At 39.4% G+C, this 57,671-nt stretch carries 50 protein-coding genes (1 of these 50 running past the window's edge); 38 read left to right on the forward strand and 12 right to left on the reverse strand.

All coding sequences use genetic code 11. From position 1 onward, the window contains the following. The 6 genes from L2764_RS03685 to L2764_RS03710 all read left to right on the forward strand — a co-directional run. Positions 1-1,720, forward strand: a 1,720-nt coding sequence (locus tag L2764_RS03685; protein ID WP_248938893.1) for a hypothetical protein, incomplete at its 5' end; no start/stop codon positions are given. Between the two features lie 9 nt (positions 1,721-1,729). Further along, positions 1,730-2,227: a DUF1833 family protein gene (locus tag L2764_RS03690; RefSeq protein ID WP_248938894.1), complete on the forward strand. Its 498-nt coding sequence runs from the start codon at positions 1,730-1,732 to the stop codon at positions 2,225-2,227. A 25-nt stretch (positions 2,228-2,252) separates the two neighbouring features. After that, positions 2,253-2,666: an NlpC/P60 family protein gene (locus L2764_RS03695; protein WP_248938895.1), complete on the forward strand. Its 414-nt coding sequence runs from the start codon at positions 2,253-2,255 to the stop codon at positions 2,664-2,666. Next, positions 2,635-5,121, forward strand: a complete 2,487-nt coding sequence (locus tag L2764_RS03700; protein ID WP_248938896.1) for a host specificity factor TipJ family phage tail protein — start codon at positions 2,635-2,637, stop codon at positions 5,119-5,121. The genes L2764_RS03695 and L2764_RS03700 overlap by 32 nt, the downstream gene beginning before the upstream one ends. Positions 5,122-5,912: 791 nt before the next feature. After that, a complete protein-coding gene (gene rlmA / locus L2764_RS03705) occupies positions 5,913-6,737 on the forward strand; it encodes a 23S rRNA (guanine(745)-N(1))-methyltransferase (protein ID WP_248938897.1) in 825 nt (274 codons plus the stop codon). 399 nt (positions 6,738-7,136) lie between these two features. Next, entirely contained in the window at positions 7,137-7,343 is a 207-nt protein-coding gene (locus L2764_RS03710; RefSeq protein WP_248938898.1) for a cold-shock protein, read from the forward strand. 523 nt (positions 7,344-7,866) lie between these two features. On the opposite strand, the gene L2764_RS03715 is transcribed toward L2764_RS03710, so the two are convergent. Beyond that, a complete protein-coding gene (locus L2764_RS03715; RefSeq protein ID WP_248938899.1) occupies positions 7,867-8,523 on the reverse strand; it encodes a YccT family protein in 657 nt (218 codons plus the stop codon). Between the two features lie 443 nt (positions 8,524-8,966). On the opposite strand from L2764_RS03715, the gene corA reads away from it, so the two are divergent. Beyond that, positions 8,967-9,914 carry a magnesium/cobalt transporter CorA gene (gene corA / locus L2764_RS03720; protein WP_248938900.1) on the forward strand — a complete coding sequence of 316 codons (948 nt, stop codon included), beginning with the start codon at positions 8,967-8,969 and terminating at the stop codon, positions 9,912-9,914. A gap of 2 nt (positions 9,915-9,916) precedes the next feature. Here corA and L2764_RS03725 read toward each other — a convergent pair whose 3' ends face one another. Then, entirely contained in the window at positions 9,917-10,243 is a 327-nt protein-coding gene (locus tag L2764_RS03725) for a DUF3135 domain-containing protein (RefSeq protein WP_248938901.1), read from the reverse strand. 194 nt (positions 10,244-10,437) lie between these two features. On the opposite strand from L2764_RS03725, the gene L2764_RS03730 reads away from it, so the two are divergent. Beyond that, positions 10,438-11,133: a 2OG-Fe(II) oxygenase gene (locus L2764_RS03730; RefSeq protein ID WP_248938902.1), complete on the forward strand. Its 696-nt coding sequence runs from the start codon at positions 10,438-10,440 to the stop codon at positions 11,131-11,133. Positions 11,134-11,289: 156 nt separating this feature from the next. On the opposite strand, the gene L2764_RS03735 is transcribed toward L2764_RS03730, so the two are convergent. Both L2764_RS03735 and L2764_RS03740 read right to left on the reverse strand, forming a co-directional pair. Then, positions 11,290-12,639 carry an ATP-binding protein gene (locus tag L2764_RS03735; RefSeq protein WP_248938903.1) on the reverse strand — a complete coding sequence of 450 codons (1,350 nt, stop codon included), beginning with the start codon at positions 12,637-12,639 and terminating at the stop codon, positions 11,290-11,292. Next, positions 12,630-13,304 (reverse strand): response regulator, encoded by a 675-nt coding sequence (locus L2764_RS03740; RefSeq protein ID WP_248938904.1) that lies wholly within the window; start codon positions 13,302-13,304, stop codon positions 12,630-12,632. The genes L2764_RS03735 and L2764_RS03740 overlap by 10 nt, the downstream gene beginning before the upstream one ends. Before the next feature lie 520 nt (positions 13,305-13,824). Here L2764_RS03740 and L2764_RS03745 point away from each other — a divergent pair. Together L2764_RS03745 and L2764_RS03750 are read left to right on the forward strand one after the other, a co-directional pair. Then, positions 13,825-14,670, forward strand: a complete 846-nt coding sequence (locus tag L2764_RS03745) for a putative selenate ABC transporter substrate-binding protein (protein ID WP_248938905.1) — start codon at positions 13,825-13,827, stop codon at positions 14,668-14,670. A gap of 153 nt (positions 14,671-14,823) precedes the next feature. Continuing rightward, positions 14,824-15,582 carry a hypothetical protein gene (locus tag L2764_RS03750; RefSeq protein WP_248938906.1) on the forward strand — a complete coding sequence of 253 codons (759 nt, stop codon included), beginning with the start codon at positions 14,824-14,826 and terminating at the stop codon, positions 15,580-15,582. A 73-nt stretch (positions 15,583-15,655) separates the two neighbouring features. Here L2764_RS03750 and L2764_RS03755 read toward each other — a convergent pair whose 3' ends face one another. Then, positions 15,656-16,312 carry a glutathione S-transferase gene (locus tag L2764_RS03755; protein WP_248938907.1) on the reverse strand — a complete coding sequence of 219 codons (657 nt, stop codon included), beginning with the start codon at positions 16,310-16,312 and terminating at the stop codon, positions 15,656-15,658. Between the two features lie 210 nt (positions 16,313-16,522). On the opposite strand from L2764_RS03755, the gene trhO reads away from it, so the two are divergent. Then, positions 16,523-17,515, forward strand: coding sequence for an oxygen-dependent tRNA uridine(34) hydroxylase TrhO (gene trhO / locus L2764_RS03760; RefSeq protein WP_376708374.1), 993 nt, complete (start codon positions 16,523-16,525; stop codon positions 17,513-17,515). A gap of 118 nt (positions 17,516-17,633) precedes the next feature. On the opposite strand, the gene L2764_RS03765 is transcribed toward trhO, so the two are convergent. Continuing rightward, positions 17,634-19,235: an SGNH/GDSL hydrolase family protein gene (locus L2764_RS03765; protein WP_248938908.1), complete on the reverse strand. Its 1,602-nt coding sequence runs from the start codon at positions 19,233-19,235 to the stop codon at positions 17,634-17,636. Between the two features lie 217 nt (positions 19,236-19,452). On the opposite strand from L2764_RS03765, the gene L2764_RS03770 reads away from it, so the two are divergent. From L2764_RS03770 to L2764_RS28500, 3 genes are all read left to right on the forward strand, one after another. After that, positions 19,453-19,791: a PBPRA1643 family SWIM/SEC-C metal-binding motif protein gene (locus L2764_RS03770; protein ID WP_248938909.1), complete on the forward strand. Its 339-nt coding sequence runs from the start codon at positions 19,453-19,455 to the stop codon at positions 19,789-19,791. A gap of 417 nt (positions 19,792-20,208) precedes the next feature. Continuing rightward, entirely contained in the window at positions 20,209-22,278 is a 2,070-nt protein-coding gene (locus tag L2764_RS03775) for a neutral/alkaline ceramidase (RefSeq protein WP_248938910.1), read from the forward strand. Positions 22,279-22,389: 111 nt separating this feature from the next. Continuing rightward, positions 22,390-22,491 (forward strand): DUF7220 family protein, encoded by a 102-nt coding sequence (locus L2764_RS28500; RefSeq protein ID WP_446539676.1) that lies wholly within the window; start codon positions 22,390-22,392, stop codon positions 22,489-22,491. Positions 22,492-22,613: 122 nt separating this feature from the next. On the opposite strand, the gene L2764_RS03780 is transcribed toward L2764_RS28500, so the two are convergent. Beyond that, positions 22,614-23,390 carry an AraC family transcriptional regulator gene (locus L2764_RS03780; RefSeq protein ID WP_248938911.1) on the reverse strand — a complete coding sequence of 259 codons (777 nt, stop codon included), beginning with the start codon at positions 23,388-23,390 and terminating at the stop codon, positions 22,614-22,616. A 134-nt stretch (positions 23,391-23,524) separates the two neighbouring features. Here L2764_RS03780 and L2764_RS03785 point away from each other — a divergent pair, with 134 nt between their 5' ends. Further along, a complete protein-coding gene (locus L2764_RS03785; protein WP_248938912.1) occupies positions 23,525-24,430 on the forward strand; it encodes a DMT family transporter in 906 nt (301 codons plus the stop codon). Between the two features lie 53 nt (positions 24,431-24,483). Here L2764_RS03785 and bioA read toward each other — a convergent pair whose 3' ends face one another. Further along, the gene (gene bioA / locus L2764_RS03790) at positions 24,484-25,824 is read right to left on the reverse strand and encodes an adenosylmethionine--8-amino-7-oxononanoate transaminase (RefSeq protein WP_248938913.1); all 1,341 of its coding nucleotides are present in this window, start codon (positions 25,822-25,824) and stop codon (positions 24,484-24,486) included. 120 nt (positions 25,825-25,944) lie between these two features. Between bioA and bioB the strand changes: the two genes are divergently transcribed. From bioB to L2764_RS27680, 9 genes are all read left to right on the forward strand, one after another. Further along, positions 25,945-26,997 (forward strand): biotin synthase BioB, encoded by a 1,053-nt coding sequence (bioB, locus tag L2764_RS03795; RefSeq protein ID WP_248938914.1) that lies wholly within the window; start codon positions 25,945-25,947, stop codon positions 26,995-26,997. A gap of 42 nt (positions 26,998-27,039) precedes the next feature. Next, the gene (locus L2764_RS03800) at positions 27,040-28,287 is read left to right on the forward strand and encodes an aminotransferase class I/II-fold pyridoxal phosphate-dependent enzyme (RefSeq protein WP_248938915.1); all 1,248 of its coding nucleotides are present in this window, start codon (positions 27,040-27,042) and stop codon (positions 28,285-28,287) included. Positions 28,288-28,446: 159 nt separating this feature from the next. Next, positions 28,447-29,298: a methyltransferase domain-containing protein gene (locus L2764_RS03805; protein WP_248938916.1), complete on the forward strand. Its 852-nt coding sequence runs from the start codon at positions 28,447-28,449 to the stop codon at positions 29,296-29,298. A gap of 37 nt (positions 29,299-29,335) precedes the next feature. Continuing rightward, entirely contained in the window at positions 29,336-30,037 is a 702-nt protein-coding gene (gene bioD / locus L2764_RS03810) for a dethiobiotin synthase (RefSeq protein WP_248938917.1), read from the forward strand. Between the two features lie 436 nt (positions 30,038-30,473). After that, on the forward strand, positions 30,474-31,337 hold the full coding sequence (gene htpX, locus L2764_RS03815) for a protease HtpX (protein ID WP_248938918.1): 864 nt from the start codon (positions 30,474-30,476) through the stop codon (positions 31,335-31,337). 776 nt (positions 31,338-32,113) lie between these two features. Next, positions 32,114-32,749: a response regulator transcription factor gene (locus L2764_RS03820; protein ID WP_248938919.1), complete on the forward strand. Its 636-nt coding sequence runs from the start codon at positions 32,114-32,116 to the stop codon at positions 32,747-32,749. Positions 32,750-32,900: 151 nt separating this feature from the next. Next, entirely contained in the window at positions 32,901-33,158 is a 258-nt protein-coding gene (locus L2764_RS03825) for a CsgE family curli-type amyloid fiber assembly protein (RefSeq protein ID WP_248938920.1), read from the forward strand. A gap of 63 nt (positions 33,159-33,221) precedes the next feature. Then, complete coding sequence (locus L2764_RS27675) at positions 33,222-33,293, forward strand: hypothetical protein (protein WP_283106899.1); 72 nt, start codon at positions 33,222-33,224, stop codon at positions 33,291-33,293. Between the two features lie 91 nt (positions 33,294-33,384). Then, complete coding sequence (locus L2764_RS27680) at positions 33,385-33,606, forward strand: CsgG/HfaB family protein (RefSeq protein ID WP_283106897.1); 222 nt, start codon at positions 33,385-33,387, stop codon at positions 33,604-33,606. Between the two features lie 14 nt (positions 33,607-33,620). Here L2764_RS27680 and bcsG read toward each other — a convergent pair whose 3' ends face one another. Both bcsG and bcsE read right to left on the reverse strand, forming a co-directional pair. Further along, positions 33,621-35,267 carry a cellulose biosynthesis protein BcsG gene (bcsG, locus tag L2764_RS03835; protein ID WP_248938921.1) on the reverse strand — a complete coding sequence of 549 codons (1,647 nt, stop codon included), beginning with the start codon at positions 35,265-35,267 and terminating at the stop codon, positions 33,621-33,623. 183 nt (positions 35,268-35,450) lie between these two features. Then, complete coding sequence (gene bcsE, locus L2764_RS03840; RefSeq protein WP_248938922.1) at positions 35,451-37,010, reverse strand: cellulose biosynthesis protein BcsE; 1,560 nt, start codon at positions 37,008-37,010, stop codon at positions 35,451-35,453. Between the two features lie 171 nt (positions 37,011-37,181). Between bcsE and L2764_RS03845 the strand changes: the two genes are divergently transcribed. The 14 genes from L2764_RS03845 (at position 37,182) to L2764_RS03910 (ending at position 53,671) form a co-directional block, all read left to right on the forward strand. Then, positions 37,182-37,355: a hypothetical protein gene (locus L2764_RS03845; RefSeq protein ID WP_248938923.1), complete on the forward strand. Its 174-nt coding sequence runs from the start codon at positions 37,182-37,184 to the stop codon at positions 37,353-37,355. Between the two features lie 13 nt (positions 37,356-37,368). Further along, entirely contained in the window at positions 37,369-38,160 is a 792-nt protein-coding gene (bcsQ, locus tag L2764_RS03850; RefSeq protein ID WP_248938924.1) for a cellulose biosynthesis protein BcsQ, read from the forward strand. A 14-nt stretch (positions 38,161-38,174) separates the two neighbouring features. Beyond that, positions 38,175-40,808: a UDP-forming cellulose synthase catalytic subunit gene (gene bcsA, locus L2764_RS03855; protein ID WP_248938925.1), complete on the forward strand. Its 2,634-nt coding sequence runs from the start codon at positions 38,175-38,177 to the stop codon at positions 40,806-40,808. A gap of 11 nt (positions 40,809-40,819) precedes the next feature. Then, positions 40,820-43,075, forward strand: coding sequence for a cellulose biosynthesis cyclic di-GMP-binding regulatory protein BcsB (gene bcsB, locus L2764_RS03860; protein WP_248938926.1), 2,256 nt, complete (start codon positions 40,820-40,822; stop codon positions 43,073-43,075). Further along, a complete protein-coding gene (gene bcsZ, locus L2764_RS03865) occupies positions 43,072-44,178 on the forward strand; it encodes a cellulose synthase complex periplasmic endoglucanase BcsZ (RefSeq protein WP_248938927.1) in 1,107 nt (368 codons plus the stop codon). The genes bcsB and bcsZ overlap by 4 nt, the downstream gene beginning before the upstream one ends. Next, entirely contained in the window at positions 44,166-48,245 is a 4,080-nt protein-coding gene (locus L2764_RS03870; RefSeq protein ID WP_248938928.1) for a cellulose synthase subunit BcsC-related outer membrane protein, read from the forward strand. The genes bcsZ and L2764_RS03870 overlap by 13 nt, the downstream gene beginning before the upstream one ends. Positions 48,246-48,363: 118 nt before the next feature. Further along, positions 48,364-48,720 carry a purine nucleoside phosphoramidase gene (gene hinT, locus L2764_RS03875; RefSeq protein ID WP_248938929.1) on the forward strand — a complete coding sequence of 119 codons (357 nt, stop codon included), beginning with the start codon at positions 48,364-48,366 and terminating at the stop codon, positions 48,718-48,720. 194 nt (positions 48,721-48,914) lie between these two features. Beyond that, positions 48,915-49,304, forward strand: coding sequence for a YcfL family putative periplasmic lipoprotein (locus tag L2764_RS03880; RefSeq protein WP_248938930.1), 390 nt, complete (start codon positions 48,915-48,917; stop codon positions 49,302-49,304). 1,051 nt (positions 49,305-50,355) lie between these two features. Beyond that, a complete protein-coding gene (locus tag L2764_RS03885) occupies positions 50,356-50,658 on the forward strand; it encodes a GNAT family N-acetyltransferase (protein WP_248938931.1) in 303 nt (100 codons plus the stop codon). 147 nt (positions 50,659-50,805) lie between these two features. Next, entirely contained in the window at positions 50,806-51,282 is a 477-nt protein-coding gene (locus L2764_RS03890) for a RidA family protein (RefSeq protein ID WP_248938932.1), read from the forward strand. A 95-nt stretch (positions 51,283-51,377) separates the two neighbouring features. Then, positions 51,378-52,445: an agmatine deiminase family protein gene (locus L2764_RS03895; RefSeq protein WP_248938933.1), complete on the forward strand. Its 1,068-nt coding sequence runs from the start codon at positions 51,378-51,380 to the stop codon at positions 52,443-52,445. Positions 52,446-52,499: 54 nt separating this feature from the next. Further along, a complete protein-coding gene (locus L2764_RS03900) occupies positions 52,500-52,790 on the forward strand; it encodes a hypothetical protein (protein WP_248938934.1) in 291 nt (96 codons plus the stop codon). Beyond that, positions 52,771-53,058, forward strand: coding sequence for a GNAT family N-acetyltransferase (locus L2764_RS03905; protein ID WP_248938935.1), 288 nt, complete (start codon positions 52,771-52,773; stop codon positions 53,056-53,058). Before L2764_RS03900 ends, L2764_RS03905 begins: the two co-directional genes overlap by 20 nt. A gap of 133 nt (positions 53,059-53,191) precedes the next feature. Further along, positions 53,192-53,671 (forward strand): Sbal_3080 family lipoprotein, encoded by a 480-nt coding sequence (locus L2764_RS03910; RefSeq protein ID WP_248938936.1) that lies wholly within the window; start codon positions 53,192-53,194, stop codon positions 53,669-53,671. Between the two features lie 1,362 nt (positions 53,672-55,033). Here L2764_RS03910 and L2764_RS03915 read toward each other — a convergent pair. Both L2764_RS03915 and L2764_RS03920 read right to left on the reverse strand, forming a co-directional pair. Then, on the reverse strand, positions 55,034-56,512 hold the full coding sequence (locus L2764_RS03915; RefSeq protein WP_248938937.1) for an FG-GAP repeat domain-containing protein: 1,479 nt from the start codon (positions 56,510-56,512) through the stop codon (positions 55,034-55,036). 1,030 nt (positions 56,513-57,542) lie between these two features. Beyond that, on the reverse strand, positions 57,543-57,671 hold the 3' end of the coding sequence (locus tag L2764_RS03920) for a linear amide C-N hydrolase (protein WP_248938938.1). It continues 1,050 nt past the right edge of the window; only the last 129 of its 1,179 coding nucleotides appear in the window; the start codon falls outside the window, past its right edge — the gene reads right to left on this strand; the stop codon is at positions 57,543-57,545.

Raw genomic sequence — 57,671 nt, forward strand, 5'->3', positions numbered from 1 at the left:
TGAAAGTTTTGAGACTGAATCTGATAGTTTTTATGCATTGAACTACAGTGATCCAGCCCCAGATATTCCTAGAGATGGGCTAGTACATGTTATTAGGCTTGAGTCTTCTCGCATTATTGGGCTCGTATTTGATATCACATTAGATACTTCAAAATTTCCAGAGTTTGGTACCTATGTTGATATGAACTCACCGATTGATCAGGGGTGGTCATGGGTGATTGACCCCTACAATTATGAGCGCAGCAGTGCTGAAATAACAGTAACAGATTTAACTCTCAATTCGGGTAAAGAATATCCTTGTATTGCTACTATAAGAAATAATGAGGTGTCAGAACGTCACAGTTTTCTACTCGATGCGGTTTTAAAAATTCAAGTAGAAGGGGCAACACCTGGCTTAGTGTATGGCATTCAATATTTTAAAAATGGTACTGATTTATTAGATGGCCCGCAAGATGGTTGGATGATTGAGGCAAGCGAAGAAACGGATTATGCAACGACGTCAAATTATATAAACGTCATAAATTACTCTGATCCCGCTCCCGATATTCCACGCGATAACGGTATTCATCAAGTCGTATTAGATTCGGTGTTATTTCCTGAATTACGTTTTTACATCACCCTTGATACATCAAAGTTACCGGCGTTCGGTTCGTTTATCAAAATGTCGGAGCAGGGGGATGCAGGCTGGTCATGGATTATTGATAAATCTTGTTATCAGTACATAAAACCCAACTCGAAAGGTAATCAATCTTCAATTTATTATACGGTTTCGAGTGAAAAACAGCTTCATTGCTACTGGACTGAAGCTGAACACGGTTATCGTCTGCGTTTTGGCTATAACGGTTTTAATGAGTTGCCCAATATAATCGGTATCGATAAAGAAAATCTAGATGGTACTTGGGAGCGCATTAACTCTGCAGGGACCGATTGGTTACCCCCATTAGTTTTTGAAGCCGAAACAGGTACACCTCATGCATCAATGGTGTACACAGGCGGTAATCATGGCAGTAATGGTGATGCCTCCGGCGCTCAAACGGCAACGAATGATATTTACCAAATTTTAGTTAACGGCAAATCGATAACATCTGAAGCTTCAATGGGCTATACCGATAAAATTGAAATTTTAATCGTTAATCGCTTGATGGCATATAACACGATTGAAGATGCTCGCTATGCATTATCTCAAACAATGCGGGTGAGCATATCACCTGGTGCAATGGAAGTCGTGACAGATGTTAAAGCATTGGAACCATTAACAATGAAAACCGATAACGGCCTGCAAATGGTTACGATCGGCGCACAATCTACAATGTTGATGCTCGATTCTGATATCGCCGGAAGAGTGCCGTTTGACTCAAGCAAGAATAGCGGCGCATCATCTGAATATCCTGCATGGGCCGTGTTGCTAAAAGGGGATCTCGTTCAACAATCGAGTTGGATGGATAGAGAATACGAGGCGGGGGACGGTCGTTATGTTAGCCCTAGTGAGCCGTTTATTCGCGGTGGTGGCGCTACTAATACCAAATTTTATCATGCGGTTGTCTATTATTATCCTCACGTAATGCAAGCAGGAGAGCATTATAAGTGGCGTGGCGGTTATTCGTGGCAACATCCTGATTGTGCGTTAGAGGGTTATGACTCTATGTGGCGCTATTTACATGATCAAAAATCAGTATTAACCATGGTTGAAAATGGCCAAAATTACACTCTATTAAAATAAAGGACTAATATGAGTCAAGTACTTCAAACCCTCTACGCCAGCGCCCCTACTAACGATTTTCCCATACATACTCTTGAATTAAGTCACAATGCCTTTAACGACGGTGTGATTAGATTATGCCAAGGGTTTGATGATATTGAAGCAAAGTTGGAAACGGGGGAACAGGTTGGATTTATGGCTTCGGGGTTTGCTGTATCGCTACCTAAGCGCAGTTTACGCGGTCAGCAAGACTTACAATTTCAGCTCGATAACGTCAGTGGCGAAGCCGCGCAGCAAGTGGATGCAGCACTTGACGCAGGCGGTAAAATTACCGTGACTTATCGCGTGTACTTAGCATCGAATCTCAGCGAGCCTGCGCAGGCCCCCGTTGTTATGACGGCTAAAACAGTGAAAATTACTATCAGTTCTGTCGTTGTTGTTGCGAGTTTTCATGATCTCGTCAATAAGGCATGGCCGCGTCGGCGTTATACAACCGCTTTCGCACCAGGTCTTAAATACATTTCTTAATTTACATCTTCTTATTTGAGTGAATATGCATTGGATTAATAGTTATATGACTTGTCCCTATGTCGACGGTGGCCGCGATCTTAATGGGCTAGATTGTTGGGGCTTGGTGCGTGATGTATTGCATAAACAGTTTGCTGTGCCGCCTATAGCAAGTTTTGGGACTGTCAGTCCTGATGATAAAACAGCTATGACGCAGGGCTTTGCGCATGTTGTAAAGACGTTCAATCCAAGCCCTCCACTAGCTGGGTGTGTTGCAGCAGGCTTTTTTGGCGGTAATCTTATTCATGTTGGGATATGTGTTGATTGCAGTGGTTTTAAGGTACTGCACACATCTCGTAAACATGGTCCTTCATTAGACACATTAGCGTACTTCCAGCGCTTATTTCCAAAGGTTATTTATTATCGTTATGACAGCAAAAGTATTAATATATCCCAGTAAATTTGATAATAGTCCTGCTGAAGTTTTTGATATTGAAGTGGGGCAAACGTTAAATGAATGGCTATTTAAAAACGTACCAGCCTATTTTATTAGTGATACCCCCCTATTTTCAGTGATATTAAATGATTCATTTTTAAATATGGAGCAGTGGGACACATGGGTTATACAAAATAATGACGTGTTAAAACTGACTGTTGAAGCAAAAGGTCCTGCAGAGTGGGCCCTCGCTATAGTTGCCGTTATTGCGATAGCTATTTCTATTTATGCGATGAATCAAATCCCTGACTCATACAACAAAACCAACACACCAACTGCATCATCAATCTACAACGTTAATGCGCAAGGTAACCAGCCAAGACTCATGGGGATCATTCCCGAAATAGCCGGTCGTCATAAAATATTTCCCGATTATCTCAATATGCCTCGGCGTGAGTATATTGATAATGAGCAGTTTTTATATCTGATGTTGGCAGTCGGTGTCGGCGAGTATGAGATTAATTATGATGAAATTTATATCAGTGATACGCCAGTGAGTGGTTATGAAGGAGACATTGATTTACAAATATTTGGACCAGGTGAAAACGTCAGTATTCATGAGGCACATCGTAATGTTTATACATCAGATGAAGTGGGTAGTACAGCGGGGACCAGTGGTATTGAATTGAGGGGGCGCCTATGGTCTGCCGGTGATACGGACGGAGGCTATCGTTGGAATTTATCTGGTAATCAAGTTTTTACTTATCGATTAGATTACAGAGGCCAAGACGGTGATCCACCACGATATATGCAAATGAACTTTCCTTTTGAAGAAAATGACTTGGTTAATTTTTTTGGGACTGAATTAAACGATGGGAACTATCGAGTTGTATCAATCAATGGTTACTCTGCTGTTTTCCATCGATTGAATAGTTCGGCTGGTGATGATAGTACCTGGAGCAACTTTGAAAGTGAGTCGCAAGTTTCTGCGCGATTATCAAAAATAGGTGTTGGAGATTCAGGTATGTACAACGGGCCTTTCTATGCATGTCCTGAGAATGAAAAAACAGATAAAGTGTGGTTAGATTTCTTTTTACCTAACGGCATTGGTGAGCTTACCGATGAAGGTAATTTTATTAATCGAACTGTACAAATTAGGGTTGCGCATAGAGATTTAGACGGCGGCGAATGGAAATACATCAATCATTATTTTAGTGGTGAAACGAATGATCAACTTGCTGAAACGTTGGAGATTGAATTTGATACAAAGATTAGGCCAGAGGTTAAAATTCAACGTGTGACTTCAGAAGTCGATTCGACTCGTATCAATGATAAAATAACCTGGACAGGGTTAAAATCTGAATTAGAAACAGCAACGTCTTATCCTGATGTAACGACTATTGCGGTAAAAATACGCGGAACTAACGCACTGGCACGTAGCGCTGAGAACAAATTTAACCTTATTGGCACTCGTATACTTCCTGTTTATGAAAATGGCGCGTGGCAATCACCAAAGCCGACTACTGATATAGCGCCTTTTTTCTCATACATAATAAAAGACGTGGGGCATAGCGATGATCAAATTGGATTAACAGAGCTCGAGCGTTTACATAATACCTGGCAATCACGAGATGATACTTTTTCGGCGGTATTTGATGGCGAGAGTACCTTATTCGCGTCGCTTAAAAGAGTGTTGGCCGTGGGTTTTAGTGAACCAACATTAGATTATGGGCAAATTATCCCCGTTCGTGATGAACCCCGCGTTGCGTGGGAATATATGTACCAGCCAGATAACATGCTGGACAAAGGGTTAGAGCGTAGTACTAATTTAATCTCCGATGATGAAAACGACGGTGTAGAGGTTGAATATTTTAGCGATCAAACTTGGACCTCTGAAACTGTTTTATGTTTGCTACCAGAAGATGAAGGGATTAACCCTAAGAAAGTAAGAGCCTATGGCATTACAGATGCGACAAAAGCTTGGCAATTTGGTATGCGTCAGCGCCGTGTAATGCGTTATCGTCGTACTCAATACAGTTTTAAAACTGAAATGGACGCACTAAATAGCCGTTATTTAAGTTATTGTGCATTGGCCGATGATATCCCCGGATACTCGCAAACAGGCAAACTTGAACGCGCTGCAAGTACTCATTATTTAACTGTTGATCAGCCTTTGGAATGGGGAGTGGGTACCCACTATTTCGCACTACGTAAACCCAACGGCACTTTATCAGGTCCTTACATTGTAACAGCCGGTCTTGATGAGTATTCAGTATCAACCGATCGCCCAATTGATTTTATGCCGCTCCTCGATGGCAGTCAAGAACCGCCATTGTTCATGTTTGGCTCTGCAGAACGTTGGTGTTATCCCGCACTCATTACAGACATTAGCCCACAAGGGACAGAAACAGTCTCTGTCAAGGCCGTAAACTATGACCCCCGTGTTTACGAAGATGATAATAATAACCCTCCTAGTTAAATAAAAAAGGAATATCGATGACTAAAAAGTCACCCCTCAAAATAGAGCGGGTTGATAGATGGTGGTTGTCCGTTTATTTGTGGTTGCTGTATTTTTTCTGTTCGACGTTTAATCGTGTTCCTGATCAAGCTAAGGTGAACAAGATAAAAGCGAAGGGGATTGTTTGTTGGCGGCGAGTACCAGATAATAAAGAGTATAAAATGATTACTTATCATAAAGCTATGATTAAAAGGCTTTGGAATATGCACGTTTTACGCTCAATAAAAACAAGCAGTTACATACTATTTTATATTCTAAAAAATAAGCTTAACTCTTTGTTTTATATTAAATGAAAATCGGTCTCCAAAACCGATGGTTGGGAGTTATAAAGAAGGCATTGATTATTATTATCTTTTGTAAATATTGAATTCAGTATTCGTCATTGTTCGTGTCCGTTTCGTAGCGTTAAACTCAAATTGTGCATCGTGATGTGCATCACGGAGCTAGACTGCCATAGAAAGGTCAATTTAAATATATGGTTATGACTGGTGGCTCATAATCGTGCCAGAAAAAAGTGGGCTGTACATTTGATGACATGAAAGTGTCGCTTAAATAATAAGTTGATGGATGTAATGATAACATCAATCATGAAAAAGATGCCGATATATGGCAATCGATATTGCTCTGAATAAGAGCGATTAAACCAGAGGCAATCCTATTTTAGCTGAGGGCTGTATCTTCAAGTTTCTTGGGTATAAAATACAATAAAATCTTTCCTTATGGTTAGATATTATCATTGGATAGGAATCACCATGAAATACCGTTGTCCCTTATGTAGCCAAACGTTACAGATTGAAGCTAAGAGTTGGCGTTGTTCAGCCAACCATGTATTTGACTGTGCTAAAGAAGGCTATGTAAACCTGCTTCCGGTGCAAAAGAAGAACTCTAAAGATCCAGGTGATAATAAGCTGATGATTTTAGCGAGAAGGGAATTTTTAACGAGAGGTTATTATCAAAGGTTAAGTGATCGGGTCAATCAACTTGCTAATGAGTTTGCTGTTAATGCCACATCAGGATTAGATGTGGGTTGTGGGGAAGGGTATTACAGTCATCGTTTGTTTGAGTCGATGCGAGCGTTGGCACCAAAAGATATCTCATTTTCATTGCAAGGATTGGATATTTCTAAATCGGCCCTTAAATTTGCTTCAAAGCGTTATCCCTCAATTGATTTTTGTGTTGCGAGTGCCTTTGAAATGCCATTTTATGATAGTAGTTTTGACTTTATGCTCCGTATTTACGCACCTTCTCTCGATGAAGAGCTTTGGCGTGTGATGAAAAAAGAGGGCATTTTAGTCACGGTATCGGCAGGGCCTAAGCATCATTTCGCCCTTAAAAAGTTGATTTATGATGAGCCTGAATTACATACAGAGGAGAGCAGTGATATTCAAGGTTTTGAATTACTCCATAATGAACGACTTGAATGGATACTTGAGATGGATAATTCGCTTGATATTAATCACTTTCTCAATATGACACCTTATGCTTGGAAATTGACAGACTCGCAAAAACAAGTTCTGTCTGATACGGGTTTAACATGTGAACTTGATTTTAAAATTGAAGTCTTTAAAGCGATTTAATGAAGGAAAGTATTTTGGAGATCAATGACAATAAGTTGGTTATTTTTATATAAAAACGGAATGTTCTACTTTGTGTAAAATTAGAGGCTTGTTGATGAGTTTAACTCATTGTTCATATTAATTGTTTTTATAAGACAGTGACATGACAATGTTCATTCTCTTTTTTAGCTGCTGAAATTTAAAGCAACTGACCGAAATGTAAGTGGAAATATCTCTTCTTTTGTTCTTATTGTTTGTTGACTTATCCTGTGAATAGGTTATAGTTAATCCAGCTTGAAAGTTGGGCTTATTTATGTGTGTTTCAATACGACCAGTTCGTCCTGTCAACATTAAGTAAACCGGCATTTTCCAGCGTTACCGCCGTTAAGGCTTTAATTTATATATACAGGATTTAATATCATGTCTCAAACTACTGGTGTCGTCAAATGGTTCAACTCTGATAAAGGCTTTGGATTCATCGAGCAAGAATCAGGCCCAGATGTGTTTGTACACTTCCGTGCAATCAACTCAGACGGTTTCAAAACTCTTGACGAAGGTCAAAAAGTTTCTTTCACCGTTACTCAAGGCCAAAAAGGTCCTCAAGCTGAAAACGTAACTGTCGTTTAAGTTTGAATTTTTATTTAGTCAATGACTAAATATAAAAAATTTCTAAGAGCTGTGCTTTGCACGGCTCTTTTTTCATTCTAGTTTTTATATTTTTTAAATAGACCCTCCTCCCACTATTAGATACAAGCTTCCTTTCCTAGTTGATATAATTGTATAAAGTACTTTTTATCGGGAAGAATGATTTAATTCGATTATCAATATAGATTAACTTCCTTTCCCTTTTTTTGCTTGTCATTTATCCACTTGTTTTTATGTTAGTCGCTATATCTAACTGATATTCATTGGGAGATATTATATAAATCAGCATTAAAAGTGCATCAGCTGCATTGACAGTCACTAATACAGATTCTTCATATCATCTTTCCCTAAAAATCGCATTGAATGGCTCGATTAGAATACGTTACGGATTGATATTAGAAGGAGGAGGTGACTTCTTAAAGACGAATGATTGACTGGCATAAAGGCCAGTCAATTCAAGAAAGAATATGAGAGACTGCATTAAAGATGGGATTTGTTTACGTGATCAATATTCGTTGTTTTCTATGCGCTTTTTAAAGTTTGCTTTTGTGGTCTCATCAGCTTGGCTATACCAAAAGTCCAGCATTTGACCGACATTAATCTGATTGTTTGGCGGTGTTGTCACGGAAGAATGAGTTGTTTGAGCTGGATAATTTGACGTTGTGTTGTTTGTATTTGACACTGCTACCAGAGAGCTGAGAGCTGCAGGTTGATTGGTTTGATTGTAATTGGCTATTTCAGTTTCGAAATCACGACCAAATTGTAAACCTTCTTTTAAGAGTTTTCCTTGTTCAAAGGCGACCGCATTACCTGTTTTATCGGTTAAAGTGAGCTCAGGTTTATGATTGAACTGTTGGGCAGCATTCATTGTACGTAAATTAGGTAACGTTAATGAATAAGTGCTATCAAAACCTTTAAAGGTCATTATGATGACATCTGAGCCAAATAAACTCTCCTGTCCTTGTTGATAAAAATTGCCTTGATAGCGAAAGGCTATTTGACTTGGACCATTTGGCAATGTCACTTCTTCATTCCCTGATGCATCTTTTCCATTGACTAACACTAGGTCTGAATTATAAGGCATTTTAAGGGTGATATCGGCTAAAGCAGGAAAACAAAGACCAAGTGTCATAAGCACTGTGAACAAGGGGAGTTTTTTCATGATAAATCCAGTCAATGAGTATAAAGTTTAATAAAAGTTAATGTTATTTAGCATAGCATTGGCGAGTAAGCCTGAATATGTAAAAATGTCTATTTGTCATAATATTTACTATAGGATGGTGATGCTCGAACGAATAGAGTACTTTTATTGTTAATGAGATATTACTAATGGTTTGTTTGTGTTGGAGTAATGAACCTTAATTATATTTTTTATCAAAATAATTTTAGTGATTGAATTTAGTTTTTCAAATGGCTTTTTTGTTTGATTGATTATTGAGGCGATCACTTTGCTTTTAAACAAGGCTATGAAGTCATGATTCAACTACAATAGACATAATATTTGTTCATTTGAGTATATAGCCCTATGCAAGACTTGCTAATAGGGTAAAATGACACAAGTTTTTAGTATTTGCATTTTTATATAAAAATGCCTTCGGGGGAAATATGATAACAGCTTATGTCTATGAAGATCGCCACCTTACGATCAGTGAATTAAACATACTGGATACTATTCCTCCTGGTACCATTTGGTTGGATTTGTATAAATCTGATGATGAAGAACGTATTTGGCTCAGTGGTTTTTCAGTCGAAGAGGTACCAGATGAAGAGGATATTAATGAGATAGAAGCATCTGCTCGCTTCTATCAGAATAAAGATGGCCTACATATTAACTCACTTTTTCCACAACGTGCGGGTCAAGATGTCAGGGGCGTTAACGTATCGTTTAACTTGAGAGAGAAATTTTTATTAACGATACGTGAAGAAGAGGTGGGTTTAATACGATTATTAAGAAATTACTTACGATTGGGACGAATCGAAGTGGCAACACCTCAAGCCCTTTTCTTGGAGTTATTCAATTTAAAAGTAGATTATCTTTCTGATTTAATTGAAGATGTTTATACGGTTTTAGAAAATGTAAGTGAGGAAGTTTTTAAAAATGAAGAATTAGATGATGTGTTTAAGCTTATAACACGTCAAGAAGATTCTAATGGGAAAATACGCTTAAGCTTATTAGATACCCAGCGCTCACTAAGGTATATGCAGAGGTATTATCGCGGGCAATTATCGGATAATGATTTGAAAGATTTACGCGAAATGCTGTCCGATATTGAGTCTTTAATGCCTCATAGTCAGTTTATCTTTGATAAATTAAATTTTTTATTGGATGCAGCAATGGGCTTTAGTGGATTGCAACAAAATAAAATTATTAAGATTTTTTCAGTCGCAGCCGTGATCTTTTTACCTCCAATGGTAATAGCCAGTGGTTATGGAATGAATTTTGATAACATGCCAGAATTACATTGGTCCTTTGGCTATCCGATGGCCATTATTATGATGTTTGCTAGTGGGGCTGGTACTTACTTTTTCTTTAAGCGTAAAGGCTGGTTATAGGTTCATATTGTTAGTTCCTTTCTTTTTATCCATAGGGGTTTGATTATTGTAGCAGGTGCCAGATGGCCGCCTGCTTGGTTTATCACGGATGATAAATGATTTAATTTATCCGTGAGTACTGTCATGGCAAGATCGCACCTTTCATAAGCACTATGACACCGATTAAGTCTCATCATCAAATTATGCTGAATGCAAATCAGTTGTTGTTGGTTTTGTTTGTCAGTATTTTGTATTGCATCATGAGTATATCGATATTGAAGTTTATCTAATGCTTTAGGATCATGTTTTGCTAGCCATTTTAGCTCATCAAAAGGTGGCAGTGGCTTCATTTTATTCCCCATTTATTATCGTTATATTAACGTTAGACTATTTTTTTATTTAGATCGAATAAGATTGGTTCTCTTTATTCTTGGCATATTGTTGTTATAGGGCTCAATTTTCTTGGGTATATGCCAGTTAAATATTTACTTTATAAATACATATATTTTACAATAAGTTCATTTTTTAGGTTTTAGGGTGGCATATGGATTTTATTGAAGTATATGAAAATACAATACCGATGAGTTTGTGTGATGAGTTGGTTGCGACTCTTAATCATCATAAAGGCACGGTGCGTGGGCGTACTGGACATGGTGTGGATCTTGATAAAAAAAACAGTTTAGATTTGACGTTAGACAGTTTTACTGATTTAAGTGAATTGAAAAATACATTATTAGGTCATGCATTAAAGCCGATCACACAATATTTTGATCAATACTCAATGGCCCTTATGGGAGCTGTTGCTGTTAATGTCGCTGATGATAAAGGCGCTTCTGTAACCTTGACGCCCGATAATTATGAGCAATTAGGTAAGCCAAGAGCACAAGCATTGGTCAAGTATCTTTATCGGAGCGGCTCAATTAATATACAGAAATATCAAAAAAATAAAGGAGGTTATCCTCATTGGCATTCTGAGCAGTTCCCTCAGCTCAATCATAATGAAGCGTTGCATCGGGTGGTGTTGTATATGTTTTATTTGAATGATATAGAAGAAGGGGGGGAGACTGAATTTTTTTATCAAAATAGAAAGCTTAAACCTAAGAAAGGTAGCATGGTGATAGCCCCAGCCAGTTTCACTCATAGCCATCGAGGCCTTACGCCGATCAGTGACGATAAATACATCGCAACATCTTGGGTTATGTTTAATCGTGCGGAACAATTATATGCACCGATAAAATGATCTATGGGGGACTTATCCACCAGAGGGGATTGATACGGTTAAGCGCCACTTGATGTTCTACTGTTTTACAAAGTACGGAGTCATTGGTTTATGACGGGCGTTAAATTAGACGATTCAACCGATTTGGAATGAGTGTAGTAAGTCTCTCAAGTCGAATTAGACTGGGATTGAAATTCTAAAACAAGCACCTTCTAATGCTGATGTTTCAATAGATAGACTACCGCCGTAGCTGGTAATTATTTCGTGACAAACAGCGAGCCCAATACCTTGCCCGGCTTGTTGGGTGTCAGCTCTCACTCCTCGTTGAATGATTTTCTGACGAATGCTTTCATCAACACCTGGCCCATCATCTTCTACGATTAATTCAAATTGTCCATCATCATTGAAGTATGATGATACGGATACTTGGCTAATACATAATTTAAAGGCGTTTTCCATTAGGTTACCGCAAAGTTCCATTAAATCACCTTTATCGCCTGGGAAAACATGATCGCTACTAATATGTGCTACAAATTGAACTTGCTTATCTTGGTATACTTTAAAAAGCATTTGTGACAGTTGCTCGACCAGCGGTGCGATTTCTGTTTGCTCTTGCTTTAGACCTTTACGGCCAAGCATCGCTCTTCGAAGTTGGTATTTCACTAAGTGATCCATTTGACTGACCTGCTCCATAATTTTTTCGCCGACACCATTTCTATCCAAGGATCTATCATCCGTTATGGCGTGAACGGCGGCTAAGCGTGTTTTTAGACTATGGGCAAGATCGTTCATCGCATTTTGATATCTTTCTTGTTGTGCACTGGATTGCTGCAGCAGCTGGTTGAGGGCTTGGGTGACACCTTCTAGTTCAATAGGGTAACCATCTGAAAGCGATTTTGATTTACCACTATTGACAGAATGTAATTCATTCCGTAGCCTGACTAATGGACTCATCCCCCAATAGGCGGCGCTAATTAATAAAACAAGTGCAAGGGCTAACACCATACCTAAACGTAAATAGGTTCGACGGCTGAATTGAGCATATTCCTTTTCGAGTTTTTGGGCATCTTTCATTACGAGTAAGTTGTAGTGACCCCCCGCTAAATTAAAGGTTAACAAATAGACAAAGTAGCCTTTTGAATCGGCTAATGTGAGATAGTAAGGTGGAGACTCATATCGAATACTGTTGAATCGTTCACAAGTATCAAAAAGTCCTCTGTCGACCGCTAAAGAGGAAGTCCAGACTTGCTTAAAGTTATCATTGCAACTTGCGATGATATATTTTTCTGGTGCGGCGTTGTTATTTCGCCAAGCACTGGTATCTGGGATTAAATTATGCTCTCTGAGCTCTGCCGCCACTTTTGGAATTTCAGAGATTAATTTTGCTGTTTCTTCATTGTAATTATTTTGTGCATGCAAAATATTAGTCAGCCAAGCTAATGCAAAACCGACTAAAGCAATAATGGACAGTGAAGTTAGAAACATCCGAGTTAACAAACGTTTTTTAAATAATGTGTTTAACTGCATGGTAAGTTAAATTTATAGCCTTGTCCTCGTATAGTGGCGATAGGGTTCTCAATACCTTCTCTAGAGAGTTTTTTACGTAATCGGCTGACCATGACTTCTATTGTATTAGGATCGCCTTCTTTATCGGCATAAATTACATCCAGTAAGCGTTGCTTTGCGACGACTTCATGACAGTGCCGCATTAAGTATTCTAAAATTTGATATTCAAAAGCCGTAACTTCCATCGGGACGCCATGTAAACTTAATTGTTTAGCTGCTAGATCTAACGCGAGTGGCCCACTGTTAATGACAGGTTTAACGAAACCTGCACTTCGTCTCACTAACGCATCAAGTCTAGCAACCAGCTCTTCTTTTTGAAAAGGCTTGACCAAATAGTCATCGGCACCTGCGTTAAGGCCTTCGACTTTATCTTGCCAATTGACGCGAGCCGTTAGGATAAGAACAGGCGCTTTTAAACCATGATCTCGTAGTTTCTGGATTAAGCTTATACCGTCTTCATCGGGTAATCCTAAATCAATGATTGCCACGTCAATAGGGTAATTAGTGGCTTGATAAAAGCCTTCTTTGGCTGTGTTAGCGGTTTGTACTTGATTACCCAACTCACTCAGTTGTACTTGTAAGTGATGGGATAGGATTGGATCATCCTCAACAACCAAAATCCTCATAATATTACGTCCTTAAAGAGCTTTTTGATATCAACATATGCGGAAGGGTTGCCTCCACATAAATGTGCTTTGATTTATGATTAACGTCTATGTATCAGTATAAACTAAGTTCTGTGAGTATAAACTTAACCTTGGCTGAATTTAAACGAATACTCAGTTACCCTTATTATACCTAAGCGACTTGAAGATGCGAGTTTCAGTGTGATTCATATATGACTGTTTAAGGTTCAATCTTGTTGAGATCTCGATGATGATAGAGTTCTGAAGGGGTTTGCTTGCATATAGTCTAAAGGAGACGTTTTCGGAAAATAAGACGGATTATGGTTCTGCTCTATTGAGTATCCATTTAGCATAACACGATGAATGGTTTGACGCTTTGTCGAAAAGTTGTCTCTTTTAGCTGAGGTTGACATTCCTGCTTGGTCTGATGATTAATAGGAAATATTCACATATTTCTAGGTTTATGGTAACTTTTTAGTTAAAATCAAGTAAATGAAAATATGTTATTTTTGAGTTTTAGATGATTTTTTTTAAAAAATTCAGCATCTTGTTATTATTATTGGTAACACCGAAGGTGTTTTCAGCAACGTTATTTTTTACGGCGATACCAAATGATGAAAAAAGTATATTAGATCATCATTTTAATGCCGTTGCGAATGATTTAGCGGCGAAGCTGCATATTGATGTGCAATATATCGCTGTGGGATCTTATGCTGAGGCTGTGAATATTTTTAAAGAAAATCAAGTACAACTTGCTTGGTTCGGTGGTTTGTCGGGGGTACAGGCTCGACGTGCGGTGCCGGGGTCTGAGGCCATTGCACAAGGTTATGAAGATCAGTTTTTTCGTAGTTACTTTATTGCGAATGCTTCTGCTGATATTATTCCATCTAAAAGTTTTCCCAATCTAAATGGCTATACTTTTACCTTTGGATCCCCTGATTCAACGTCTGGGCGATTAATGCCTCAGTTCTTTATTGAGCGTAATTTAGGTAAGGCACCCCATGATGTGTTTCGCCGAGTGGGATTTTCTGAAAACCATTTAGAGACCATCGAGCAAGTACAATCTGGTGTTTATCAAGTTGGGGCGGTTGATTATAAGATCTGGGAGCGTGCGGTTACAGAAGGTCTGGTGGATTTTCAAAAGATCTCAGTGATATGGGAAAGTCCTTCTTTTCCTGATACACAGTGGACAGTCAGAGCGGGTATTGACGAGCAGTTTGGCAAAGGTTTTAAACAAAAACTGCAGCAAGTTTTACTGGGTATGCGAAGTGATGATGCTCAATCTAGACTATTATTTGTGCCCGTTGAGGATCATGACTATGAAGCTATTGAAGATGTTGCTCAAGCCATAGGCTTAATTGATTAGGTTTGTTGCTTGAATTCAGATGAGTCAGTGCAATTCATATCGAAGGTGTTATTAATAATCTGCTTTTAACCTGTCTATCCCAAGTGTTATTAACCTTAAGCTTAATATTCTATCTATACTTACATTCGGAAATCGATAATATTAGGTCATAGGATGAATAACAAAACATCACCCTTTTCGGCAGTCACCCCTGCTTTTATGGCGGATTATGATCATGTTCATCCTAGTGGTGGCCGGCACCCTCAATGTTTGCGTAATAGGCTTGCTAATGTGGGTATTGATGCGAGAAAGCATCTGTCGAGTCAGTTAGATTTAAACCTCTTAACTGATCGGCAATATCAATTTATTGCTGAAACAAGCGATGATGGTTGGCTTATTGGGGGAGGAGACAGCACTAAATTGAAAAGAGCTGATACGGCTCATGCTGAAATTTGGCGTACGGGACCTGATAATGTTGAACAAGGTGGCTTGTCTTATTCTGTGATTAATACCGTGCTTAAATCAATTGCATTTGGGCCTATGCTGTTAAAACCGCTTAGGGTGAATTATACGGATACCAATGAGTTAGAATTATTATTTGAATACGATCCTTCATCGAATATCGGTTTATTGCTTGCTTTGTTGAGTCAAGTCATGGCATGTCCCTGTGGGGATTATGGTAACCCGTTCCATATTACTTTAGTCAGGGGAGTGGCTTTTCGTTCCGAGCAGACAAAAGTTCATTTTTTTGAACAAGTGGGTGAAGTAGTCCTCAATTGGAGAGCACGTTACTCAGAAGGCGTTTTGTTTGGCGATGGTGGCGTCGATTTTTTTGCGAATCGTGAAGAGATACTCTTTCATTACTCTCCCCGTTTAGCGTCAGGTGTCGAAGCCGATATTCCGGCTTTATTGAAAATGATTGCTGAACGTTAACAAAGTAGGTTGTTTGTTGTGTCATTAAGACGTTAGGCGATAAATTTTTTTGCGTTTTAGCCGAATATTTTGTTTATGGTCTGGTGTCGCCAAAAGTGAACATTTGCTGTGAGTCTAACCACAAAGGGTATTTTTTCATGGCACTCGTAAAATATTGACTTTCAATATGATTGTTTAACCAGCTTCGAGTATTGGGATAAGGTGCTTGGTTAAACCAGTTGACATCGACGTGAGCAAATTGACGAATAAAGGGAAAAATGGCGTAATCTGCGAGTGAAGCGCTTTCTCCTAATAGCTGTGCAGATATTGTCAATTGTGTTTCAAGTTGAAAGATAAACTGCTCCGCTTGTTGTCGGTACTCTGTTGCAGAATGCTCAGGATGGCGATCGGCATATTTATATTTATCTAGCCAAGGTTTAAATGTCGTGTCATTTTGTCTGATCAAGGTATGTGTTATGTCTATCTGCTGTTGATCTTTGGGTAATATTTGCTGCGGATCAGATTGATTTAATGCCCAAAACATAATATCCAAGCTTTCATCGATGACATGACTGTTGGTTAAAATCAACACTGGCACTGTGCCTTTAGGTGAAGCGTTCAACATTGACTCAGGTTTGTGCTTGAGGATAATTTCTTTGAGCGATACTGATTGATGGCTTAATAAAATACCTAATCTTGCTCGCATGGCATAAGGACAGCGTCTAAATGAATACAGTATGGGTAATGACATAAAAATATTGTTGCTGAGCGAATGTAACAAGAGAGTTTACTGCTAAATTAACGGCTTTGGTACTGGATTGGCATAATATTTCTTTTCTTTTAATGAATTTGGTTTTTATCTTTATGGGATTAGGGTACTATTCGCCATGATTTTTATGTGGTCTTTTTTGTGTTTTACGCACTGGAAATGAAGTTCCAGCAAGCCGTTAAAGAGGTTGGTATGTTTGTAGTTTGTGCAATGTATAAGTTTGTCGCGTTACCTAATTTTGAAGCGATCCAAAAACCTTTATTGAATATAATGGAAGAGGCTGAAATTAAAGGCACTCTACTATTAGCAAGTGAAGGGGTCAATGGTACCGTTGCGGGGAGTCAAACTGGGATAGACCGTCTACTAGCTTGGCTTAATACTCAGCCGGGATTAGATAATATTGTTTATAAACTGTCATTTGATGAAGAAATGCCTTTTTACCGTACTAAAGTAAAATTGAAAAAAGAAATCGTTACTATGGGGATTGAGGGAATTGATCCTAATAAAGTTGTCGGCACCTACGTTAAGCCGAAAAATTGGAACCAGTTAATTTCAGATCCTGAAGTGCTATTAGTCGATACACGCAATGATTATGAAGTTAAAATTGGGACTTTTAAACATGCGGTGGATCCTAAAACAACCACTTTCAGAGAGTTCCCTGATTATGTCCAAGAAAATTTAGATCCTAAAAAGCATAAAAAAGTCGCCATGTTTTGTACTGGTGGGATCCGTTGTGAAAAATCAACAGCATATTTAAAAGAACAAGGTTTTGATGAAGTTTATCACCTTGAAGGAGGTATTTTAAAATATCTTGAAGAAGTAAAACAAGAAGAGAGCCTTTGGGAAGGGGAATGCTTCGTGTTTGATAATCGAGTGGCTGTTAATCATAGCTTAGAAAAAGGACAATACGATCAATGTAATGCATGTCGTATGCCTATAACGGCTGAAGAAAAAGCATCCAGTGATTATGTTCAAGGTGTGAGTTGCCCTCATTGCATTAATAATATTTCAGATAAACAACGCCAGCGTTTTATAGAGCGAGAGCGTCAAATGCAGTTGGCTCAACAACGAGGTGAAGCGCATATCGGCAGTGATGTTAAACAAGTTATTGAGCAACGTAGACAGGAAAAAGAACAGCATAAGCAATCACAGAATGAAGTGAACAGTGAGCCTTTAATAGGCTGAAATGCTGCTTCACCCTATTAAGTTGAATGAAATAAAAAACGCTAACAATTTATAAAGAGTTAGCGTTTTTTATTGTTTTTGATTGGTTCTTAATCTTTAGCCGATTGAGTTAAGCGGGTTATTCTTCGCCGTCATCAATGTCAGTGGTGTAACCATAAAGAGCGGCAATAACCGCTTTCGCTGCGTTTTCTAAATCTTCTAGCGTGTAGCTTTGCAAGGCGCCAGTGTCTAAAATTGTTTCTCCGTTTTTGAGCCAATCTAATGCGGATTGTGCGATGACTTGCTGTCCTGGTGAAGCAAGGTGAACGGTATTCCAAAATAAAAAGGGGTCGCTAAGCCTACTTAGGCAGGGGGTGACATTCCCTGTCGCAACACCTCCATTATCATATACATACTCATTGTCATTACAAGGGCTACCAAAGGTTCGTGAATATCCATCACCATAGGCCACAATATTCATGTTGTCGTAAAGGTTATCTAAGAAATAGAAATGCCATTTTGGATAATGATCTGACTCAATTAAAGCGTAAGCAGATGCAGTTTTATAAGTGAGTAGTTTTAATCTTTCGTTATAAATTTTGACAAGTTCACCTAATACCTTGGCGAAAGCTTGTAACTCTACAGGGCGTAAGTTAATACCTGACTGCATTAAATAGTAGTTGATATCAGGTGTGAGCCCTAAATTGTATTGAGGAAACATGAAAATATTCCCCCTATCTTGACCTTGAAGGTTTAATCCTCGGATCATTGTTTCAACACTGGCGTTATGCGTGCCAATCATATAGTCGGGGATGGTGGTCCAGATAGCGTCAATAAAGTCATCGAAGCTGATTTCTCCACCGACCCAGTCGAAGAAAGTATTGGAGATATCATTGGCCCCACTGTAAAAAATATACAGCGTATCTCTGTTGACTTGTGTGGGGTTTTTTTCAACATCGGGAAGAAATAGTTGCGTCACTTGCTGATAAAGCGTAGGGACAGGCATGGTCGCTTCTAATGTATAGCTGTCAGCAGCGGAGAGAGGTGGTTTATCATTTTCGAGTATTTGTGATTCTCTATAGTCTGCTTGCACGGAATAAATATCGCTTTTAGGGCACTCGTCCGCAATAAGAAGCACTGCTTGATTACCATTATAACAACCAGTTTGGGGTGATAATGCCCCATACCATGCATAGTCGACAGACACCATGTCGATAGAATCAACATCTTCATTCGTATAAGCCACCCAAGAAGATAAGAGTATTTCATTAAAGAGTTCATCATTTTCGACGCCATTGTAAGCGAAATATTCCAACCATCCCGTCGAGTTACTTTGACGTGTGTTACATACAGCTTTTTCAATATATCGGCCAGTGCAAATGGATTGCGTATCGACGGATAACGCCACGGTGTCATAAGTATCAGTCACTTCAGGAAACTGTAGTGAGCCTAAATCAATGGGGGCAAAAATATCGCTGTCTATTGGCTGAGTGATTGGATTGTAGAGGTTCGTTGCTATTTCATTGAGTGAAGAAGAATAAGGATCATATTGATAATATAAACTTTGTGGGTAATTTCCCATGTCGCTTTGACTGTCACCAAAGACGATGATATTCGAAAATACATCGGACTTATAATTATTGTCGTTATCATCATCTGAGCAACTACTGATAAGGAATATTGAAGACAATATGATAAGGAGCAAGCAGTGCTTTTTACGCGTTATATTCATTTTATTCATATGTGTCCAATACCTATCTATTAATAATAGTGTCAGTAGACAGCGTCCATTTATTGGCACCTACTTATAAATATTAGCAGTATAGTTGAGTATTTGATCTTTATACTATGGAGAGTGGTGAGCGACCGCTATTTAAGCCGAATGAAAGCGGTTTCTATTTATTTAAGGGCGATAATATAGTATAAGCCCTGTGATTATTTTCTATTGGATGTTTTGAATGTCAGATAAATTTTTTTTTAAAGGTCGTAAAACGCCGAAGCCGAAACATGAAAGTTATGGCTATAATACCAAACGGGTTGCAAAACGGGGCACCGAATCAAACCCACTAAACTTGATTGTGAACAGTGAAGCCCGTGAAATTGAAATTAAGCAGCGAGTATTTGATAGCGAATTAGTGGCAAATATTGTGATAGACGTAAATGCTGTGGAAGATATTGGCGCCTTAGAGCAACTGTTAACTAAAGTTAAGCCAGTGGTATCTGATAAAAAACCTGATCGTAATCAAGCATGCCCCTGTGGCAGTGGTGACAAATACAAGAAATGTTGTGGGAAATAATTGGATTATCTCTTTTGTATTTTTTATGCTCCTTACTTGCTGCGCATGAAAAATGTCACGATAGTCAAACTGGTAAAGCGCATTTTAATTTGACTTGAGTCTATAAAGTTCTAAGTTCAACTTATACCATTTCATTAGTAAATACTAATGAAATGGTATAGTCCTCTATTTATTAAGTTGAAATAATTAATCATTTATTTTCAGTGTATTATATCAACTATCCTGCTTTTACTTCATATAAACGCCAGCGGATATTCGCTTTTTGTCATGTTATGATTTTGCTTTATGACAAAATGACGACTTGAATGTGACAGAGAGTACGGACTCATAAAAGATCGTTGGATGATAAGACGGATCTGAATTGAGATCTAGATCTTAAAGAGGTGTCATTAACATGAGTGTGTAAGGAGGCATAAAGTGAAATATCAACGCAATGGGCTTTTATTCTGTCTTTATCTATTTTTTATATTGTTGAGTTCAACAAGCTGGAGTTATGAAAGTAATTACCTCATCGGCCGGGGGATCCATGATATTACCGGCCCTGCTGCAGAAGTGGGCCTAATGGGTTATGCCAATACGAAGCAAAAAAGCAGTGGTATTCATACTCGGCAATGGGCCAGAGCCTTTATCATTATTGATGGGATGAGTGGCCAGCGCGTTGTTTTTGTGAATGTTGATGCGGGGTCGGTATTTCAGGCGGTGACACAAGGTGTCATGAGAGCACTGGATGCTAAATTTGGCAGTTTATATACTGATGATAATGTGATTTTAAGTGCCACTCATACCCATTCAGCAGTCGGTGGTCAGTCGCATTATGGACTCTATGATATTACGATTTTAGGGTTTATTGAGCAAGCGTATCAAGCTCAAGTCGAGGGTATTGTTGCCGCCATTGAAAAAGCACATAACGATGTAAAGCCGGGTTACATTCTTATCAATAAGGGCGATTTATCCAATGCCAGTTATAACCGCTCGATAGAAGCTTATAATAACAACCCGTTACTCGAGCGGCTATATTATGCAGGCTCTATTCAAAGTGAAATGACAGTATTAAAATTCATGCATCAACAAAGCAATCAAGTCCCACAAGAAATAGGCATGATTAATTGGTTTGCGACCCATCCCAATGCCATGGGCAGAGAATTAACGGTATTGAGTTCTGATAATAAAGGCTACGCGGCGTATCTATTCGAGCGGGTATTAAAAGGCAGTGATTACCAAAGTAACGATAATTTTGTGGCGGCTTTTGCTATCAATAATGCAGGCGACATGTCGCCCAATCTCAACTCGGATGAGGAAGGGAGAGGGCCGACTAATGATCGATTTAAAAATGTTGAAATTATCGGGGAGCGCCAATATCAAGCAGCGTTAACGTTATATGATAATGCAACAGAGCAATTAATCGGTTCTATTGAATACCAACAGCAATTTGTTGATTTATCTAATACGCTTGTAGCGGCAGATTTTACCCATACAGAGATGAAACATACTTGTGTTGCTGGCTTAGGTGAATCGTTTGCCGCAGGGACGGAAGACGGTCGCGGGCCGAGCTTTTTTGAAGAAGGCAGTACAGAGGCTAATCCATTCTTTCAGTTTATTAGTGGCATGATTGTTGAACCGAGTGAAGAGGATATTGCTTGTCATGAGAATAAAGCTTTATTACTCGCCGTGGGTAAAACAACACCTTACCCTTGGTCTCCAGAGGTGTTACCCCTGTCTATTCAAAAATTGGGTCAACTGGCTATTTTAGCGGTACCAGCAGAACTGACGATTATGGCGGGTAGGCGCCTGATGAAAACGGTTGAAAGTACCTTGGGTGAGCAGTTGCAATACAGTGTCATTGCCGGACTGTCTAACGCTTATAGTGGTTATGTTGCCACAAAAGAAGAATATGATTTACAACATTATGAAGGCGGTTCTACTCACTTTGGCCCTTGGACACTCAGTGCTTATCAACAATCATTTTATCAATTAGCCACAAGAATGTTACCTGTGGGAGAAGAACCTGCTGTTATTTTAGCGCCGATCCCTTTTCCCGTTGTTGAGCCTATTCCGAGAGACTTAACGGGAGAAACCATTAACTTTCAAACGGGAGTGGTACACGATCAAGCCCCTATTTTTAAGCGTATAGGGGAACTAGTTGATGACACCGAGGATTTTTATCAAAAAGGTGAACATGTTGTCGCGCGGTTCTGGTCGGGACACCCTAAGAATAACTTACGCACCCAAAGAACGTTCATGGAAGTGCAGTTTTGGAATGACGATCATTGGCAGGTGATTGCAACAGATAATGACTGGTCTACGTTGTATGAGTGGGATCGCATCGATGGTGTATGGGGGACATCCCAAGTGACATTAACTTGGCACATACCTCCTCATGCGGCGACAGGTTATTATCGTTTAGTGCATTTCGGTGATGAGAAGAAGCCGATCACCGGTGAGATTAAAGCCTATTCAGGCAGCAGTCGAGTCTTTTTTGTTGATTGAGTAGTGAGTCATGAGATATCCATTTGTTATGCGTTCGGCACTTTCAGGAGGGTGGGTATCAAGTTGTTTTATGGACAAAGTAAGTGGAATGAGACAAGGCCAGTCTAAAAAATGAGTGTCGTTGAAAGCATCGTGAGTATTGTTGCGGGTTATCTTATAACGGTATGGATGCAGTTCTGGCTTTATCCCTTGTTTGGCATCATATTTCAGTGAATAAAGCGTTACTATTGTCAGTGATTATCGTATGTGTGACTTTGATCAATAATTTTTTAGTGCGTCGTCTGTTTATTCATACCCATACGAAAAGACATCATTAAACATGAACCGTTGATTTTTTATATCGATAACCGTTGGCTGTATTGCTTTGGTGTACAGCCAGCATACTGTTTAAATAAAATGATAAAAGGCGTGGTTTGGCTGTAACCTAAGGTCAAGGCAATTTCTTTAATAGAGAGCCCTTTTTTGAGTAAAAAAATGGCTTCAATAAACTTTCGTCGTTGTCGCCATTCAGTGAAGTTTACGCCTAATTTGTCTTGAAAATGTCTTGCTAGTGTGCGTTCTGTGGTATGAATTTTCTTAGCCCATTCCGATAAGGAAGTAGAGTCATGGGGTTGATGCTCCAGCATCATTAAAATCGGAGAGAGTAAACGATCGTCCGTGGTGGGTAAAAAGGCCTGTGTACAACTGGCTTGGGAAAGTTGATCAAGTATAACGTGTACTAAACGTTTATCGGGTGCAGAGGCCGCGATTGTCATTTTTCGAAGATGAAAGTTATCCATAATACTGAGTAAAATAGGACTTAATTCGAGTAAACAGACATGTGTAGGCATGCTTATGACGTGGGGCATAATATTGATAGAGTAATATTGCATTTTTTTGCGCATATAGCTTTCATGGGCAATATCGTGAGGTACCCAAATCCCGTATTGAGATGGCGCGACGAATTGTTGTTCTTGAGTGTAGATCTCAATGACTCCCGCATGTACGATTTGTAATTGCCCCCATTGATGGCTATGCATGGGGGTAATGGCATTGGGTAAAAAATGCTCGTAACTGAAAAATACATCACTTAAGGGAGCTTGACTAAATTTTGTAGGGTAGATATTGGCCATGTTGATATTTTTCTTTATGGATAAGCAGATCTGTCTGATCAGCAAGTTTAAGTGTCTGTTTAGCAATATAACCTAAAAATAGGACATGAGAAAATACTCCCTTCAAAATGAAGTTGATTATTATTTGAGGTTGTATGTCTTATCTTTTCCCAATGGTTGCTGTGTTCATTTGGTCAATGAATGCGTTGGTCAATAAATTATCCTTTGGTGTGATCCCTGCGGAGACTATTGCCTTTTATCGTTGGTTTTTTGCGGTATTAATATTAAGCCCATTTTTAATTGGTCCGGTTTGGAAGCAAAGAGTCAAAATTAAAGCGCACCTAGGAAAACTCGCTTTTTTGTCTTTGCTCGGTATGGTGTTATATCAGTCACTGGCTTATTTTGCCGCCGCAACTACCACCGCGACAAATATCGGACTCATTACTTCTTTAGTGCCTTTAATGAGTCTTTTTTTGGCGCCAATGGTGTTGAATAAGGTCTTATCTAAGTGGGCTTTATTTGGGGCAAGTATTTCCTTAACGGGATTATTTATCATGTTAAGCCAAGGGAATATTCACCAATTTGTTGAACAAGGTATTAATCAAGGTGATGGGTTGTTACTTATCGCAGCTTTTTCCTATGGTTTATACAACGTGATGATAAAACGTTGGGATATGGGATTGTCTGTTTGGGTATCTATTTATATGCAAGGGCTATTTGCTATTGTATGGCTATTACCGGGGCTCTTAATTGCGCCTAGCACTGCAATCAGTATGTCTGCGTTACCTTTAGTGGCTTTTGCTGCGATTGCAGCATCAATTATTGCGCCTTGGGCATGGATAAAAGGTATTGGCTTACTGGGGGCTGAAAGAACGGCCATGTTTATGAATTTATTACCTGTAATTACCGCAACCGCGGCGAGTCAATGGTTAGGTGAGCACTTGACTGTATTCCATTATGTGGGAGGCGGGCTCGCTCTTTTGGGTGTGCTCCTGTCACAATTAAGCACATTTTCAGCTTTGAAAGAGCGTTTTTTTAAATTGACGTCATACAAAATGTAGGAACGATCGTAGCCCATTAAAACAATTTGTTTAATGGGCTATCTGATACCAGTTTAGCCGTGACTGATGAGTGTGTTATGCGGGGAATAGAGGGAAATATTGGCCGCGACTTTTTTCATTGCATTGGTTAATTGAGTCAATTCAGACGATGTGATGGTGTAGGCAGGCATCAGATAAATGAAATTGGAAAAGGGGCGGATCCACACTCCTAAATCAACAAAATCTTGTTGTAATTGCGCAGTATCGAGACGGGATGTCATTTCTAGCACGCCAACGGCGCCCAATATTCTGACATCTTTCACTTCGGGTAAATGAATCGCCTCACTGAGCTCAGTATACAATTGCGCTTCAATAGCGCGGACTTGAGCTTGCCATTGATTTTCATTGATTAAATCTAAACTGGCATTGGCTGCGGCGCACGCCAGTGGATTTCCCATAAACGTGGGGCCATGCATGAACACGCCAGCAGGTGAGTCACTGATCCCTTGCGCGACTTCATCAGAGCACAGTGTCGCCGCGAGTGAGATATAGCCGCCAGTGAGCGCTTTACCTAGACACAATATGTCGGCTTCGATATTAGCATGTTCATAGGCAAATAATTTGCCTGTACGTCCAAAACCAGTGGCAATTTCATCTAAAATAAGCAAAATATTGAATTCATCACACAGCGCTCTGAGTCCGGCTAAATAATCGGCACTATAAAAACGCATTCCCCCAGCACCTTGCATAATGGGTTCAATGATCATCGCGGCAATAGTGTGATGTTGCTGCTCAATGATCTGTCTTATCGGTGTGAGATCATCACTGATGAATGGCTCACCAAAAAGGGTTTGAGGGGCGGGAGCAAAAAGCTGCGGAGTAACAGAATCACCAAACATACTATGCATGCCGCCTTCAGGATCACAAACACTCATCGCGGCAAAAGTATCGCCATGATAGCCATTTTTTACGGTTAAAATATGTTGTTTTTGGTTCTGTTGGCGACCTTGCCAATACTGTAATGCCATTTTTAGCGCAACTTCGACGGCAATGGAACCTGAATCGGCAAGAAAAACTTTAGTGAGGCTCTCACTGGTCATATTAATGAGTTTTTTCGACAAGTCTATTGCGGGCGCGTGAGTGATCCCACCAAACATCACATGACTAAGCTGGTGTAGCTGTTGCTCCATCGCTTTTAAAATATAAGGGTGACCATAGCCATGAACACAAGCCCACCAAGAGCTCGTGCCATCAATGAGGGTTCGTCCATCTTCAAGGGTTAACTGTGTGCCTTGAGCGGCCACCACCCCAAATGTGGGCAGGGCGTGTGTCATTGACGTATAAGGATGCCAGATATGTTTAGCATCAAAGTCAAAATCTATGCTGGTGGAATATTGCTTATCATTTTTGAACATAAAATAACCGCTAGTAAACCATTTTTGTGAGTTGGCGTTGACAGCTTAAGGTCTGCGAGTATCATAGGCAAGATAAAAGAGGCACAATGCCAGAATGAATACCCGTTAAAGGTGAGTCCTATGTTTGAATTGCAAGTTCGTAATGATTGGAAACGTGATGAAATTGAGGCGTTATTTGCTTTGCCCATGAACGATCTTCTTTTTCAAGCTCACAGTATTCATCGTCAAACATTTGATCCCAATGAAGTTCAAATTAGCCGGTTGTTATCGATCAAAACGGGTGCTTGCCCAGAAGATTGTAAATATTGCCCCCAAAGTGCTCGCTATGATACTGGTCTTGAAAAAGAGCGATTAGTGGCGATGGAAACGGTGTTAACCGAAGCACGCAGCGCAAAAGCAGCTGGTGCATCACGTTTTTGTATGGGCGCGGCTTGGCGAAATCCTAAAGAACGTGACATGCCTTATTTAAAAACCATGGTGGAAGATGTTAAGGCGCTTGGAATGGAAACCTGTATGACCTTAGGGATGTTATCGGTCAATCAAGCGGATGAACTTGCAGAAGCAGGGCTCGATTATTATAACCATAATTTAGACACCTCACCGGAATACTATGGTGAGGTGATCACCACTCGAACCTATCAAAACAGATTAGATACGTTATCGAATGTTCGTGCATCAGGCATGAAAGTCTGTTCGGGGGGGATCGTTGGCATGGGCGAGGAAGCCAAAGATAGAGCGGGCTTATTACAACAGTTGGCTAATTTAGAACAACATCCAGATTCTGTGCCGATTAATATGTTGGTCAAAGTGTCGGGTACGCCGTTTGCCGATATTGATGATCTCGATCCACTTGAGTTTGTGCGTACCATTGCAGTTGCCCGTATTATCATGCCTAAATCGCGTGTGAGGTTATCAGCAGGCCGTGAAAGTATGAGTGATGAGTTGCAGTCAATGTGTTTCTTTGCGGGGGCTAATTCTATTTTTTACGGTTGTAAGTTGTTGACCACCGCTAATCCTGAAGAAAATGATGATATGGCGTTGTTTAAACGTTTAGGCTTGCATCCTGAGAAAGGCGTGGCGGCAACGAAAGAGCAAGATACAGCTATGTTAGCTAAGGCGGCAGCGCAACAAGATAAACAATCATCAGCATTTTATGATGCTGCGGCCTTATAAGTCGGCTCAGTGTGTTTGATGATAATCAAAGGTGATTAATCGATGAGTGACAATGCGCTTACCCATAAAATCATTGCGCAGCAAACAAAGTTGCAGCAGGCTGATTTATTGCGAAAAAGGCAGCCTGTTCATTTGACTGACGGTGCTAACTTAGCCTCGAAGCAGCAGCACTTTGTTAATTTCGCCAGTAATGATTATCTTGGCTTGTCTCGTGATCCTGCGATTGCAGCGGCATTACATCGAGGAGCACTGAAATATGGGGCGGGCAGCACCGCTTCACCTTTAGTGACAGGTTATAGTCCAGCGCATACCCAACTTGAACAACGCTTATGTGAGCTGACAGGACAAGAAGCTGCCATATTATTTTGTTCAGGCTTTAGTGCCAATAGCGCCTTGATGAAAACCTTGTTTAATGCCTCTGATAAGGTGATTGCCGATAAGCTTATCCATGCCTCTATCATTGATGGATTACGTGATAGTGGTGCGCAATTCAAGCGATTTCATCATAATAATATTGAGAGTGTGAAGACGCATTTAGCGCAATTCTCGCCTTGTGCGGTATTAACGGAAAGCGTGTTTAGTATGGATGGGACGCAAGCGCCTTTAGCTGAATTATCGGCCTTATGCCAGCAATATGGTGCTTGGTTAATCGTCGATGATGCGCATGGTTTTGGTTTATTAGGCCATCGAGGATTAGGGGCAACACAAGTGCAGAGTCCTGAGATGACATCAGCATCGCTGCAACATTTTGGTTTACTTGGACAGCAAGGATTAGGTTCAACTCAAGTGAAACTAGACAGTGCATTACCGATCGATGCTCAGGTGATCACGTTTGGTAAAGCCATGGGATGCCAAGGTGCGGCAATTTTAGGCAGCCAAGCGTTAGTTGATTTTTTAGTCGCAAATGCACGCCATTATATTTATTCCACCGCATTGTCACCTGCCAATGCGATGGCGGCTTTGGCATCACTTGAATGCATTGTGCTGGCAGACAATAAACGCCAGCGCTTACACAATAATATTACGCTATTTAGACGCTTGTGCGAGCAAGAAGGCATAGTGTTAACGAACTCTATCACCGCGATTCAACCTATTATTATTGGTGAGCAGCAACGCATGTTGCAAGTTGCTGATATACTGAAAAATAAAGGCTTTTGGGTTGGGGCAATCAGACCGCCAACGGTGCCCAAAGGCAGTGCACGTTTACGTATTACTCTCAATGCGAGTCATCAATCAGCAGATATTCAAGCACTCGTTGACAGTTTATCTTTAGCCTTACAGGCTCATTAATACAGCGATCACGGGATAGTCATTCGTATAGTTGACAAATGAAAGTGGCAACGAGCTAAGTCAGGTATGGGCCAATAAACCTGTTTCGATAACTTAGGTTGAAATAATAACAACACAAATGAACAATAAAATCTTATTACAGTGAGTGTGATAGTGAACATGACCGCGATATTAAATAAATTTTCAACATCACTCAATAAACACATTATTGCGAAATTGAATGGACAGACATTGGCGGCTGGTATGACTGAGTCAGATGTGGCTCAACTCATTGCTAAGGATTTTTCTGCGGCTGCAATGGGCTATCATGAGCATAATATTTTACAAAAACGCACGGCGATAATGTTATGTCAAACCTTGTCACCCACAGGCACATTATTAGATATCGGTGCGGGTCCTGGGACGGATTTCTCTGTTTTTTCGAAGGTTAAGCAAGTTGTTACTCTCGATATCGCCAGTGGTATGTTAGCAAAGTTGAAAGAAAACTTTCCTCAATACCAAGCGATTACAGGCGATGCACAATGTTTACCGCTACAAAATAACAGTATCAATGCGATTTACTCTAATTTAGCCTTGCAATGGTGTCCTCGCTTTAAACAGGCAATGTCTGAAGCGGCGCGAGTATTAATGCCATCAGGTACTTTGGATATGAGTGTAGTCACAGAAAATAGCTTACCTGAACTTGAACATTTAGGGTTTAAGGTTAATCGCTTTCAGGCATTTGATGATCTTGTTGCCCATTTTGATGCAAGAGAGTGGCAAATTAAAGAAGCTAAGTTAGTGCCTGTGACAGTGTATTTTGAAGATTTAAAAAGCTTACTTTACTCTATTAAAGGCGTTGGCGCCTCAGTGTTAATCGATAAACCATTGCGTCCGGTTTTACAATTGAGAGGGCGGCAAGATTGGTTGTCACTTAATAAGAAAGCCAACAGCTTAAAACAAGCGCGAGGCATACCCTTGACCTATTACATTGCCATTATTCGCGCTAAAAGAAAGTACAGTTTAGTGTGATCTTCACTAAGCTAATTGATTAAAGAGATAACAGCGAATGTATTTTGTAACAGGCACAGACACTGATTGTGGCAAAACCTTGGTATCGAGCGCGTTACTGCATCAGGCTAAAGGGAGAAGCTTAGGCTTTAAACCCATCGCATCGGGTTGTGAGATGCAGGCTCAAGGATTAAGAAACGCCGATGCGTTAAGTTTACTGGCCGCCTCGAGTGTTAAATTAGGTGATTTTCTCACCCTAAGCAATGATGGCGTGAGCATGGCGTTAGAATATCAGCACATTAATCCTTATGCATTTGAGCCCGCCATTGCGCCTCATATTGCAGCGAGTCAAGTGAGTGTGGATATTGAGCCTGAGCTTGTTCTAGAAAATATAATGTTTGCTAAAACCTTATCACTTGATTTTTGTATTATTGAAGGCGCGGGTGGTTGGCACTTACCTTTGGGAAATCATCATTTTTTATCCAGTGTTGTCAAACAGGCTGAGTTAGCGGTGATCTTGGTGGTAGGTGTTAAACTTGGTTGTTTGAACCATGCATTACTTACCCAAGAAGCCATACTTAAAGCGGGAATACGGATCGCAGGTTGGGTTGCAAATTGTGTTGATCCCGATATGCCTTATGTTGATGATAATCTGATGACCTTGTTAGAAGTTATGAGTGCGCCTTGCTTAGGTATTATTCCTTATTTGAGTGTTCCTAAAGCCACCGTTGCGACAAAATACCTCGTTTTGCCCCAATAACATCATGTTGACGAGCTGATATTCATTTTATGTTGATGTTAAAGAAAGTTTGCAGGTTAGGCCCCCAATTAAGGAGGGTCATCTCAGTCGGTGTTTTGAGTTGAGGTTAGTTTAAGTGATTGTGATTTTTATCTTATTTTATTCATTTTTAATTTATTTGCTTTCATCTTTGTTAATCAATATTAATACGATAAGCTTTTCCTTTTAAATTGATTATTACTCATTGACTTTTAATGATTAATTAAGTTTTTTGTGTTTTTATATCATTGATTATTCCTTTTTGTTTGCTGTCAATGGGCTCTTTTGCTCTTTTCAAGCCTTGAATTTTAGTTATTAAGACATATTATGTCATAAGGAGGCTTGTTTAAATGATAATATCTAAGCGAGACTTAAAAGGCGTATCAAAGAAGATAAAGCTATTTATTAAGGAGCAAGTATGAAGCGCATTTTTTTACTCATAGCAACAAATATGGCTATCTTGCTAGTGGCATCGATTGTGATGTCAATACTGGGTGTGAATACGTCAAGTATGGGAGGGCTATTGGTCTTTGCCGCTATTTTTGGTTTTGGTGGGGCATTTCTGAGTTTAGCGATTTCAAAATGGATGGCTAAACGTGCAATGGGCTGTGAAGTGATCACATCACCGCGAGATGATACCGAGCGTTGGTTAGTGCAAACGGTGGCGCGGCAAGCTGATAAAGTGGGCATTAAAATGCCAGAAGTGGCTATTTATCAATCCCAAGAATTAAATGCATTTGCAACTGGCCCAAGTAAAGATAATGCCTTAGTGGCCGTGAGCAGTGGGCTGCTTTATAGCATGACACAAGATGAAATTGAAGGTGTGCTGGCCCATGAAATCAGTCATGTTGCCAATGGCGACATGGTGACTTTAACCCTTATTCAAGGCGTCATGAATACCTTTGTCATCTTTGCGGCACGGGTCGTTGCGGGGATCATTAATAATTTTGTTGCCAGTAATGATGACGGTGAAGGGTTAGGCATGTTCGCCTATATGGGAGTGGTGTTCGTACTGGATATGCTATTTGGTATTTTAGCTTCCTTTGTGGTGGCTTATTTTTCACGGATCCGCGAGTTTAAAGCGGATGAGGGGGGGGCTGCACTTGCCGGCAAACATAAAATGATCGCGGCGTTAGAGCGATTACGTCAAGGCCCTGAAACCGGAGAAATGCCAGCTCAAATGGCAGCATTTGGTATCAATGGTAAGCGTTCAATTACCGAATTGTTGATGAGCCATCCACCATTGGAAAAAAGGATTGCAGCGTTGAAAGCGCGTCCATAAGGTTCCTCTATCATCTTCTCAAAACACCGATTATTATCGGTGTTTTTTTATGGGTATTATATAGAGGTTAGATAAAAGTATTAGCGAAAGGTGGAGATTTAGCCCTTAGTAAGTGCCTGATAACTTCACCTCAGGCACTTACACCGTTATTAGTAATGCATTGTTTTAATTTAACTCTATTTATTGTCACTTATAAGGTAATACAAAAGCACTAGGTTTTTTGTATTTATATCGCTTCGGATAGGTCATCTTTCATACTTGAGATTGATGTTGTTATTGAGTTAATAGCTGATAATGAGTTCAAGATTTATTGATTTAATTAAGTATTAGTTGAGACATCTTGTAAATGATAAAAATATATATTCTGATTTATTTTTATCCTAACAAAGTTACTTAGTCAATGTTAAGGAAGATGTTGACTATTTTTATTATTAATGAAATATGCTTCAGTACTTCAGATAGGTCGATATTATGGATGATATTGACTATTTTTATACCCAAGAGAATTTTTACAGTCAATCGATATACTTTTAAAATAAATAAGAATGAAATAACACGTATTGAGAGAAAGATATTTCATTATTTTTGGTTTTAGATTGTGAATCGACATTCAGTTATATACGTCCTAAAACGGTGGAAATGGCTAATCTGTGCCTGTAAGCAATAGAGAATGATGCTATAAATTATAAAGACCATTTATAACGTTTATTTCGGATTCTTATTGTACTCACTTTGAGTTGGCAATATTTAATTTTTAACATAAGGAAAGTCAACGGATGTTTAAAGTAAAACATTGGATGATCATTTCACGATCAACATTACTGATTGATTTATTGAAAACACGCTGGCCACAAGAGTTTTTAATTACTTTAGTGTCCTTGTCTCCTGTAAATAAAGATTACCGATTTGATGACAGTCAACTATCAATTGTTGTGATTGATTTATCCAGTATTGATGTTCAAGATGCCTATAAATTACAGCAGCAAATTGATAAATCTCAGCGTGCTATACGAGTTGTCTTTATTCATTTTCCTTTACTAGTTGATGCGCGATTTTTGATTCAAAAGTCTGTCACGGCAGGTGTGTTTTATAGTGATGCCTCACTGGAAAAAATGGGCACCGGATTAAACGAAATTGTCGCGGGTAAAACAGTGATACCTTTTGAATTAGAGCAGCCAAGAAAGCCGACTAAAACCTTATCGAACCTAGCAGAAGAACTGACGATTAGAGAGCGTGAAGTTCTCAAAGCTTTGCGTCTAGGCTTAACCAATATTGATATTGCGGAGCAATTATTTGTGAGTGAAAGCACGGTGAAGACACATCTATATCATTCATTTCGAAAAATAGGTGTTTCTAGTCGAGGTGAAGCCATTGCTTGGGCGCAAGCGAATTTACATGAGGTTAATCAGTGAAAACATGGCAATGTATATGAGTACTCAGCTTTAGGCTTGCTGAGCCGCCTAGGGTCATGGCTAGTTCATTAAACAGTGAAAGTGTACAATAAATCAATATATAAAAGCAGATGTTAGCGGGACAGAGCCGCAAACAGATTTAGATGATGGATTGATATTAAACCGATCGATGACGCGATTTGGTCATCGTTTTTATCGTGAGTTTGTGATTGATTATCAAGATATTGGTGGGACAATTATTCATGGTGGACTGAGTATTATTGAAAATGCAACAGCCAGAAGTGGCCGTTTAATCACCATTACCCACAATCGTAAAGTGATTTATAAAGTAGTTATTTCACCGGGAAATAGCAATCTTGATGAACAGGCGGAGCTAGCAGCAAAAAGGGTTGTTCAAATTTTAAAGTAGCAACAGGCCGGCTGCTATGAGATCTGACTAATAGGCAGGATCGAAGGTGCTGGTGCTCGTTTTTTGGGTATTGGGGCATCGGGTCAGTTTAAAATCGACAGTATTACCGTGAATTTACGTGCTGTTGATATTTGACAGAGTGATTATAAAGCAGTGTAACAATAACCAAGATGGTGCTCTCAAAAGAATTATCTGCAAGTGTGTTTAAATTTGTTGATGCGTAGAGTTGCTAGGAAGAGAGCTTGGGTATACCTCCAACGAGCCTGTGAGTTTTTGTGTATCACCAGCCATAGAAAGTGCGGTAGTTTATATGATTGCTGACGGGATCTGGAAAAGAGCATGGAATTTAGCCGATCCTCAAACAGGAGTAACCAATTCGATTTTACAAAAGTATTGGTTAGAGGCACATGACGATAAGAGAGTGGTGGAAAGAATTAAGCAGGAATAATGTGTGTATATCCCTTATTCGCTTGGGTATTCAGTCCAAGTTTGATCATCTAAAGCAATGTAATAGTTATTTTGAATTTCCATCACTGTTGTTGATGCGTTTTGGGCGACAATGGGGGTTTCGGGTAAATTTTTCATTAGTGTATTAATATCAATTTCCTGAGATTGATAAAGATTATTTTCTATCAGATTTGATACCAGTTTAGCAATGGCCAGATAACTTGAAGGCGAACTTACATGGATGGGGGCCTTTTTAGCTTGCTGCTGATAACCGAATATTTTTAGTCCAACAGGTATATTGATGATGGCAGGAGAAGGGATCTCACGCATTCCAGATATTTGAAATTTATCACCCCTAAGGTTGACCCCATGTTCAGGAATGAAAATGACAATCACTTTACGTTTCGAAAGCGTTATTGTTTTAAAAAAGTCATAAAAATCGTCAAGTAAGTTGTTGAGTCGCAGTTGATAACTGCTCAAGTCGTCATCATCTGGAGCGCTGATAATACGATTTCCATCATGCAGTGATATGGTATTGTATAGTGCGGCAATATTCTTGGAAGGGCTGGTATTCCGTTGTGACCACCAAAGATCCAGTACGTCTCTATCACGAAAAATCATTGAGCCATCAAATGACTTTAAATAAGGCGATAAATTGGTTTTTTCCATTGGGGGGCTGTCTATTCTACCATTCACTTTCAGTTTATTTAAAAAACTATCGAAAATCCCATTATGATTGAGGAGTAAATTTTCAGTGAATCCTATTTTTTTTAAATTTTCAAACAAATAACATTCATTTGATGATGCATTTTTAAAAAGCTGCTCATGAGTTTCTTGGCCGCAATCAGCTCTGAGTAGGCGAATGAGAGCAGGACCACTATAAGAAGTGGCTGAATTAAAATTATCAAAGATAATATCAAAGCTATTCAACAAAGGATGTGATCCCAATCCTGCCATTTTTAAATCATCCCAAGCAAGTGAGCAAACACTTAAAAAAAGTAAATCAAATGGTGCGTCGATATTTTTATTGTTTGATAAAGAAATGACTTTTTTTGCTTGAGACGTAAAGAAATCAGCTTCAATTTCATTTAAATTTGCATCATTGATGGTTAAGAAACTTTTTTCTGATGAGGGGCTTAGTGTTATTTCAAGAGGAGCGGTAATGTTTATGTTTTGATTTGTTTGGGTAAGTAGAGATGAATTGGATAGTAAGGCATTTTTGAGTGGGGTACTAATAAATATAAGCAGTAAAATGGTTAATACAGTCACTTTTATCGTACGTTTTAATAAGTAATAACAAACAGATAAAGTAAATATTGACAGCAATAGGTTTAATGATATAAATCGTTTAAATAACGTAAAGAGATAATAGCGATCAAATTGTGATATTTGATTGAGATTGTTCAATAATCCAGATAAGGGCGGGAGGTAAGAATCATAGTAAAGTAACCAAAGTGCTAAAGGGATCGATATGAAGTTCCTTAAAGAGTGGAGCCAGTGTCTTCTTATTGGAAACAGCAGTAAAGCCAGAAAAGCAAAGTTTTCAATGGGGTGAAAATCGATAGTACCTCTTAGGTAGAGGAACGCTTTAATGATGAAGTAAAGGTTCCACCACCCTAATCCTTTGGGGAGATAATTATTATGTTTCGTTTTTGTTGTCATGGGCTCTTTTTTTTCGATAGGATGTATTTGAGTCAGAAGATACTTCAATAAAATAATGAGGTTTCTTAATGTATTTTTGATAGAGCCTCAATAAGTTAGCTACTATTTTTTGCAGGAAATAACCGAGAATAAGTCCTGAAAAAAAGCTGATAATAACGGTGAGTGTAAAATCAAATATATTCATTATTTAATAATGTTAAGGGGTTTATTGATAGATAATGTACGAGAGGCTTTTGCCTTGCTATTGATGCTTTTGCTTATGTAGGTAACTTTTTCTGTTATTTGGATGATTTCTGCCCGGTTTATGATCACCGCTAATTCCGTTTCGAGATCATTAGCATTATCAATAATAAAATAGGAGAGAAATAAGCTTTCTATCGGAATATCAAATAATTGATTTAATGTGGAGTGGACATCATTGAGTCTGATCGCGCTGAATAGAACATAAAGTGCATGATCACATACCGTCACAATATCACCAAATCGATTAATATGGCATAAGTGTAAACAGTCAATGGCTTTCATCGTCGATATTAATGTGAGTTTGATTAATGCAAAGCGGATACTTTTTTGTTCGACGATACTCATTAGCTTTAAGCAATAATCCTTAAAAGCAGGATTGGGCAAATAACCTATTTGATCAAAATCTTGGTTGATTTTCAACAAATCAGTGGTTGACTGAGGGATATTACGAGTAAAAATTTGTCCTTGGAGGGCTTCGACTAAACTCACACATCGAGAGAAAGACACACTAAAAGGAATGATCAGATTGACCCCAGCGTTGAGCAATAGTTTTTCATCGATGTATCGAAGGCTGGGGGCGGTTTCACGAATAATGATTTTAATGGCGTTACCCTTGGTGCGCCTTAAGAGGTAACAATGTAAGGCTAAGGATTCAAGTTCAGAGGTTTGATGATAACTTAAGACAATCGTGGAGGCTTGTATTTGGACAGTATTAATGAAAGTAAAAAGCTCGTCATTATTGTTGATAACAATAACACTTTCGCGAATGGCCACTTTTTTGTCTAGCGCCGTGGAAGCGACGTAAATACGTTCTTCGTCAGCGTAACGGGTGTTTGTTTGGTCAGGCTGGGATTCATTTTGTGTGACAGTAAAGTCATTGTTTTCATCGAGTGTGATGACATAGCGATGGTTCGCAATAACACCATGGTGATTACACCAAAAGGCGATGTGATAATCATATTCTTTGTCATCGATCTGATGTAAAGACGTCAGCCCTGATAAATATTGGCTTAGACCTATCAACTTAGGTTTTAACATTGAATTGACTTGATTGCCATAGATAATAAAATTGATACAAATTTGGCTGTCTTTAGCCCAATTTGAGGTTTGTTTAAAGAAAGACTGTAAGTTATTTTTCTTCGCACTGTGGCAGTAACGCTCAGGAATAGAAATATAAAGAATGGATTTTTTTGGCAGTGTAATGCAAGTCAGATCGTTAATGGCATTTTGAATATTCGGTGGTTTTTTAGCGCGCAGTTTATTTAAAAAAAATACCCGTTCACAAAAACGTAATAAATGCGCTTGATGTTCTTTTTGTGTTTGTTCAGTCATACCTGAAAAATAATCTTGCTCACTGGTTAATGAGATAAATGAACTGGACTGTTGTAGGAGTGGGTTTAGATAGACGGTACTTGCATGTTTGGTATTAAACAGGTGAATGTACTGACATTGCATATCATGTGTCGATGCTTGTAAGTCAAGTCCGATAATTCCTGACATGAACATTCCTAAGTTAATTTTATTATTGATTAAATCAGTTTCTTTCTGTTAGTCAATATTGACTATACTCGTTAAGCCTGTTTGTTATTTTATATAATAATAGATGACTTTTTATTTAAATTAAAAGGACATTGGGATAATAGTTAATGATTGATCAATGGAGGCAGCTGTTTGAATAAACTGACCGATGACATCTATACTATTTATGCGTCATTAGATGTTATAGAGCAAGGCTATATTGAACTCAGTGAAGCAGAGCGCTATCAAAGTATTAGAAATAAGTGGTTAATGTTAAGTGAAAGCTCTGTTTTAAAAAGTGATAAAGGATTACAGGATCCTCAATGAGCTGAATAATACTATGATGAAACGTATGATTATTGCAGGGTTAAAAGGGGGCGAAGGGGCCACAACTGTTACGGCAAATTTAGCCAATGCTTTAGAGCGACTCAATCAACAGACATTATCTGTCGATTGTACTAAGATGAATTTATTACGGTTACATTTTAGTACGCCGATCCAAAATACTCAGGGCTGGGCCGTTAACGTAATGAATAATACTGCTTTTTATAAAGCCGCTTATGAAAGTCCTGAAGGTGTCGCGTTTTTCCCTTTTGGAGAGTTAACCGTTGAAGAAACCAATCAGTTTAAAACATCGAAAAAAAATGTGTTTAATACGTTAACCAATGAGCTTACACCATTAGGGGGAAATGATTGTTGGCAGCTCGTTTTATTAGATGATTTTATTGAAAATAAAGAGATTTATCTCAGTTTACTTGATAGTTCTGATATAATCTGTCTTGTTTTAACGCCCGATCCTAGTCATTATAATTTACTGCATAATAAAGTGTTTAGCCGAGAATCGTTTTTTTATCAAAAAGAATACCGGATTAAAACCAAGTTTCTTGTTAATCAATTTCATCCGGAGGCTGTAGTCAGTTGTGACTTTTTAATGGTTCTACAACAAGAATTACACGATTACTTACTGCCCGTCATTTTACATTATGATGTGGCGATTGTAGAAAGTCTTGCCAATTTAACCAGTTTGTCCATTTACGCGCCTCAAAGCCAATCCTCTCATGATTTTCAAGCGTTAGCATATTGGTGTTTATCTTATTTTTCTCCCGAAAATCACCCTTCTTCATCGTTATGACTTAAGAGCTCAGGATGCTATATAACCCATCTATCGTTAAACATTTTAAGCAACAAAGACGTTTCTATGAACAATGTTGGCAGAGTCCTTCTAGCCTGATGGGGCGTGCAGTGTTATGGGGCTGGTTTTCTTTTTGTCTTTTTTTCTTAAAACCCAAAGTGGCAGGCATACGCAGTTGGCGATTATTGTTGCATTATTATCCACACATCAATTTTTCACATCCTAGCTTATTAGATGGCATTCGTTTTATTATTCAATCTCTTTGGTTATTAATCGTTAAACAAAATAGTATTAGTAAAAAACATGTTAATGTTAAGGCTGGATTTAAAAAAATTTATGGTGCTGTTTCTCATTGCTTTAATGTGCCGCTACACTTCATGATGCAAAAAAAAAATGTCATTGAAGAGAGTGTGAGTCAGATAAATATGAGACTGTTTCACCAAAATAAAATCATTCAACAGACGCATACAATGATAATATATTTGGGCGTTTCTCTTGTAGTGGTGTTGATTTTAATTTGTATTATGGTGCCGTTAACCCTCGCAGCACAAAGTATCTTTATCGTAATTTTATGGATGTTGGCCATGATGGTGAGACGACTCCCAGGACGTTTTCCTAGCTTGTTTTTAATTGCGTTGTCTTTATTAGCCTCTACTCGTTATATCTGGTGGCGCAGTACCTCTACTTTAAATTGGGATGAGCCTATAGGGTTAGTATTAGGCGGTATTTTATTGATGGCGGAAATCTATGCTTGGATTATATTAATATTAGGCTATTTTCAGAATATGTGGCCGCTGAATCGTAAGCCAGAGCCATTACCTGTGGATCCGAAAGATTGGCCAGTCATTGATATTATGATCCCAACATTGAATGAAGAATGTCACATCATAAAAACCACCATCTATGCTTTACTGGGTATTGACTGGCCAAAAAACAAGCTTAACATTTATATTTTAGATGATGGAAATCGGGAGGATATTAAGCAATTTTCTAAAGAGGTTGGGGTACATTATTTGGCTAGGCCTACGCATGAGGGGGCTAAAGCAGGTAATATTAACTATGCGTTGGCTCGTTCTGATGCCGATTTCGTGGCTGTTTTTGATTGCGATCATATTCCGACTCGTGCTTTTTTCCAGCTAACCATGGGGATATTTTTGAATGATCCTAAACTGGCGTTACTGCAAACAGCTCATCATTTTTTCTCTCCCGATCCTTTTGAGCGAAACTTAGCTAACTTTGGTCATGTGCCGAATGAAAGTAGTTTATTTTACGGCTTGACCCAAGATGGTAATGATTTATGGAACAGTGCTTTTTTTTGTGGTTCTTGTGCCATATTAAGGCGAAAGCCGTTGGAAGAGGTGGGGGGAGTTGCGGTAGAGACTGTCACCGAAGATGCACATACTTCTTTAAAAATGCATCGTTTAGGTTACCGCTCAGCCTATTTGAAGCAGCCTATTTCAGCAGGGCTCGCCACAGAAACCTTATCTGCACATGTAGCCCAGCGTATTCGGTGGGCGCGCGGCATGGCTCAAATTTTCAGAATTGAAAATCCATTATTGGCTAAAGGGTTAAAGTGGCAACAGCGTCTATGCTATTTAAATGCCATGTTACATTTTTTATCGGGTATTCCTCGTATCGTCTTCTTAACTGCCCCTTTGTTTTTTTTATTGTTCCATGTATATGTGATTTATGCGCCCGCATTAGCCATTATCTTGTATGTGTTACCGCATATGATGCATGCCAGTATTACCAATTCCAGAATGCAAGGTGAATATCGTCATTCTTTTTGGGGCGAGATTTACGAGACTGTGATTGCTTGGTATATCGCTAGGCCAACCACCATCGCATTATTCTTACCGAATAAAGGTTTTTTTAATGTCACAGAAAAAGGCGGCTTAGTATTAAAGTCATATTATGACTGGACGCTTGCCACGCCTTATTTAGTCTTGGTTGGCTTTAATATCGCTGGAGTTTTATATGGAATCTATCGATTGGGCTGGGGACCTTCAGGAGAAATTGGCAGTGTGAGCGTGAATCTATTATGGACCCTGTATAATTTGTTTATATTGGGTGGAGCCGTGGCGGTAGCCGAAGAAACGAAGCAAGTGAGAGAAAATCCCCGAGTTGCAGTCAATATTCCTGTCATTATCCGGTTTCACTCTGGTCATGTTATTGCCGCGATCATGAAAAATTTCTCCTTGGGGGGGCTCAGTATTGTGACATCGCAAGCATTGCCAATCGAAGCAGGACAAAAATTAGAAGTAATACTCACTGGTGGCAAGCAAGAGTTTATTTTTCCATTGCGCATTATTTATCGGCAAAATAAATTGCTAGGCTTAGCCCTTGAAACGTTATCTCCTCAACAACATATTGATTATGTACAATGCACTTTTGCTCGAGCTGATACTTGGGTACAGTGGCAAAGAGGTTCTCGCACCGATAAGCCCTTAATGAGTTTGCAGCAGGTGTTGGAAGTTGGGGGTAAAGGTTATCAACGATTATGGAAACACAGCCCTAGGGTTATTTTTTATAGCGTGAAATACCTGTTGAGGCTCATTGCCGTGATTGCATCACTTAGGCCTAGGCCTATTTTTATCAATAAAAAGGTCATGGATTATTATGCTCCTGTGATGAATGAGCATAATTAAGGTGATGAACTATGATCGCTAATCAATTTATTAATCGAATAATATTGCTGACTTTTTTAACGGCAAGCCCCTGTTTCGCATCACATCAAGTCATGGATGGGGTGACTTCCTATCCGATAGTGATAGAGCAGCAACTGCCTTTTAGCGATCTTGGAGACAGTCGTTCGATCAGCTTAATTGGTAGTGAAAGTGTGGCGTATATCAATTTTGGTTCTCGACTCGATGAAGTGGTATCAAAGGTATCTTTGAACCTCGATTTTATTTCTTCTCCGGCATTATTGTCTTTAGTCTCTCACTTGAAGGTGTTTTTAAATGATGAATTGATGGGGGTGATCCCGATTAAAGAAGGCGAGCAGGGAAGTCGAGTCCGTTATACCATCCCCTTTGAGCCTCGCTTCTTAAGTGACTTTAATCAAATTCGTTTTGAATTTATTGGTCATATTCATCATACTTGCTCGGATCCGAACGATCCCAGTATTTGGACTGAGATAAGCCAAACCAGTACGTTACGTTTGCAAGTACAAAAAAATCAATTGAGAAGTGACTTAAGTTTATTGCCAGCGCCTTTTTTTGATAGACGAGATTTTAATGGTTTATCTTTGCCCATCATCATGGGCGATGAATATGATTTAGAGACGGTAAGAGCTGCGGGTGTGCTAGCATCTTATTTTGGGGTTTTGGCCGATTGGCGTTCAATTGATTTTCCTTTGTTATTTAATGAATTACCACAGCAGCATTCCATCGTGTTGATGACCAACAACAATAAGCCGGATTTTTTTCAGGATTTTCCTGATGCCGAAGACGCTGTGGTACAAATGATCACGCATCCCACTAACCCCTATGTGAAATTATTACTGATAGTGGGCAAAGATAGCCAAGATTTAATGCGAGCGGTTCAAGGTTTAGTCTTAGGTGAACAATTATTAACCGGGGCCATGGCGACGATTGATAAGCTGCAACAGGTCCAAAAGAGGCAGCCTTACGATGCGCCCCAGTGGTTGAATACCAATCGACGGGTTGCTTTTTCTGAATTGGTTGACAATCAACTTAGTTTACAAGTAGAAGGTCGTAATCCTCCCGCGGTTCAAGTGAACTTGCGATTGCCAGCGGATTTATTCACCTGGCAGAGTCGAGGTATTCCTCTCGCTCTGAATTATCATTATTCCCCCCCTTTAGAAGATGACTCCGGTTCAAGAATGAGCTTATTGATTAATAATCAATTTATTGAAGCGTTTAATCTAACAAAGCGAGGAGAGGGGGCCGATGAACAGCGAATACGTGTTCCTCTAATTGAGGATGCATTAGGCTATTTTGATCGTATTAACATCCCCGCTTTCAAAGTGGGGAGTAACAATCGTATTGCCTTCAAGTTCAGTTTTGCTTCACTCACTGGAGGGAAGTGTCAGAGTATTCAACCCAGTAAACAATTTGCTGCGGTGGATGCGAGTTCGACCATCGATTTTTCAGGATTTCCTCATTATATTGAAATGCCCAATTTACGGGCGTTTGCTAACTCGGGCTATCCTTTTACTCGCATGGCTGATTTATCTGACACAGTGGTGATTTTACCGACTCAAGCCAGTAAAGCGGAATTACAAACTTTTATTAATATGATGGGGTTTATGGGGCAATATGCTGGTTATCCCAGTATTAACGTCGCACTTAAAGAGTCGTGGTCCGCCAAAACGTTAGCGGACAAAGATGTGTTGAGTATTGGTATAATCCCTCAATTACAGCAGCGCCTTATTGAGCAAGATGAAGCTAATTTTGTGTTAAAAGCCAGTAGTCGTTTACTTAAATTACCGATTAAAAATGAGCAAAAGTCCGATTATCAATGGACAATACGTTCAGAGGGAAAGCAAGCACCCATCGATGTTATTTCTGTGAATGCCGAAGGTCACTTTGCCGCCATCGCGGGTGTGCAATCTCCTTTTGATCGACATCGCAGTGTGGTTTCCATTCTTGCTAAAACGCCCACAGATTTTAAGCTTGTCACCGAGGCATTAAATGATAAAGGTAAAATTCAGTATATATATGGTTCGGTTGTTATTTTTAAAAGCAATGAACTGGCGAGCTATAATGTGGGTGAGCATTACTATTTAGGTGAACTGCCTATTTGGACCTTAGTGCTTTATCACTTCTCACATTATCCTATTTTGTTAGCTCTATTGGCGGTATTGCTGGTAATGATTATTACTATCGTGCTTTGGCGGATATTAAGAGTGGTCAATAAACGCCGTTTGGCGATTAAAGAGGCTGATGGATGATTAAGTGGATTTGTTTATTATTGCTATGTTCATTTCAACTAAATGCGACGCCTTGTTGGCCCGATTGGCAGCGATTTAAAGCGACCTATATCGAACAAGGCCGAGTCATTGATCGAAGCGATCCTCGCTTAATTACGACCTCTGAAGGGCAATCTTATGGGCTCTTTTTTGCCTTAGTGGCGAATGATCCTATTGCATTCTCAGCGATGTTGTCTTGGACACAGGATAAGCTTGCTCAAGAAGATTTAACGGCCCGATTACCCGCGTGGCTATGGGGGAAAACCGCAGCGGATCAATTTGGCGTTATTGACCACAATTCGGCGTCCGATTCTGATCTGTGGATAGCCTATACTCTGGCCGAAGCAGGCCGATTATGGGGGGATTATTATTATCAAAGTTTAGGGTTTTTAATGGCTAACCGGATTTTACGAGAAGAAACCAGGCCTTGGAACAACACTGAGCGAGTTTTATTACCTGGGATCTCAGGCTTTGCTCACCATCCTCAAGAATATCGATTAAATCCCAGCTATGTGCCGTTGCAGTTACTGCAACGAATGCAAGCGCTTTACCCAAATGATGAGTGGCAGTCTGTGTATCAAAGCAGTTTTCATATGCTAATCGCAACGATGCCGAAAGGTTTTAGTCCTGATTGGACCTTGGCTAAGAAAGGCCATTATTATCCAGATAAAGAGACCCAATCTGTGGGCAGTTTTAACGCCATACGGACGTATTTATGGGCTGGAATGTTGGATGACAAGGTAAAAGAAAAGCAACCATTAATCACTAAAATGTCGCCAATGATCACAGCGGTTAACACCTTAAAGGCGCCGCCTTTAAGTGTGAATACCCAAACGGGTCAATATACACAAGTGGGTGGAGAAGGTTTTTCGGCGGCGCTATTGCCTCTATTAGTGTCTGTTGGGCAAAAGGATTTAGCGCACAGCCAAGCTAAGCGGGCGATGAGGCTATTACACACTTCTGCTAAGGAGGCTTATTATAATAATGTATTATTATTATTTGGTTTAGGTTGGTACCAACATCGTTACCGTTTTGGCCTAAAAGGAGAACTTATTCCTGATTGGACAGCAACATGTTCTCAATGAGGTTAAGTGCTCACATTGGCTTTACTCTGACCCCATTAAATGTATCCGCTTTAATTTCAATGGCGTTAACGGCAACGGCTTTTGCCGTAACCGCTTTAATAGCAGTAGCTCGACAGGTGACTTTATGCCGTGTGGCTGTTTGCTGCATTCTAGCATCAGATCTGATATGCATTCAACGAGTCAGTGCCACAGAACAAGTGTCGACTCACCCTCAACCCCAGCGCAATCAGTCCTTAACCAACAGAATGTCGACAAACAAGGCAGTGAAGCAACCGACATTAGATCAACAAGTATTCGATCAAAAGACATTAACTCAGTCATTTTCAACCACGCTTTATCAAGTTAATACTGTTGATTGGTTGGTTGAACAATTACGTTTAGCCCTCGCAATAAGGCGAGACGATATTATGTTAGGGGCCTTAAACCGGCTGTTTGCCATTGATGAAAATAATCTTGATGGCCTATTTTATCAGGCTAATCGCTTCTTGCTGCTTGAAGATAGCGTCAATGCACAAGCGGTGATGGAAAGGCTTAACCAGTTGGCTCCTGAATCGTTGCAAGCACAAAACTTAACGTCTCAGTTGTCTTTAAGGAATGAAAATAAACAAGCCTTTCAAACAGCGCGTTTATTTTCCCATGCAGGGCGATATGAACAGGCACTAGCAACTTATGACCGTTTATTTCCAAATGGCATGCCGACAGCGAGGTTGGCCTTGGAATACCTAAAAGTTGAAGCAAAGATCGCCAGTCGTTGGCTTGGCGTTAAACAAAAATTGATGGCGTTAAATGCGCAATATCCCGATACGCCTGACTTTCAGTTAGCGTTAGCCGATCATCTATCACGGCGAGAGCCTAATAATCCATGGATGTTAGTCACCTATGAGCGTTTATCATTAAGAACTGATATCGGTCGTCAAGCCGCTTTATCTTGGATAGAGGCGCTTGATGAATTGCCTATTAGTAATGAATTACTTGAAAAATATATGTTTATCGAGGGGTATTACCCAGCGGATCTCGTGATTAATAAAGCGGCAACAGACGCTAGATTACGCTTAGCGAGAGAGACTGATCGTCGTCAAGACCCCACTTATTTGGCTAAATTAAGTGGCTTAGCGTTACTGGATAAAGGTAAAACAGTGGCGGCGACTAAGAAACTAACCTATGCATTAACCACACGTCCGCGAGACGTCGATATTTTAGGGGGATTAGGTATGGCGGCGCTGCGTCGAGGTCAACATCAGCAAGCATTGATTTTTTTCAACCAAGCCCAAGAGAACGATAATGATCCCGATAATCGATCTAAATGGAAAAGCCTCATTGATACAGCAACCTATTGGGGGTTATTAGCGCAAGGCGATAGGGCTTTAGATAAGCAGCAGTACCTAAACGCGCAAGGCTATTATCAAAATGCCATTAAGCGCCAGCCGGAAACATTAGAGGGCTTGAATCGATTAGCGCAATTATATGTGAGTGATAAACAGTATTCCCAAGCCGATATGATGTATATGCAGGTGCTCAAACGCACGTCTTTAAATGAAACGGCGCTGGTGGGCAGAATGGACATTCTGCTGCTGCAAGATAAAAGCCTCAGTCCTTTACTTGAGCAATATTCTGCCGCTCAGCATAGGGTAATTAAGCGTAAAGTAAGGGCATTGCAGATCACTCAATGGAGTGATGAGCTGCAAAGTGCCTTAAAGACAAGTGATCTTAACGTTGCTCAACAGCGTGTCGATACCTTGTTAGCATTGGGAGGGCAGTCCCCTTGGGTGAAACTGGATATGGCGAATGCACTGGTGATATTGGGGCAAAAGCCGAAAGCCAATGCGCTAATGAAGCAGTGGGCTTCAGGTGCAATGATTGAGACGGAAAGATCATCACCGAGTCGTGCAGAGATGCTGTTTGCTTATGGGTTATATTTATCTGGGCAAGGACAAACGGCCGAAGCTATTAACACGTTGGAGAGGATCAGTCCTGCTCAACGCACGTCTGCCATGCAAAGTAATTTAACCCGTTTAAAAGTGGATAAGGCTTTATCTCAAGTTGAGCAGACATGGGAACATCATCCGCAGCAAACACGCTTAGAACTCACCGCGCTTGAAAAAGCCTACAGTGAGGACATTGATGTGCAGATCCGACTGGCATCGTTATGGCTGAGGCTGGAGGCTAAGGGCTTTGAAGCTAACGGCCTTGCCACTAAATACATTGACACTAAGGACGTTGAAACTGGGCGCTTAGCAACAGCAGATTTAGTGGTCAATAATAAAGAAAAGCGCAACTCAATAAAGAATAATCAATATTATGATAAAGGGCAGCAATTACTCGCTCAATTACAATCAGATCTCACTTGGGCCACCTCGAGGCAGCTTCGCTATGGTGAATTACTCTTACAAGTACAGAATTTTCAACAGTTTGATGATTGGTTAAATCAGTGGCAACCTCAATCTTTATCGATGACAGAGAACAGTGAGCGACAGGCACTTATTCAACAAAGGGTTATGGTGCAGGCTGATAGTGCTTTTACACTGAAAAATTATCATCAAGCCGAGGCATTATATGCTCAAGCCATCGCTCAAAAGGGCCCGCTATTACACGATGGAGAATTAGGGCTATTGCAATCCTATGTGGCATTGAATAACGAGCAAGCGGGGAGTGTATTGAGTGACAAACTGTACCGAGAGCGAGCGCAATTAACCTCGGCGCAGCGGATCACGTTGGCTGACATTGCACATCAACAAGGCAATATCGTCCAAACCCAGAGATTATTGGCTTCCTTGCTGAAAAACGATGATCTGGATGCGATTGATTACCGTGAGGCCATGAAAGTCGCGCTGGATATTGAGAATGAGGCGTTAGCAAAAGAAATGGGCGCTAGGGCTTTATACCGCAATAAGCTCGAGTCTCAAGTACCGCAAGTCATCACTCGGCCACCTTTAAGGCATCTTTATGATAATGCCGAGGATAATTGGCTAACGCGAAATGTCAAAACCGACATTGATCGATTGCAAGACCGTTATGATGGACATATCACCTTTGGATTGGATTATGGTGGTAGAGACGGGGCCAATAAGTTTACGCAAATTCCCATTGAAGCGCGTATTCCCATACCTGATTATTATGGGCATTTATTAGTGCGATTAGATCAAGTGTATTTGGCGTCGGGGGATATTCGTTATTACGACAAGGCGCGGAATGAAGATACTGTTTTAATTGATCAAACTGATACGGGAACGGCTCTTGGGATCGGTTGGGAGGCGGATACTTGGCTGGCCGATTTGGGCGTCACTCCGATTGGATTTGCTCATAGTACTTGGGTTGGGGGCATAAAGGGTCGAGGCGATTTACAAGATTGGTCATGGACCGGAGTGGCTTCTCGAAGAGCGTTAACCAGTACGATTTTGTCTTATGGTGGCCTTACCGTGCCACCCAGTACGAGTGATCCTGTTGGAATCCAATGGGGTGGTGTGGTGAGTACAGGGGTGAAATTGAATACCAGTTTCGATGTGGGCGGGCCTTTTGGCGTGTGGACCAGCACTCAATATCATCAACTCACAGGCGTTGATGTTGCCGATAACACGCGTGTGGGGTTATTAACCGGAGGGTATTATAAATGGATTAACACAGAGGATGAACGTTTAAGTTCAGGGATTAATCTGATGTATTTACAATATGATAAGAACTTAAGGGAATATACCTTAACCCATGGCGGTTATTACAGTCCACAACGCTATTTTTCAGTGTCTTTGCCGATTAATTATTACGGGCGTTATCAAGACACTTGGGCCTATTGGTTACGGGCGTCAGTGTCTCAATCGTGGTCTCAAGAAGACACTCCTTATTTAACCTCCATTCCGGCTTCGTCTGGAGGAGGATTAGGCTACTCGCTATTAGGGGCAGTTGAAAAGAGAGTCAGTAAAAAGTGGTACATTGGTGCATCCGTTGATATCGAACGTTCAGATTTTTATGAGCCCAATCATTTTATTCTCTATGCCCGTTATACCTTTAATGATCGCTGGCAACGTATCCCGGCTCCGCCTACGCCCCCGATTTTATACAGTGATTTTGATTAGCTTATGTCTTTTTTTTGTATTGAGGGTTATATGCTGCTGATCATAAAAAAAATGACTTTCATCTTTTGCAAAAAATGGGATACTAACGAAAAATAACACCGATTTTGAGGGTGCCAACATGGCTGAAGAAACCATTTTTAGTAAAATTATTCGACGTGAAATACCCACCGACATTCTTTATCAAGATGAATTAGTCACCGCATTTAAGGATATTAATCCTCAAGCACCGACGCATATACTCATTATTCCGAATCACCTGATTCCCACCTGTAATGATGTTAAAGCTTCCGATGAAAAAGCCTTAGGCCGCATGATCACTGTGGCGGCAAAATTGGCCGCTGAGGCGGGAATAGCAGCAGAGGGTTATCGTTTGATTATGAATTGCAATCAGCATGGCGGTCAAGAAGTTTACCATATTCATATGCACCTGTTAGGTGGAGAGGCGCTGGGACCTATGTTGAATACGTGCAAGTAAACGAACTTAGCTTCAAGCGCAGCAGTAATGGCTTTTTCATGGGCTCCTTTTTGAGTGTAAAAGAGGATAGCTAAGCCTTTAATGGCATTTTGTTTTGTTTATTTTGATAAAAAACAGGAGGGTAAAGTTAAAATAGGCTAATCTGAAAAGAGTAGTGAGTGTTAAAGCATATCAATAACAAGGAATGCAGACAAATGAAAAAATTATTTTTTATTTTATTAGTTGGCTTGATGTTGGGGGGCTGTTCAACAAACACCGCTGGGATCTTAGCAAGCTCTACGGGTGATTTAAAGATTGATAGTCCGGCTTTTGCCCAAAAAGTCAAAGTTGATCAATTAAAAATGCGCGGTCAAGGCGGCTCTTTAGAAGGGGTTTCGACTGTGATCAGTAAAATTTCAACGGATCAACACCTACAATATAAATTTACTTGGTATGATGGCACCGGTTTTACGGTCGATGATGAAACCCGAGGTTGGCAGCCGTTAACCCTGCATGGCAAAGAGAGTAAACAAGTCAGCTCAGTGGCGCCTGGCATTAATGCGTTATGGTTCGAATTTTATGTGCGAGAAGCACACTCAAATTAGCAACTCGATCGGGCTATTGAGGCATTGATTATCGTAAACCAACGATGTTTATATCGTTGGTTTTTTTATTGCCTAATTCCTATGTAAAGATAAAACAGCTCTTGTTTTACATAAGCTTACTTTCGGCATTCAGCATACATTCAGCTTGATGCTGCTTTACTATGGTCATAGCAAACGAAAGGTCAATGCGTTTATTTCGCTATTTTTTATTGTATTGCTGTTTGCTGTCTTTCTTCTAATGATGAGGATGACCTTATGAAACTGAAACGTATTTTTTTTACCTTGGTTGTGCTGGTAACCACACTATCATTATCAGCTTGCATGATCGTCCCTTTGCACGGACCGCATCGCTTTCATTAATCTGGTTATGATACTGAATGGCTCGCACTCTTTAATAGTATGAAGGCTTAATGATATAAGTATTAAGTTGTCTATGTCAGAAGTATGATGTTTTTGTAAGTAAAAAATAGCCTCGGCTATTTTTTTCGTTAAATTTTAATGTGTTAAGCTCTTGAACTGCCACTCGCTCTTGTTCTCATTTTAATTATAAAAGTGAGTGGTGCTAAGAGGACTGCTGGTCCTAATGATGTTCGTTTATCACTAAATAATAATCTTGTGCTTCTTCCTGTCAGTTTGACACCATATTATTCCAATACACATCAGTCACTCTTATGGGGTAATTTAAATCAAGAACGAGTGTGTTTCCTTGGTTTCAGTTTATCTGATAGAAGTAGTGTTACGTTTGAATATAGCGTCTTTTTGTTGATATATTAGCAGAGCTAACTTCAGGGTTTGTTGGTGACAATGATGGGTATGTTAATTTTTACCTCCACAGTATAGGTTTAATAATAAGAAAATTGGAGGTTATTTGATCGTGACCGCTTCTGGGAAAGGGCATGTAATCCTTGAAATCATGTAGGATGATTGGTGGGAAAAGTTCAATATTGAATCAATAAGTGACTTTAAAATAGCAAGAAATTTTATCATTAATCACAATACTAATAATGTCATATTTGAGCTATAACATTTTGATGAAAGATTCTATGAAGAAGTGTTTAAGTCACGAAATGATACTGCAGAACAGCGTAGAAAACGATTAGAAATAGCAGATCCCAAGCCTAAAAAAGTATATTGTAAGGTAGCCCTATTTTTGCGTAATGTTGATGTCGTTGCTGAAGTTTTAGAACGTGCTAGTGATCAGTGTGCTTTATGCAAGAAAGAGGCTCCTGTTGTTAGAGTAAAAGGTGATACTCCGTATCTTGATGCTTATTCACAAAATGAGTCTGCAGTAAAAGCCTATGAAAGGGCTGGGTTCACACCTTCACTGATAGAAATGAAGCTGAAGCTGGAATAGTGAAGTTAATACCCTCTATTCGAATACCCTTTATTCGAATATAATCTTAGGAATATCATTGACGTTACGTGTATTATTTTAAACAATGGCTTCTCCAGAAGGTATAATCGATTTTATTAAAATCTAGGATAATGTTAAGGGATTAACGTGCTACAGTTCATCAAAATATGGGGATTACTCTTTTTCGGGTGTGTCTTATCGGGCTGTACGCACACCAACTCAGCCGATGAAACGGCATATGTGAATACTCATATAGTCATTGAAAGAAAGCATTATTATCCATGGGAAACCGATATTGGTTATTCACAAGTGGTCAAAGTGAATAACACCTTATATCTATCAGGGATGACAAGCGAAAAAGCCACGTTTGACTCTCAAATGGATGATATTTATCGTTCGATAAAGACAATTTTGGCTGACTATAATGTCGGAATGGACGCTATCGTTAAGGAGGTTATCTTTACCACCAATATCGAAAAGTTGAAGCAGCTTATTCCAAGAAGAAAGGCTTATTTCTTCTCTCTTGGTCATCACTCATATCCCGCTGCAACTTGGGTTGAAGTTAATCAGTTATGGAGTCCATCTCATTTACTCGAAGTGGAAGTGATTGCCGTTCTGCCATGACATTGACCTGTATTGTCATGTGCTTGGTAACGATGCGATTTGATTACTTTGAAGTTGAGATGTGATCATCATTATATTGTGGAGTTTAAATCAAAATGAAAAGAGGGTTGAAAGGGATCATTGGATTAATGGGGTTTTTTATGATGAGTCCTTCAGTTGCAGAATTAATTATATTAGCTTCCCCGCCTGAGCATGATACATATTATGATGAAATGCAGAGGGGGATCATCGATTTTCAAATTAATTACGCTAAAAAAATCATAAAAAATGGTGATGAGGTACTGGTGTTAAGCACAAAGACGCTTTTCCCAGAATATGCCGATGCGTTGGGATCAAACCGCGTAATGATTGCGCCAATGTCGGACATCTGGATGCGTGATTTCACCCTGGTTAACCCCGATGATCCGGTCATGTTTCGCTATACTGCGGCGGGGCAAGGAGGGGGTAAAGAAGGTCAAATTCAAGCTGATGACGTACAGGATACCTTTTATCAAGTAGTCAAAAAAGCAGGACTTCATTTTAAAAGCTCAGAACTTTTAGATGACGGCGGAAATTTTGTCAGTGATTATGCTGGAAATGGGGTGATCAGCAGTAAATTCCTGCAAGATAATCAGCTGACTGAAAAACAAGCGCGTAAAAAATTAAAGGCTTTATTAGGCGTAAAACATATTGCGTTTATAGAGGCTGATGAACAGGGTGGGTTAGAGCATGCCGATGGTGTGGTGAGTTTTATTGGCCCCAATACACTGGCGATTAATGCTTATCCTGAAGACCCACAATATGCTGCGCAATTAAAGGCGGATTTAATGGCACAATTGCCTGAGGTTAAGCTTGTCGAAATCACCACCCCTTATGATGGCAGTCAGATTTATGATAAACGTTTTGGATCGGCGTGCGGCTTGTATATCAATATGCTAGTGACAAAAAAGAGAATATATTTGCCTCAGTTTGGCATTCCACAAGATAAACTGGCATTGCAGCAGGTGCGAGCGGTGACTTCTAAAGACGTTATTCCAGTCTCTTCCTCTCAGGTATGCCATATGGGCGGCGGGGTGCGCTGCATGTCGTTACAACTGCGCGGTGAGAATGCTCGAAAGTTATTGGATTATGCAAAAAAAGTATCTGACAAAAAGCAGGCGACTTCTGGCGACTTAATGAAATAAATTTTTATAAGTGATGTGGTGATTATTATTTTCATCCTGAAGATCAAGGAAGTGATGATGACAGTGAGGCAAATGACATTACAGGATGTCGAACGGGTGAGTGAAGTGTGTTTAGCCAGTTTTATGGATGCTGTGGCTGGCACATTGTCTGATAAAGGGATCGCAACCTTCACTAAGATTGCATCTATTGAATCGTTTAAAAAGCGAATGCAGGAGAATAATACCTTTTTTGTGTATGAACAGGCGATTGAAGATAATAAGCAGTCTACTCAAAGAGAAGGTCACGCAGCCAGATCATCAAGGCATATCGGCAGTAAAAGAAGTCATGGGCCTATTAGAACTTAAAGAAAATAAGCATATTGCCATGTTATTTTTGTGTCCAAGTGTGCAAAGAAAAGGGCTCGGTCGGGCACTCATTGCCGCAGTGTGCCAGCATGCATGGCAACATTCATCAACAAGTACTCAGGTCGACAGAGTACCTCAACGAGACCCGTTAACAGTGAGTGCTTCGCTAACGTCAGTCCCCGCTTACATGCGTTACGGTTTTAAGGTGGCAGGGGAGATTGCTGAATCAGAAGGGCTAAAATTTCAGCCTATGGTGTTGACCTTTTAAGGATAGGTTTTCGTTGTTTAAGGTATAAATTCGAGTTGAATTGATTGTATATTGCTTGTGAACCAAAGTGTTATATTCTAGATTTAACCGATGAGTTGTCGGTGTAAATTAAACAGGGAAAGGAAAGTTGATTATGGAAAAGAGTAAAAGATATATATTTGCCGCTTTAGGCATACTGCTTTTGTCGGGTTGTGGTTCGCCTCGCTATACCGCAAAACCCATAGAGGCACTGACTAATCAAGTTGATATCGTGATTATTAACGATGAAGCGACACGGGAGGGGTTTCTAGAAACAATGGAGTCATGGCTAACGGAGCACCATTATCAGTATACAGTGCAATCTGAAGGTGAGAAACATGACTTAAATAAGTTAACGTTGGAGTATGAAGGCCACTGGACTTGGGATTTGGCTTTGTATTTGAAACGTGCTGAAATTAAGGCGTTTCAGCATGGCCAAAGAGTGGGTGAGGTGGATTTTAAGGTCCCTTATACCGCGAACCCCAATAAATTTGGCAATGCAGAGAAACGGATCCGTTTTATGATGGATGCGCTGTTTGGCCAAATCACCGCCGAAGAAGCCACTCAAAAAGCCAATTCATCCAGCGATGGTTAGCTGACTCAAACTCGCAGCGATGGTTAATAGTTGATTTGGCCTTTATCTATCATCTTCAGTGAGGCTAAATTCGTGAGTTTCCAATCACACAGGGGTATTGGATATTAAGCTTCGCTTAATGGAAGGTCGTGGATTCCCATCCACACTGGGCCAAAAGGGGATCTACAGCAATCCCCTCTTGGAACACCTTTGCCGCCCCTAGCGGAGTGAAATGCATTGGTTAGTGCCTTGTTATTATGAAGTAAATAACTAACTTTTCCGATGCTACATCCCTATAGCCCGAAAATTAAACAGACATCCTTGTCTGTTTTACGTTATTTATTCCAACGAACATCGGCCACTCCGATGGGGATCTTAAAACAAAGATAACAGCAGGGTATTTCTTCGATTTAAGGTGTTTTTGATACAGGGTCATTAAAGAGGTAGTTTATTCTCCAGCCTATGAGCGTTTATGCATATTTATTAGCGCCTATAAATACTTATATGAGAACACGGGTCACATTTTTGGCATTGAAGTGCGCTTTTAGTGGAATAAGAGTCAAGATTAACTTCCTTTAATTTGTATCAATATATTAACGTGTTGTTTGTTTTAAGGTTGGCTTATACGTTTGTTTATACGGCACTGGCTTAGAGATGTCGATGAGTTTGATAAAAATGAGTCGTGAGAAAGGTTGCCTTGTTGCAATTGAATAAGCTGTTATTTTCACTCAAATGGACCTGCAATGGAAACTCATAAGATAAGAATTAGCAATTTATCTAGGGAAGAACTAGCAGATTTATGGAAGCATTTATCACCCCCCCGAGTTAAATAAACTTATCTTCAGTAGTAACAAGAAAGAAATGGATATTCTATTTGGACATATGTCTGAAAGAGGAGTTGTTGAGACAATACAATTATTAGATTAAAATACTCTCATTAAGGTATTAAGTTTACTGTCGAATCGTTTTATAAATAATATTTTTATATTTGCTCATTCGAGGCTAACAAAAAACAGTGTCAAATATTGATCGAAATTTGTTATTAAATATTTTAAAGAGTTTGAATCCTGAACTCAGAGAAAAATTTTAAAATCGATGCCTATTGAACAAAGGAGAATGTTCTTAGAATTGTCAGAAGAAGAGTCGGAAATGGTTGGCTGTCACTGCTCTAAAAGAAAAAGAAGAGGTTTTTCTGATAAAGCGGAAACTTGGATTATATGCCCTCTACGTGATTGATTAATCTGGGTCGAAAAGTCTGATCACAAAGAGGGCTATTCGTTTAATTTTTTATCCATAAGTCAGGTTCATTAATTAATGAACAAATAGAGATGTGTCCTATTTTTACACGTATTGTAAGCGGATCCCTATAGTGTTTACAAAACCTCAGAAGTCGATTTTTATTGTAGTATTCCCCCCGTTATTGCCAAATAAAATTTCTTTATTTCCATCATTATCGATATCAATTATGACTGCTGATTCTGTTTGTATATTAGAATCAAAAGGGACATTTAACGTAGAAAAATATCCAAAACCGTCATTTAAAAGAATTTTATTTTCCCTTTCATAATTTGAAAAAACAATATCAGAAAAACCATCATTATTAACATCACCTACTGTAATACTTCTGGTTTTCCCTTCGGGCGACTGAGAGCTACGAGTAAAATGCCCCCCAGCATTAAGCCAAATATCGTTTGTAGTCAGTGAGGCATTTATAATGTCTAAATAACCATCACCATTTATATCTAAAATAGCAGAATCCATAACATTATCTAACCCCATTTTAGGTGTACTAGGGTTGTCAAGGGTAGTAAATTCGGCATTTCCATTATTAATTAAAAACATAGTTGCCGTTTCCCCATTGGCTACAATATCTATATTCCCATCATTGTTTATATCTGCTACTTCAACATCCCGAATACCTCTGCTGTAAGTGAGGTATCCGCCAATATTTAAAAAGTTCCCTTCACCATCATTTAGATAAACGAAAAGGCTATAGAGAGAACCTGAAGATAGACTATTACTGATAACTAAATCTATATTACCATCAAGGTCAAAATCAGCTAGTTTTAAGCTATTGGTATCATTCAAATACACACCGTTATCGATTTCACCTGACTTTATTAAATTACCAGAACCATCATTTAAAAATATCAAATCTGGAGTGCCATGATTTGCGATAACCATATCTTGATAGCCATTATTGTTAATATCAGCGATGGCAATATCTCTAGTTTTATTAGGGTTAGGTATAGTTTGTTTTAATTTTAAAAAGCTATTTTTTTGGTTTAAAAATACCTCATTATTACCATTTTCGTTTCCAAAAATTAAGTCGGCATAACCATCATTATTTAAATCTACAGTAACCATTGCTTTGGTATTATAATTTACAGTAGGTTTGAGAGTAAAGTTAGCCCCGCCATGTTCTATGTTTTCAATGACAATATCATTCCCATCTAAGATAACTTTTGCTTTGTCTATTTTTGCCGTTTTTTTGTTTACACAAATGATATTATCATCAATAAATGTGAATTCTCCATCTGAGGTATACGTACCAGAAATTTTAGTAATGGTTATACTGTCATCAGCGTTAATAATACCGCTAAAGGAATCAATTTCTGTCCTACGATTACAAGACTCTGTGAAACCTGGAGCCTCTAAAATAATCTTTCCTGCTTCCAAATAAAATAAGTTTTCATTTTTTATCAAGATTGCATCACTATCATCAGCTTCCCAACCATTGATAGCTATTTTTGTCATTTCCAAATTTGAAAATCTGGAGGTTTTACTAATAGATATGTCGGCTGAGTTAGCATTAGCCATGTAAAATACACTAATCATAATCAATATTATTAACTTTTTCATGAATGACCTCTTTAATTTAATAATCATCTACTGAAGTTTATTGTTGAGATATAGTAAGTAGGTTGGGGGACTTTAGTCCCTGATATCGTCAAAGACCGATTGTTTCGGTTTTCTGTTTGAAAGTTGTCTTCTATTTTGGGTTCGAAATGATGTTCCGAATACCTATATTTTAAATCGAAAAATAACTCGAATAGTTGACTAGTCCATTGCATTACACCGATTAAGCTCAAGAGTGATATAACGAAGAAGTAACTATAAAGTTTATCAGTAAAAGCCATGATTACACCTTTACACCCATGTAGTCTGAGTATTAATTCATCAGAATATTGTGCTAATTTAACATTAAAAAAGATTAACAAATCTGCTTTCTTGTAACGAAATATATAGATGTTAGTTATTTGTACGCGAAAACAATTTGTTATTTACTTTGTGACATATTGTAAGCGATCAATATAGGATGGTATTGCAGGAGACGGCTTCGATTTGAGGTTTCTTTAATACAGAAATAACTTCCGTGTTTAAGAGCCCGTTCCGCAAAATATGTCCCTATACAACAGCCAGTTCAACATCCGTGTTTCTCGTTCATTGACTCATGGCGTTGCCATATTCATCCTGCTTCTTGTTCATAACTAACAATGTTATTGTTCTTCTCCCTGCCTGTTTTACGTTATTTATTTCAACGAACTTCAGCCACTCCGATGGGGAACAAAGACAAAAGCAGGGTGTTTCTTCGATTTGAGGTGTTTTTGATACAGGGTCATAGAACTTATCAGGCGACCCATAATAACTTGCATATACTTCAATCCATAAACCAGACTTAATTGACCTTTATTAAATTTGGTGATTGTTATGTCTAAGTTTTGTTTACAATAAATCAGTTTATTAGATACGTTGTATTTGTATGCCCAGAGTTCAGCACTAACATGAAATGTTTTAATGAACTATGAGTCTATCTGAAATACATGAATAATGCGGTAGGAGCAAACATATTCATGGCTCTTAATCTACCCCTCAATTAGAACTTATTTTTTCAGTGTTTTTTTGCATTAATATCATCGGTCAAATCAATCGACTGATACTTATCAACAGGAATAGCATAATGCTGGTTATTTAATTGCGACATGTTTAGTTTATTAAGATCGACTTTAAATACTTGTGG

The organism is Shewanella surugensis, from assembly GCF_023284005.1.
GTDB classification, from domain to species: domain Bacteria; phylum Pseudomonadota; class Gammaproteobacteria; order Enterobacterales; family Shewanellaceae; genus Shewanella; species Shewanella surugensis.

Coding starts and splice junctions, on each gene's coding strand:
- L2764_RS03690 (WP_248938894.1), top strand. CDS start 1,730: ATGAGTCAAGTACTTCAAACCCTCTACGCCAGCGCCCCTACTAACGAT.
- L2764_RS03695 (WP_248938895.1), top strand. CDS start 2,253: ATGCATTGGATTAATAGTTATATGACTTGTCCCTATGTCGACGGTGGC.
- L2764_RS03700 (WP_248938896.1), top strand. CDS start 2,635: ATGACAGCAAAAGTATTAATATATCCCAGTAAATTTGATAATAGTCCT.
- rlmA (WP_248938897.1), top strand. CDS start 5,913: ATGAAATACCGTTGTCCCTTATGTAGCCAAACGTTACAGATTGAAGCT.
- L2764_RS03710 (WP_248938898.1), top strand. CDS start 7,137: ATGTCTCAAACTACTGGTGTCGTCAAATGGTTCAACTCTGATAAAGGC.
- L2764_RS03715 (WP_248938899.1), bottom strand. CDS start 8,523: ATGAAAAAACTCCCCTTGTTCACAGTGCTTATGACACTTGGTCTTTGT.
- corA (WP_248938900.1), top strand. CDS start 8,967: ATGATAACAGCTTATGTCTATGAAGATCGCCACCTTACGATCAGTGAA.
- L2764_RS03725 (WP_248938901.1), bottom strand. CDS start 10,243: ATGAAGCCACTGCCACCTTTTGATGAGCTAAAATGGCTAGCAAAACAT.
- L2764_RS03730 (WP_248938902.1), top strand. CDS start 10,438: ATGGATTTTATTGAAGTATATGAAAATACAATACCGATGAGTTTGTGT.
- L2764_RS03735 (WP_248938903.1), bottom strand. CDS start 12,639: ATGCAGTTAAACACATTATTTAAAAAACGTTTGTTAACTCGGATGTTT.
- L2764_RS03740 (WP_248938904.1), bottom strand. CDS start 13,304: ATGAGGATTTTGGTTGTTGAGGATGATCCAATCCTATCCCATCACTTA.
- L2764_RS03745 (WP_248938905.1), top strand. CDS start 13,825: ATGATTTTTTTTAAAAAATTCAGCATCTTGTTATTATTATTGGTAACA.
- L2764_RS03750 (WP_248938906.1), top strand. CDS start 14,824: ATGAATAACAAAACATCACCCTTTTCGGCAGTCACCCCTGCTTTTATG.
- L2764_RS03755 (WP_248938907.1), bottom strand. CDS start 16,312: ATGTCATTACCCATACTGTATTCATTTAGACGCTGTCCTTATGCCATG.
- trhO (WP_376708374.1), top strand. CDS start 16,523: ATGTTTGTAGTTTGTGCAATGTATAAGTTTGTCGCGTTACCTAATTTT.
- L2764_RS03765 (WP_248938908.1), bottom strand. CDS start 19,235: ATGAATAAAATGAATATAACGCGTAAAAAGCACTGCTTGCTCCTTATC.
- L2764_RS03770 (WP_248938909.1), top strand. CDS start 19,453: ATGTCAGATAAATTTTTTTTTAAAGGTCGTAAAACGCCGAAGCCGAAA.
- L2764_RS28500 (WP_446539676.1), top strand. CDS start 22,390: ATGAGTGTCGTTGAAAGCATCGTGAGTATTGTTGCGGGTTATCTTATA.
- L2764_RS03780 (WP_248938911.1), bottom strand. CDS start 23,390: ATGGCCAATATCTACCCTACAAAATTTAGTCAAGCTCCCTTAAGTGAT.
- L2764_RS03785 (WP_248938912.1), top strand. CDS start 23,525: ATGTCTTATCTTTTCCCAATGGTTGCTGTGTTCATTTGGTCAATGAAT.
- bioA (WP_248938913.1), bottom strand. CDS start 25,824: ATGTTCAAAAATGATAAGCAATATTCCACCAGCATAGATTTTGACTTT.
- bioB (WP_248938914.1), top strand. CDS start 25,945: ATGTTTGAATTGCAAGTTCGTAATGATTGGAAACGTGATGAAATTGAG.
- L2764_RS03800 (WP_248938915.1), top strand. CDS start 27,040: ATGAGTGACAATGCGCTTACCCATAAAATCATTGCGCAGCAAACAAAG.
- L2764_RS03805 (WP_248938916.1), top strand. CDS start 28,447: ATGACCGCGATATTAAATAAATTTTCAACATCACTCAATAAACACATT.
- bioD (WP_248938917.1), top strand. CDS start 29,336: ATGTATTTTGTAACAGGCACAGACACTGATTGTGGCAAAACCTTGGTA.
- htpX (WP_248938918.1), top strand. CDS start 30,474: ATGAAGCGCATTTTTTTACTCATAGCAACAAATATGGCTATCTTGCTA.
- L2764_RS03820 (WP_248938919.1), top strand. CDS start 32,114: ATGTTTAAAGTAAAACATTGGATGATCATTTCACGATCAACATTACTG.
- bcsG (WP_248938921.1), bottom strand. CDS start 35,267: ATGACAACAAAAACGAAACATAATAATTATCTCCCCAAAGGATTAGGG.
- bcsE (WP_248938922.1), bottom strand. CDS start 37,010: ATGTCAGGAATTATCGGACTTGACTTACAAGCATCGACACATGATATG.
- bcsQ (WP_248938924.1), top strand. CDS start 37,369: ATGATGAAACGTATGATTATTGCAGGGTTAAAAGGGGGCGAAGGGGCC.
- bcsA (WP_248938925.1), top strand. CDS start 38,175: ATGCTATATAACCCATCTATCGTTAAACATTTTAAGCAACAAAGACGT.
- bcsB (WP_248938926.1), top strand. CDS start 40,820: ATGATCGCTAATCAATTTATTAATCGAATAATATTGCTGACTTTTTTA.
- bcsZ (WP_248938927.1), top strand. CDS start 43,072: ATGATTAAGTGGATTTGTTTATTATTGCTATGTTCATTTCAACTAAAT.
- L2764_RS03870 (WP_248938928.1), top strand. CDS start 44,166: ATGTTCTCAATGAGGTTAAGTGCTCACATTGGCTTTACTCTGACCCCA.
- hinT (WP_248938929.1), top strand. CDS start 48,364: ATGGCTGAAGAAACCATTTTTAGTAAAATTATTCGACGTGAAATACCC.
- L2764_RS03880 (WP_248938930.1), top strand. CDS start 48,915: ATGAAAAAATTATTTTTTATTTTATTAGTTGGCTTGATGTTGGGGGGC.
- L2764_RS03895 (WP_248938933.1), top strand. CDS start 51,378: ATGAAAAGAGGGTTGAAAGGGATCATTGGATTAATGGGGTTTTTTATG.
- L2764_RS03900 (WP_248938934.1), top strand. CDS start 52,500: ATGATGACAGTGAGGCAAATGACATTACAGGATGTCGAACGGGTGAGT.
- L2764_RS03905 (WP_248938935.1), top strand. CDS start 52,771: ATGGGCCTATTAGAACTTAAAGAAAATAAGCATATTGCCATGTTATTT.
- L2764_RS03910 (WP_248938936.1), top strand. CDS start 53,192: ATGGAAAAGAGTAAAAGATATATATTTGCCGCTTTAGGCATACTGCTT.
- L2764_RS03915 (WP_248938937.1), bottom strand. CDS start 56,512: ATGAAAAAGTTAATAATATTGATTATGATTAGTGTATTTTACATGGCT.